51 protein-coding genes and 1 pseudogene (2 of these 52 cut by a window edge) are annotated in these 57,671 nt (G+C 54.9%); 23 read left to right on the forward strand and 29 right to left on the reverse strand.

What is annotated here, in order from left to right:
• The 5 genes from ACOYW0_RS22525 to ACOYW0_RS22545 form a co-directional block, all read right to left on the reverse strand.
• Positions 1-304 carry the beginning of a hypothetical protein gene (locus ACOYW0_RS22525; protein ID WP_482415991.1) on the reverse strand. 542 nt of this gene lie to the left of the window's left edge, so 304 of the gene's 846 nt are visible here — the first part of the coding sequence; its start codon is at positions 302-304; its stop codon lies beyond the left edge, outside the window.
• A 271-nt stretch (positions 305-575) separates the two neighbouring features.
• A complete protein-coding gene (locus ACOYW0_RS22530) occupies positions 576-2,282 on the reverse strand; it encodes a sensor histidine kinase (RefSeq protein ID WP_482415992.1) in 1,707 nt (568 codons plus the stop codon).
• Positions 2,283-2,293: 11 nt separating this feature from the next.
• Positions 2,294-2,938 (reverse strand): response regulator transcription factor, encoded by a 645-nt coding sequence (locus tag ACOYW0_RS22535; protein ID WP_180141739.1) that lies wholly within the window; start codon positions 2,936-2,938, stop codon positions 2,294-2,296.
• Positions 2,928-4,181 carry a hypothetical protein gene (locus ACOYW0_RS22540; protein ID WP_482415993.1) on the reverse strand — a complete coding sequence of 418 codons (1,254 nt, stop codon included), beginning with the start codon at positions 4,179-4,181 and terminating at the stop codon, positions 2,928-2,930. Before ACOYW0_RS22540 ends, ACOYW0_RS22535 begins: the two co-directional genes overlap by 11 nt.
• A 313-nt stretch (positions 4,182-4,494) precedes the next feature.
• Positions 4,495-6,204, reverse strand: a complete 1,710-nt coding sequence (locus tag ACOYW0_RS22545) for an acyl-CoA dehydrogenase family protein (RefSeq protein ID WP_482415994.1) — start codon at positions 6,202-6,204, stop codon at positions 4,495-4,497.
• 383 nt (positions 6,205-6,587) lie between these two features.
• On the opposite strand from ACOYW0_RS22545, the gene ACOYW0_RS22550 reads away from it, so the two are divergent.
• Positions 6,588-7,295: a FadR/GntR family transcriptional regulator gene (locus tag ACOYW0_RS22550; RefSeq protein WP_482415995.1), complete on the forward strand. Its 708-nt coding sequence runs from the start codon at positions 6,588-6,590 to the stop codon at positions 7,293-7,295.
• Positions 7,296-7,509: 214 nt separating this feature from the next.
• On the opposite strand, the gene ppdK is transcribed toward ACOYW0_RS22550, so the two are convergent.
• Positions 7,510-10,233 (reverse strand): pyruvate, phosphate dikinase, encoded by a 2,724-nt coding sequence (gene ppdK, locus ACOYW0_RS22555; protein ID WP_482415996.1) that lies wholly within the window; start codon positions 10,231-10,233, stop codon positions 7,510-7,512.
• 589 nt (positions 10,234-10,822) lie between these two features.
• Here ppdK and ACOYW0_RS22560 point away from each other — a divergent pair.
• From ACOYW0_RS22560 to ACOYW0_RS22605, 10 genes and pseudogenes are all read left to right on the forward strand, one after another.
• Positions 10,823-12,685, forward strand: coding sequence for a SulP family inorganic anion transporter (locus ACOYW0_RS22560; protein WP_482415997.1), 1,863 nt, complete (start codon positions 10,823-10,825; stop codon positions 12,683-12,685).
• A 200-nt stretch (positions 12,686-12,885) separates the two neighbouring features.
• A complete protein-coding gene (locus tag ACOYW0_RS22565; protein WP_482415998.1) occupies positions 12,886-13,803 on the forward strand; it encodes a LysR family transcriptional regulator in 918 nt (305 codons plus the stop codon).
• 123 nt (positions 13,804-13,926) lie between these two features.
• Entirely contained in the window at positions 13,927-14,532 is a 606-nt protein-coding gene (locus tag ACOYW0_RS22570; RefSeq protein ID WP_482415999.1) for a LysE family translocator, read from the forward strand.
• A gap of 557 nt (positions 14,533-15,089) precedes the next feature.
• Positions 15,090-15,926: an FkbM family methyltransferase gene (locus ACOYW0_RS22575; protein ID WP_482416000.1), complete on the forward strand. Its 837-nt coding sequence runs from the start codon at positions 15,090-15,092 to the stop codon at positions 15,924-15,926.
• A gap of 391 nt (positions 15,927-16,317) precedes the next feature.
• Entirely contained in the window at positions 16,318-16,611 is a 294-nt protein-coding gene (locus ACOYW0_RS22580) for a LysR substrate-binding domain-containing protein (RefSeq protein ID WP_482418855.1), read from the forward strand.
• A gap of 191 nt (positions 16,612-16,802) precedes the next feature.
• A pseudogene (locus ACOYW0_RS22585) lies at positions 16,803-17,338 on the forward strand (LysE family transporter).
• A 445-nt stretch (positions 17,339-17,783) separates the two neighbouring features.
• The gene (locus tag ACOYW0_RS22590) at positions 17,784-18,092 is read left to right on the forward strand and encodes a hypothetical protein (RefSeq protein WP_482416001.1); all 309 of its coding nucleotides are present in this window, start codon (positions 17,784-17,786) and stop codon (positions 18,090-18,092) included.
• 1,571 nt (positions 18,093-19,663) lie between these two features.
• The gene (locus ACOYW0_RS22595) at positions 19,664-20,095 is read left to right on the forward strand and encodes a GNAT family N-acetyltransferase (RefSeq protein WP_482416002.1); all 432 of its coding nucleotides are present in this window, start codon (positions 19,664-19,666) and stop codon (positions 20,093-20,095) included.
• 109 nt (positions 20,096-20,204) lie between these two features.
• The gene (locus ACOYW0_RS22600; RefSeq protein ID WP_482416003.1) at positions 20,205-20,555 is read left to right on the forward strand and encodes a carboxymuconolactone decarboxylase family protein; all 351 of its coding nucleotides are present in this window, start codon (positions 20,205-20,207) and stop codon (positions 20,553-20,555) included.
• Positions 20,556-20,746: 191 nt separating this feature from the next.
• Positions 20,747-21,556 (forward strand): class I SAM-dependent methyltransferase, encoded by an 810-nt coding sequence (locus ACOYW0_RS22605; protein WP_482416004.1) that lies wholly within the window; start codon positions 20,747-20,749, stop codon positions 21,554-21,556.
• A gap of 106 nt (positions 21,557-21,662) precedes the next feature.
• On the opposite strand, the gene aspA is transcribed toward ACOYW0_RS22605, so the two are convergent.
• Both aspA and ACOYW0_RS22615 read right to left on the reverse strand, forming a co-directional pair.
• Positions 21,663-23,075: an aspartate ammonia-lyase gene (gene aspA / locus ACOYW0_RS22610; protein WP_482416005.1), complete on the reverse strand. Its 1,413-nt coding sequence runs from the start codon at positions 23,073-23,075 to the stop codon at positions 21,663-21,665.
• Between the two features lie 628 nt (positions 23,076-23,703).
• Entirely contained in the window at positions 23,704-25,275 is a 1,572-nt protein-coding gene (locus ACOYW0_RS22615) for a sigma-54 interaction domain-containing protein (RefSeq protein WP_482416006.1), read from the reverse strand.
• A 205-nt stretch (positions 25,276-25,480) separates the two neighbouring features.
• On the opposite strand from ACOYW0_RS22615, the gene ACOYW0_RS22620 reads away from it, so the two are divergent.
• Complete coding sequence (locus ACOYW0_RS22620; RefSeq protein ID WP_482416007.1) at positions 25,481-26,215, forward strand: DUF169 domain-containing protein; 735 nt, start codon at positions 25,481-25,483, stop codon at positions 26,213-26,215.
• Positions 26,216-26,331: 116 nt separating this feature from the next.
• On the opposite strand, the gene codB is transcribed toward ACOYW0_RS22620, so the two are convergent.
• Both codB and ACOYW0_RS22630 read right to left on the reverse strand, forming a co-directional pair.
• Entirely contained in the window at positions 26,332-27,597 is a 1,266-nt protein-coding gene (codB, locus tag ACOYW0_RS22625; RefSeq protein WP_092209949.1) for a cytosine permease, read from the reverse strand.
• Between the two features lie 285 nt (positions 27,598-27,882).
• Positions 27,883-28,866 (reverse strand): phosphoribosyltransferase, encoded by a 984-nt coding sequence (locus tag ACOYW0_RS22630; RefSeq protein ID WP_482416008.1) that lies wholly within the window; start codon positions 28,864-28,866, stop codon positions 27,883-27,885.
• 479 nt (positions 28,867-29,345) lie between these two features.
• Between ACOYW0_RS22630 and ACOYW0_RS22635 the strand changes: the two genes are divergently transcribed.
• Positions 29,346-30,152 (forward strand): crotonase/enoyl-CoA hydratase family protein, encoded by an 807-nt coding sequence (locus ACOYW0_RS22635; protein WP_482416009.1) that lies wholly within the window; start codon positions 29,346-29,348, stop codon positions 30,150-30,152.
• Positions 30,153-30,154: 2 nt separating this feature from the next.
• Positions 30,155-30,688, forward strand: a complete 534-nt coding sequence (locus tag ACOYW0_RS22640) for a GNAT family N-acetyltransferase (protein ID WP_482416010.1) — start codon at positions 30,155-30,157, stop codon at positions 30,686-30,688.
• Here the strand turns inward: ACOYW0_RS22640 and ACOYW0_RS22645 are convergent.
• The 6 genes from ACOYW0_RS22645 to ACOYW0_RS22670 form a co-directional block, all read right to left on the reverse strand.
• On the reverse strand, positions 30,675-31,235 hold the full coding sequence (locus ACOYW0_RS22645) for a hypothetical protein (RefSeq protein WP_482416011.1): 561 nt from the start codon (positions 31,233-31,235) through the stop codon (positions 30,675-30,677). The genes ACOYW0_RS22640 and ACOYW0_RS22645 overlap by 14 nt on opposite strands.
• A 133-nt stretch (positions 31,236-31,368) precedes the next feature.
• Positions 31,369-32,817: an amidohydrolase family protein gene (locus ACOYW0_RS22650; RefSeq protein ID WP_482416012.1), complete on the reverse strand. Its 1,449-nt coding sequence runs from the start codon at positions 32,815-32,817 to the stop codon at positions 31,369-31,371.
• A 232-nt stretch (positions 32,818-33,049) separates the two neighbouring features.
• Complete coding sequence (locus tag ACOYW0_RS22655) at positions 33,050-33,502, reverse strand: DUF3465 domain-containing protein (RefSeq protein ID WP_482416013.1); 453 nt, start codon at positions 33,500-33,502, stop codon at positions 33,050-33,052.
• Positions 33,503-33,580: 78 nt separating this feature from the next.
• Entirely contained in the window at positions 33,581-34,078 is a 498-nt protein-coding gene (locus ACOYW0_RS22660; protein WP_482416014.1) for a GNAT family N-acetyltransferase, read from the reverse strand.
• Between the two features lie 173 nt (positions 34,079-34,251).
• Positions 34,252-34,773: a GNAT family N-acetyltransferase gene (locus ACOYW0_RS22665; protein WP_482416015.1), complete on the reverse strand. Its 522-nt coding sequence runs from the start codon at positions 34,771-34,773 to the stop codon at positions 34,252-34,254.
• 196 nt (positions 34,774-34,969) lie between these two features.
• Entirely contained in the window at positions 34,970-35,512 is a 543-nt protein-coding gene (locus tag ACOYW0_RS22670; protein ID WP_482416016.1) for a GrpB family protein, read from the reverse strand.
• A gap of 425 nt (positions 35,513-35,937) precedes the next feature.
• On the opposite strand from ACOYW0_RS22670, the gene ACOYW0_RS22675 reads away from it, so the two are divergent.
• From ACOYW0_RS22675 to ACOYW0_RS22700, 6 genes are all read left to right on the forward strand, one after another.
• Positions 35,938-37,494: a zinc finger protein gene (locus ACOYW0_RS22675; RefSeq protein ID WP_482416017.1), complete on the forward strand. Its 1,557-nt coding sequence runs from the start codon at positions 35,938-35,940 to the stop codon at positions 37,492-37,494.
• A gap of 114 nt (positions 37,495-37,608) precedes the next feature.
• Entirely contained in the window at positions 37,609-38,523 is a 915-nt protein-coding gene (locus tag ACOYW0_RS22680; RefSeq protein ID WP_482416018.1) for a lysophospholipid acyltransferase family protein, read from the forward strand.
• Positions 38,524-38,830: 307 nt separating this feature from the next.
• Positions 38,831-40,459, forward strand: a complete 1,629-nt coding sequence (locus ACOYW0_RS22685; protein ID WP_482416019.1) for a hypothetical protein — start codon at positions 38,831-38,833, stop codon at positions 40,457-40,459.
• A gap of 109 nt (positions 40,460-40,568) precedes the next feature.
• Complete coding sequence (locus ACOYW0_RS22690; protein ID WP_482416020.1) at positions 40,569-41,135, forward strand: LPP20 family lipoprotein; 567 nt, start codon at positions 40,569-40,571, stop codon at positions 41,133-41,135.
• Between the two features lie 322 nt (positions 41,136-41,457).
• The gene (locus ACOYW0_RS22695; protein WP_482416021.1) at positions 41,458-41,862 is read left to right on the forward strand and encodes a hypothetical protein; all 405 of its coding nucleotides are present in this window, start codon (positions 41,458-41,460) and stop codon (positions 41,860-41,862) included.
• Positions 41,859-43,088: a transglycosylase SLT domain-containing protein gene (locus ACOYW0_RS22700; RefSeq protein ID WP_482416022.1), complete on the forward strand. Its 1,230-nt coding sequence runs from the start codon at positions 41,859-41,861 to the stop codon at positions 43,086-43,088. Before ACOYW0_RS22695 ends, ACOYW0_RS22700 begins: the two co-directional genes overlap by 4 nt.
• Positions 43,089-43,100: 12 nt before the next feature.
• On the opposite strand, the gene ACOYW0_RS22705 is transcribed toward ACOYW0_RS22700, so the two are convergent.
• Entirely contained in the window at positions 43,101-43,568 is a 468-nt protein-coding gene (locus ACOYW0_RS22705; protein ID WP_482416023.1) for a hypothetical protein, read from the reverse strand.
• 453 nt (positions 43,569-44,021) lie between these two features.
• Between ACOYW0_RS22705 and ACOYW0_RS22710 the strand changes: the two genes are divergently transcribed.
• Positions 44,022-44,636 (forward strand): YkgJ family cysteine cluster protein, encoded by a 615-nt coding sequence (locus tag ACOYW0_RS22710; RefSeq protein ID WP_482416024.1) that lies wholly within the window; start codon positions 44,022-44,024, stop codon positions 44,634-44,636.
• A gap of 341 nt (positions 44,637-44,977) precedes the next feature.
• On the forward strand, positions 44,978-46,657 hold the full coding sequence (locus tag ACOYW0_RS22715) for a DEAD/DEAH box helicase (RefSeq protein ID WP_482416025.1): 1,680 nt from the start codon (positions 44,978-44,980) through the stop codon (positions 46,655-46,657).
• A gap of 83 nt (positions 46,658-46,740) precedes the next feature.
• Here ACOYW0_RS22715 and ACOYW0_RS22720 read toward each other — a convergent pair whose 3' ends face one another.
• The 8 genes from ACOYW0_RS22720 to ACOYW0_RS22755 form a co-directional block, all read right to left on the reverse strand.
• Complete coding sequence (locus tag ACOYW0_RS22720) at positions 46,741-47,148, reverse strand: hypothetical protein (protein WP_482416026.1); 408 nt, start codon at positions 47,146-47,148, stop codon at positions 46,741-46,743.
• A 180-nt stretch (positions 47,149-47,328) separates the two neighbouring features.
• Complete coding sequence (locus tag ACOYW0_RS22725) at positions 47,329-47,703, reverse strand: hypothetical protein (RefSeq protein WP_482416027.1); 375 nt, start codon at positions 47,701-47,703, stop codon at positions 47,329-47,331.
• A gap of 366 nt (positions 47,704-48,069) precedes the next feature.
• Positions 48,070-49,236, reverse strand: a complete 1,167-nt coding sequence (locus ACOYW0_RS22730; protein WP_482416028.1) for a metallophosphoesterase — start codon at positions 49,234-49,236, stop codon at positions 48,070-48,072.
• Between the two features lie 341 nt (positions 49,237-49,577).
• Positions 49,578-50,309, reverse strand: coding sequence for an amino acid ABC transporter ATP-binding protein (locus ACOYW0_RS22735; protein ID WP_180141666.1), 732 nt, complete (start codon positions 50,307-50,309; stop codon positions 49,578-49,580).
• 2 nt (positions 50,310-50,311) lie between these two features.
• A complete protein-coding gene (locus tag ACOYW0_RS22740; protein ID WP_482416029.1) occupies positions 50,312-51,316 on the reverse strand; it encodes an amino acid ABC transporter permease in 1,005 nt (334 codons plus the stop codon).
• A 204-nt stretch (positions 51,317-51,520) separates the two neighbouring features.
• A complete protein-coding gene (locus ACOYW0_RS22745) occupies positions 51,521-52,336 on the reverse strand; it encodes a transporter substrate-binding domain-containing protein (RefSeq protein WP_180141662.1) in 816 nt (271 codons plus the stop codon).
• An 80-nt stretch (positions 52,337-52,416) separates the two neighbouring features.
• On the reverse strand, positions 52,417-52,581 hold the full coding sequence (locus ACOYW0_RS22750) for a hypothetical protein (protein WP_482416030.1): 165 nt from the start codon (positions 52,579-52,581) through the stop codon (positions 52,417-52,419).
• A 32-nt stretch (positions 52,582-52,613) separates the two neighbouring features.
• A complete protein-coding gene (locus ACOYW0_RS22755) occupies positions 52,614-53,372 on the reverse strand; it encodes a dimethylarginine dimethylaminohydrolase family protein (protein WP_482416031.1) in 759 nt (252 codons plus the stop codon).
• A 528-nt stretch (positions 53,373-53,900) separates the two neighbouring features.
• On the opposite strand from ACOYW0_RS22755, the gene ACOYW0_RS22760 reads away from it, so the two are divergent.
• A complete protein-coding gene (locus ACOYW0_RS22760) occupies positions 53,901-54,509 on the forward strand; it encodes a MarC family protein (RefSeq protein ID WP_482416032.1) in 609 nt (202 codons plus the stop codon).
• Here ACOYW0_RS22760 and ACOYW0_RS22765 read toward each other — a convergent pair.
• The 4 genes from ACOYW0_RS22765 to guaA form a co-directional block, all read right to left on the reverse strand.
• Positions 54,502-54,960 carry a hypothetical protein gene (locus ACOYW0_RS22765; RefSeq protein ID WP_482416033.1) on the reverse strand — a complete coding sequence of 153 codons (459 nt, stop codon included), beginning with the start codon at positions 54,958-54,960 and terminating at the stop codon, positions 54,502-54,504. The genes ACOYW0_RS22760 and ACOYW0_RS22765 overlap by 8 nt on opposite strands.
• Before the next feature lie 42 nt (positions 54,961-55,002).
• Positions 55,003-56,529, reverse strand: a complete 1,527-nt coding sequence (locus tag ACOYW0_RS22770) for a SidJ-related pseudokinase (protein WP_482416034.1) — start codon at positions 56,527-56,529, stop codon at positions 55,003-55,005.
• Positions 56,530-56,605: 76 nt separating this feature from the next.
• Positions 56,606-57,436, reverse strand: coding sequence for a hypothetical protein (locus ACOYW0_RS22775; RefSeq protein ID WP_482416035.1), 831 nt, complete (start codon positions 57,434-57,436; stop codon positions 56,606-56,608).
• A 6-nt stretch (positions 57,437-57,442) separates the two neighbouring features.
• Positions 57,443-57,671: the 3' end of a glutamine-hydrolyzing GMP synthase gene (guaA, locus tag ACOYW0_RS22780; protein WP_482416036.1), read on the reverse strand. 1,304 nt of this gene lie beyond the right edge of the window; 229 of the gene's 1,533 nt are visible here — the last part of the coding sequence; its start codon lies off the right edge, out of view; the stop codon is at positions 57,443-57,445.

Genomic DNA, 57,671 nt, shown 5'->3' on the forward strand with positions numbered 1-57,671 from the left:
TGATTTGCCGGGTCCCTATGTTGTCGCTTAAGTCCACGGTGTAGACCCACTCCGGTGTGGTGAGGGTGAGCTCACTGGAGTTCATGGGCACCCCGAAGCTCGCCCCGGATTCGGTGTGGTAGGCCGCGGTGGTACGGCCATGGTCTTTGACATAGACCGACTCTTTTCCCTGCATGGTCCCGGAGATTTCATAGGTGACAACGGCTTCCCTGAAGGGCAGCTTCCGTGTCCAGGGGTTTTCCACGGCATGCACCGGGGCTGAGAGAAAAAGAATCATGGCAAAGGTCAGTAATGCGTGTTTCATGGGGTCTCCTGCATGTAAGGGTAACGTTGGCGGATTCGCCGCGTGGCGGGAAGAAAATAAGAAATTTGTTGAATCAAGTCAACGTGTTGCGAGTCATTTTCGACATGTCCGCGCGTCACTTTTTTAAAGGGGGATGGAGTGACTCAGGTCATTGGGCGGTGACGCTGGTCATAAAACAGCGGGGGAGGGGCTCAATGGATAAGACGTGCAGAGTGGAAACGATTTCAATCGTGGAGGCAGAGCTTACATGCTTTATTGCAAGGCTAAGCCTTTAAGGAACTGAGAGTTCACCTTGACGTGGGATGGTGATGCGGGTCATGAAACCGTCTTCGGAGCTGAAGTGGGCCTCGCCCCCCAGGGCGCGGGCGCGCTCTTCCATGCCCAGCAGGCCGCTTCCCGGGATGAGGGTATGGGCTCCTTTTCCGTTGTCCACGGCCATGAGGTGGGCGTGGGTTTCGCGGATCTTGACGGAGAGAAAAAGGCGCGTGGCGTCGGCGTGCTTGAGGCAGTTCGTGATGATCTCGGTGCAGGTGCGGTGAAGGGTGGTGTAGAGGGCGGGTTCCAGGAGGTAGATCATTCCCTGGAGGTTCAGGCTGGCATCCAGGCCGGTGCGGCGGGCCTGCTCCATGAGTTCGTCGATCTCCTTTTTCAGTTCTTCCCCGGTGATTCGGCCAGACTCCTCCCGGGATTCCGGGACGGACTTGATGCCGGAAAGGCCGGTGTCCAGCGCGGTGACCGCATGGGTCAGGGCCGGGAGCCCCCGGGTTGAGTCGTGGGGGCCGTAGATGCGGGCCACCTCCAGCAACTTGATGGCCGCCACCAGGGAGTGGCCGATGATGTCGTGGAGTTCCCGGGCCACAAATTTACGGGCGCTGCCTTTGGAGAGCTCTTTCAGCTGGTGGATGGTCTCGTTGACGCGCCTGTTTTTTTTCTCGATCTTTTCCTGGCCGGCCACGATGTCCGCCTGGATGGCCTTGTACTGGGTGACATTCCTTAAGGTGACCAGATGTTGGCCTCCGGTGACGGTACGGATTTTCCTGCAGGAGACAACAAAGGAGGCGTCACCGATGCATGCTTCAAATCCGGACTCTCCGGATTTTTGGGTCTGTTCCGGCAGTGTGGCCAAAAAATCATCCATGGCGCGGCCCGAGGTAAACAAGGCCTGAAACGCCCCGTTGGTGTAGCCGAGGCGGAACCGCCGGTTGAAAAGGGCGATGGGCAGGTTGAGGTGGTGGGTGATCTCGTGGCGCATCAGGGGCGTCAGGGAGAAGAGGTCGTGGTTGAAGGTGGCGTACATAAAGAGCAGGGTCGACCAGGTGAAGACGATGGGGGTGATGTCGAAGATCACCGGGATGCGGGCCATGAAGGTGAGGGTGTGAAGCACCTTGGTGATATAAAGGAGGTTGAGAAAAAGGGGCACCAGGATGGCGGTACTCACAATCCAGGTGACGGCCCTGTTCCTGGTGGAAAATTCTTTTTTGAACCGAAGCCTGCAGTAGTAAAGGCCCACGCCGAAGTAGGTGTACTCGATGAGCATGTGGACGTAGAACAGGGGACCGAAGCTGTCTCCGTAAAAGTCGTAATGGCCGTAGAAGAGAAAGTGCAGCGGGTTGGTGAGGATCCAGGAAAACTGGAGCACGGGCAGCCCGTAGACAAGGGGGCGGATCTTCCGGGACAGTCGGCTGCCCCGGGCATAGGCATGGCCAAACTCAATGAAGGCCGCTTCCACCACGCAGGTGCAGGCGTAGTAGCCGAGGATGAAGATCCACCTCAGGGTGATATCCGGGGAGACGGTTTTCAGGACCTTGAAGACCATCCACAGGGTCATGGCCCCCTGGAGCACCAGAAAGGCGTTGGCCGAGGGATCGTCCCTGCGGCTTTTCATGGTGAAGACCGCCAGGCAGATCACCGAGAGCACGATGGCGATGATGTGGATGATGCAGATGGCTGAGATTTCTAATTGCAGGGTGGGAGACACGGTGCGGTATCCTATTCAATGCCGTTTTCTACGGCATAGACGGCCAGCTCCAGCCGGTTGGTGATGCCCAGTTTCTCATACAGGCGGCTCACCTTGTTTTTGACGGTGCCCTCGGCGTAGTGGAGGGTCTCGGCAATGGTTTTGTTGCTCTCCCCCATGACAATGAGCCGCACGATATTGATCTCCTCCATACTCAAGAGATCCGTGTAGGTGGCTTTGCCGGGGCCCAGGGGCTTGAACCGTTCCAGAAGAATTTTTCGGGCGCCGGGATGGATCACGGTCATGCCCATGGCCACGCACCGGATGGTTAAGATCAGCTTTTCATAGCCGATATCCTTGGTGATGTAGCCGTCGGCGCCGCCCAGGAAGGCATCGGTGATGTACTCCGGGTTTTCAAAGGTGGTGAGCATCAGCACCTTGATGTCCGGGTGACTTTTTTTGAGGATGTTCAGGGCGGCCAGGCCGTCGATGCGGGGCATTTCCACGTCCATGAGGATCAGGTCCGGTGCCTTGCGGTTGCAGGCCTCAATGAGCTCTTCACCGGAGCCCACGCTGTCGGTGACGGTGATGTGGGGATCGCTGTTGATGATCTGCTCCAGGGAGTCCCTTAAGAGCTGCTGGTCGTCTGCGATGATGACGTGAATATCAGGTACCATGGTATCTCCTGTAACGGGCGACAAGGGAACGGATGCGGGCGAGGTTGGTCTGGGCGTCCTCGATGAGGGTATCGAGGCGCTCGTTGAACCCTTCCGTATCCCGGATTTGGGATAAGGCCCGGACCCGGGCACGGAACTGGTGCATGAATGTATCCTGGGTATGGGTGACATCGCTTAACAAGGCGGACACCTCTTTCTCTTTTTCCAGGTCAAAGACAATGTGGGAGTACTGGCGCAGCCTATGGTTGGCCTCCTCCAGCTGGACTCTCTGCGTCTCCTGCAGGTCGAGCATCTCGATGTGTCGGGAGATGTCGCTGAAGATAAAAAAGCGGCTTTTCCCCTGGGGACCCACGGGCTGGGTACGGCAGGCGATGTGGGTTTTACCGTCCGGGGAGGAAAAAGCCGGGATCGTGTACGGGTCGGCCGGGCGCATTCCCGGTGCCACCAGGGCATCGGGGCCTTCTTTCGTGACGGTGGTGAGCCCTTTTTTAAGGAATGCCGCTTTTCGGGCAAGGGGATTGCGGTAAACAATCTCTCGCTGATCGTCGCAGAGAATCACCGCGTCGTCGATGAGGTTGGTGATGTTGGCAAAGGCCTGGTCCCCGATGTGATAGGCCTTGAACTCCGTTGAGAAGAGGTGGAGGCCGCAAAGGAGAAATGGGTAGAGAAAAAGCAGGCTGATTTCACCCGGAGCGCCGCCGAAAAAGGCCCCTGCCAGATGTGCGCCCAGGGGCAGGGCAAAGAGAACCAGGCCACGGAGGCGCGAGGTTGAAAAGAGTGCGGCTGCAACGGAGAGCAGGAAAAGACAGCCGGTGACGCCAAGATATCCTGCCCCAAAGGCCATGGCTTGATGGGTGTGGCTGCGGATGAGCCATGTTGCGTGGGCCTGGAAAAGGAGCCCGGCCGTGGCGCAGGGAATCAAAAGCGCCTTGACGGAGAAAAGGGGGGCCAGCACCGAGCGTTGCCCCATCATATGGAGAACGATACATTCCGTTACCAGGGTGCAGCCCAGTTCAGCCAGCCTGGCGGTGAAGGCAAGGGCCGGGGAGGCCATCACTTCGGCGGCAAACCGCATGAAAACCGCCGCTCCCAGGGTGGCGTGTGCCGCCAGGATAAGCCGTCCTTTCTGTTTGAACCCCTGGTAGCAGCTGATGACGCCAAAAATGCAGATGGCGATGAGCAGGCATGTAAGGAAAAGAACAGAGTAAAACTGATCAAATGTGTAGTAACGCCCGTCCCCCACGTTCATTCCTTCGGGTTGGTAAGCACACTGGGGGACGTTGCCGTGAAAACGCCTGTTGTTTAGGCCCCGGGATGCTCCGTCAATGGTTTATCAACGCCCCTGCGGGAGTTGTCTGCCCCATGCGGCGTGTTTGTGCATCGGTTTAATGGAAAAGTTTTCCTATTAATCATGGTTTGTTTTGTCTTGTCAAGGAGGGGGGCAGCGGCGGGAGAGGATAAAGAAAAAAGGCAGGACCGATTCGGTCCTGCCTTTTTCTATTCAATGGAGCCTGCTTCTCCTCCATCTCAGGGAGAAGGAGCAGGTCGGGCTGTTCTTAGGGGTTCATCTTGTACGCGTCCACCAGGGCATACAGGTGGTCGTTGATCACGCGGTTGTAGCGCTCCTCGTTGACAACGGGCTTCAGGACCATCTCCTTGCAGAGCTCCTGCTGCTTGTCGGTGCTGGAGGGCTTCATGGCAAGGTCAAGGGCGTAGCGGCTCATGTCTCGGACGAAGACGTCGAAGATGGAGTCGAGGATGTCGTCTTCGATGCCTTCACGCTTGGCGCTCTCTACGATGAGCTGGGCGTAGGGAATCACGCAGAAGATCTCGCCCATGGCGTAGAGGAAGTCGAAGTTTGCCATCTGGCCCATGAGGTCGTTGGCGGACTCCATGAGGAGCTGCTTGAAGAGCTCAACCTGCTTGATGAAGACCTTGACGTTGGGCAGGTCAACGCTTTCAAAGACCGGCATGTAATCGTGGAACTGGATCTTGCCGTAGCCTTTGGTGGGGCCCTGGTTGAAGAGGAAGTCGTCGTTTTCAGCGCCGTTTCTCAGGCCGACCTCTTCGTACTCTTTCGGGTTGAACATGAAGTTGGGGATCAGCTTGGCCATGAGGGCCATGTTGACGTGCTTGGTGCCTTCCAGCTTGGGCATGCCTTTGATCTGGACGGCTGCGTGCTCGAAGTGCTGATCCTTTTCAAAACCCTTGGCTGCCAGAACGTCCCAGATCAGTTCATGGACAATCTCGCCCTGGATGGCCACCTTCATTTTCATGAGGGGGTTGTACAGGAGGTAGCGGCGATCCTCGGGACCGGCGGCGCGCATGTAGTCGGTGGCACGCAGGCCGAAGAGTTTCATGGCTGTGATACGGATGTACGAGTCGAAGAAGAGCTGCTTGATGTGGGGGAACTCGGTGACTTTTTTGCCGAAGATCTCACGGTGGGCAGCATGGTTCAGGCCTTCGTACAGGGAGTGCGTGGAGAGGCCGATGGCAGCGGAGCCGATGTTGAACTTGCAGATGTTGATGGTGTTGAGCATGTCGTCCCAGGCCTTCTGGCCGCGGGAGAGGATCTCAGCGTCGGTGATGGGGTAGTCATGGAGCTTGAACTCGGAGACGTACATCTGGTCGCATGCGATGACGTTCTGGATGCACTCGTATTTCTCGTGCTTGGAGTCCACCATGAAGAAGACATAATCATCGGTGTCTGCAATCTTACCGAAGACGGTGACGACTCCGGCTTCGTTGCCGTTGCCGATGTAGTACTTGCTGCCCTGGGCCAGGTAAGTGCCGTCGCCCTTGGGGTAGAGCTTCATGTCGCTGGAGTAGATGTCCGCACCGTGCTCGCGCTCGGACAGGCCGAAGGCGCACAGGGGGTTCTCCTTAAGCTTGGCGGCCGCCTTGTGCTTGGCTTCTTCGTTGTCACCCAGCAGAACGGGGTCCAGGCCCAGGGTGGAGACGTGGTACATGTACCAGTAAGCTGAGCTGTAGAAACCGCAGATTTCAGAGAATTCGAACATTTTGTAGGTGCTGTAGTGCTGGTTGGGGTCGTCCCCGTAGCCCTTGGGCAGGAAGAGGGTCTCGAAGATGCCCTCGTTTTTCACGAACTCTGCAAAATCATAGGTGAAGGTTTTTTCTTGGTAGTCTTTTTTGATGGCAGCAAGACCCTTGTTCTCGAACCAGTCGATGGTCTTGAGCATGATCTCTTTGGAACGCTCGTCCGGGTAATTTCTGTCTTTGTATTTTTTCGGGTTTAAAAGGACCATGGGTTCACCTCCTGAACAACTGAAATAAGCAAATAAGCGGATACGACTCCGAGTGTTGAGAAACATTGTTTTGGTAGCACCAATTTCGGGGGGTATCAAGGGATTTTTGGTAGTGTACAAAAGTTTATCTCGGGGTCTATTTTCGAAATGTCAATGTTTACAAGGGCGAAACAGGCTTTTAATTGTTTGTGTGCAACATAAAAAATAAAATTGGTTGACCAATTTGGGGCCCTGTATTACTTGTGACGTACGCCTTTACCATCCGGTAAAAGTTTGTGTGTCGCGGTACCGCGGGGCGGGCTGAGTTTGTCGCTGCTTTTTGCGGTATCGTCAACGTTATTGATGCCTTTGTGGCTGCCCGGTGCGGCGGCCGGGATGGATCCATGCCCACATGTATTGCAGACACAGTCTTTGAGAGCCTTCGTAAGGATATCTTTAACGGTCACTATGAACCGGGAAGCCGCTTGCCCTCGGAACGGGAGCTGGCCGACCGGTTTGATGCGAGCCGAAACACCGTGCGGGACGCCCTGAGCAGGCTCGATCACATGAAACTGGTCAAGCGGGTCCCCCAGAGCGGAACCTACGTGACGGATTACCGCAATGAAGCCGCTCTCTCTCTGTTGATTTACTATATTGAAAACAGCCTGGATTTAAACGATGAGGTCCTCACCTCGTTTATGGATTTTCGTCTTATCAGCGAGCGGTTTGCGGTGAAACGGGCCGTGCACAACCTGGGCCCCGGGGACCTTTGCCATCTCCACGGGATTCTGGATGAAAAGCAGGCCGCACGAGAAGACGCCCGGGCCCTTGCCGAGTGTGACTACGCCTTCCATGAGTTTCTCTTCCAAAAGGCCGAGAGCCTTGCCGTGCAGCTGATTTTCAATACCTTAAAGCCCGTCTTCATCAACTATCTGACCTACTACTACAACCTGGGAGACGACCCGGACGGGATTATCGAGTACCAGAGAAGCCTGGTTTCTGCTTTGGAGACAAAGGATGAGGAACTTTGCGGGTACATGATGGAAAAGTTGCTGCTCTTCGGCATCAACCTTATCAAGGAGGCGCGGTTGACGGATAAGAGCAGGAGGTAGGGGGGCAGGTAAAATAGGTCATAGGTATAGTAGGTCATAGGGGGATAGGGGGATAGGGGATAGGGGATAGGGGATAGGGGATAGGGAATAGGGGATAGGGGATAGGGGATAGGGAATAGGGGATAGGGGATAGGGAATAGGGAATAGGGAATAGGGAATAGGGAATAGGGAGTGGGCAGCCCGGAGAGGGGCTGCCCGTGGTGGTTTTACGGTGCTATTTTTTCCCTTCCGACGCCTCAATGGCAGCGTGGGCGGCGGCCAGTCGGGCGATGGGGATACGGTAGGGGGAGCAGCTTACGTAGTCCAGGCCTGCTTTGTAGCAGAACCGTACCGAGTCCGGGTCGCCCCCGTGTTCTCCGCAGATTCCCAGCTTGAGGTCCGGGCGTGTTTTGCGGCCCCGCTCCACGGCGATCTTGATGAGCTCTCCCACCCCGGAGGGGTCCAGGGTCTGGAAGGGGTCGGCGGGGAGGATTTTTTTCTCCAGGTAGGTGGGCAGGAACTCACCGACGTCGTCCCGGCTGAAACCGTATGTGAGCTGGGTGAGGTCGTTGGTGCCGAAGGAGAAAAATTCCGAGAGTTCGGCCATCTGGTTGGCCCGCAGGGCGGATCTGGGGATTTCGATCATGGTCCCGAATTTGTGGACAATGGAGGCCAGGCCGTAACGCCGCGCCACTTCTTCACAGGCGGTGTTGACGATTTTGCGCACGAACACAAGCTCTTCCACGTCGCAGGTCACAGGGATCATGATCTCCGGCTGGGGATGGAACCCGTCCTTGGCAAGCTCTGCCGTGGCCTCGAAGACGGCCTTGACCTGCATCTCTGTGAGGTCGGGGACGCTGATCCCCAGGCGCACGCCCCGGTGTCCCATCATGGGGTTGCTCTCCTGGAGGGCTTCGCATCGGCGCTTGATCTCGGTGACGTCCACGCCCAGGGCCTCGGCCAGCTCCACCTGTTTGGCCCGTGAGTGGGGGACGAATTCGTGGAGGGGCGGGTCCAGGGCCCGAATGGTGACAGGCATGCCGTTCATGGCCTTGAGGGTCTCTTTGATCTCCTCCTTTACGTAGGGTTCAAGCTCTTGCACGGCTGCTTTCCGCTCACCCTCGGTGTCGCTCAAGATAATTTTCCTCAAGATAAAAAGGCGGTCGTCCGCCCCGGCGCTGTAGAACATGTGCTCGGTGCGAAACAGGCCGATGCCTTCTGCCCCGTAGCTTTTGGCCACCTGGGCATCTTCCCGCGTGTCGGCATTGGCCCGCACTCCCATGGTGCGGTAGGCGTCGGCCATCTGCATGAACTTTTGGAAGCGTGTATCTTCCGTTGCGTCCACCATCTTGAGTTTCCCTTCGTAGACTCGCCCCCGGGTGCCGTTCAATGTCAGGATATCTCCCTGGTTGAAGGTCTTGTCCCCGATCTGAATTTTGTTCATGGAAGGGTGGATGGTAATGTCTCCGGCGCCCACGATACAGCATTTACCCCAGCCCCGTGCCACCAGGGCCGCATGGCTGGTCATGCCGCCCCGTGCCGTGAGGATGCCTGAGGCCGCCCGCATCCCTTCGATGTCCTCGGGGTTGGTCTCTTCGCGAACCAGAATGACGTTGGGGTGGGTCTTGGCGAGCTTGACGGCATCATCCGATGTGAAGGCGAGGTGGCCGAAGGCCCCGCCGGGCCCGGCCGGGAGCCCTTCGGTGAGGCATTCGGCCCGGCTCTCCTCCTCGGGATCCACGATGGGGTGAAGGAGTTCGTTGAGCTGCTGGGGTTTCACCCGCTTGATGGCCGTGACCTCGTCGATGAGTCCCTCTTCGAGCATCTCCATGGCCATGACAAGGGAGGCGGTACCCGTTCGTTTTCCCACACGGCACTGGAGCATGTAGAGCCGTTTGTTCTGGATGGTGAACTCGATGTCGAGCATCTCCTTGTAGTGCCGCTCCAGGGTGGTTCGGATGGCTTCCAGCTCGTTGTAGGCGCCGGGCATGGCGACTTCCAGGGAGGTGACCCCTTTGTTGGTGTCCCGCTTGGTGGCGTCGTTGATGGGGGCGGGGGTGCGTAGCCCGGCCACCACGTCTTCGCCCTGGGCGTTGGCAAGCCATTCGCCGAAAAAGGTGTTCTCTCCGGTGGCGGGGTTGCGGGTAAAGGCCACGCCGGTTGCCGAGGTGTCGCCCATGTTGCCGAATACCATGGCCTGGACCGTGACACCGGTGCCCCAGGAATCGGGGATCTGCTCAATGCGTCGGTAGGACTGGGCCCGTTTGCCATTCCAGCTTTTGAAGACCGCCCCGATGGCCCCTTGGAGCTGGGCTTCGGGGGAGTCGGGGAACTTTTCGCCCAGTACCGTTTCCACCCGTTCGGTGAACAGCCCGCAAAGGGTTTTCAGGTCGTCTTCGGTGAGGTCGGCGTCGTTTTGAAGGTTTCGGGTCTCCTTGAACGCGGCCAGGATTTTTTCCAGCTGGTTGCGGATGCCGTTTCCGTTCATCGCCTCAATGCCTTCGGCCTTTTCCATGACCACGTCCGCATACATCATGATCAGGCGGCGGTAGGAATCGTAGACAAATCGGCCGTTGCCCGTTTTTTTGATAAGGCCGGGGATGGTTCCTGAGGTGAGGCCCACGTTGAGGACCGTCTCCATCATACCGGGCATGGACTGGCGGCCACCGGACCTGCAGGAGACAAGCAGGGGATTGTCGGGGTCCCCGAAGGCAAGACCCATGTTTTTCTCCAGGCATACAAGGGCGTCGTTGAGCTGCTCGGCATACCCGTGGGGGTAGCTCCCGCCCGAGCGAAGGAAGGCGTTGCAGCACTCTGTGGTGATAGTAAATCCCGGGGGGACGGGGATGCCGAGTCGTGCCATCTCCGCCAGGTTAGCTCCCTTGCCGCCCAGCAGGTTCATCAGGCTCGCGTCGCCTTCGGTTTTTTCGCCGTTGAAGCTGTACACATATTTTTCCACGCGTGAAGTCCTCCATAACATTAATTCATACGTTGTCCGGTGGGGCTTGCGGATCATTTCGAGACATCTGGGGTCACCTTTCGGGTATCGTGTGCAACGTCGTTGGCCGGGCAAAGACTAAGGAAGCCAGGGAGCTGAGAGGGGCTTCGGTGAGCACTGAAGATGCACATCAGCACATGATAAAACGTGTTTTGAACGGTCTCCGGTCTGGCCGGCGCCGTTCAAACGTACACTGCTTTACGTCCAAACCCTGGGATGTTTGTTGGGAGAATAAACGGAACGACTGAGGCGTCACAACGGCCTGTGGGTCAGGCACATGGCACGACCGGGTGGGGATGGGGAAAGACCGAAGGGCGCATGACACGATGGAAAAGTCAACCATACTCAATAAAATACAGGCATGGATGGTGCCTGTCAAGACGGTGTCTTTCCTCGGAGGGAAACCGGGTCCGATAGATGGGCAGGGGGTTCGGGCCGGATATTTTAGGGTGGTTGAGAAAATCGCGGATCACATTTTGTTTGTGGGAAATACCCGGGTTCACATGGATTGCTTGCCTTGACATCTTCGCCGTGTTACTTGCAGTGTCCCGTGGGATTGATTACAATCGAACCCATTGACACCCCCCGGGGCAGCCGACCTTCCACGGAATACATCGCTGTCCCCATCACCTCCGGAAACCGCGTGTCGATGAAAGCCCACCCGACGGAGAGAGACGTGATCGCAAGACTCTTCCCCTTTTTGACATGGCTTCCCCTGGTTGGCCGGGCCACCTTGAAAGCAGACCTTCTGGCCGGGTTCACCGGTGCCGTCATTGTGCTTCCCCAGGCCGTTGCCTTTGCGGCCATCGCAGGCCTGCCCCCGGAGTACGGGCTCTACACCGCCATGGTCACCCCGGTGGTGGCAGCCCTGTTCGGCTCGTCGTATCACCTCATATCAGGGCCCACCACAGCAATCTCCATTGTGGTTTTTTCCGCGGTGAGCCAGTACGCCGAGTCCGGTAGCGGGGCGTACATCGGCCTTGCCCTGACCCTTACTTTCCTTGCGGGCTTCTTTCAGCTTGCCTTTGGCCTGGCACGCCTCGGCGCCCTGGTGAACTTTGTCTCCCACACGGTGGTAACAGGCTTTACCGCCGGGGCCGCCATCCTTATCGTGACCAGCCAGTTAAAGCATGTGCTGGGGCTGACCCTGCCACGGGGGGAGTCCTTCATCGACACCTGGGCGGCCATGGCAACCAATTTCTCCACGGTTAACGGGTTCGTGGTGGCGGTGGCCGCCGTCACCATCGGTGCGGCCGTGGTCTGCCGCAGGTTTTTTCCAAAGGCCCCGAACCTTCTCGTGGGCATGGTGGCAGGAAGCCTGGCCTCTCTTGCCATGGGCGGCCCGGAGCACGGGGTGGCGCTTCTCGGTGAGATCCCCTCCAAGCTTCCCCCCATATCGGCACCGGAGTTCTCCATTCCCGTGATCCGGCAGCTTGCCCCGGATGCCTTTGCCATTGCGTTGCTGGGGCTCATTGAGGCCGTCTCCATCTCCCGTTCCGTTGCGGCACGGTCCCGGCAGCTCATCGACGGCAACCAGGAGTTCATCGGCCAGGGGCTCTCCAACCTCGTGGGAAGTTTTTTCTCAAGCTACGCGGGGTCGGGCTCCTTCACCCGCTCCGGCATCAACTACGCCGCCGGGGCCAAGACGCCCCTGTCTGCAATCTTTGCAGCCGTTGCCCTCATGGCCCTGGTCCTTCTCATCGCCCCGCTTACGGCCTGGCTCCCCCTGGCCTCCATGGGCGGCGTGATCCTTATTGTGGCGTGGAATCTCATCGATTTCAGGCATATTCGCTTCATTCTTCGCGTGAGCCCTTCGGAGTCTGCGATCCTTGCGGTGACCTTTTTCTCCACCCTGTTTCTGGAGCTGGAATTTGCCATCTACATCGGGGTGTTTCTCTCCCTGATCCTTTTCCTCTCCCGGTCCTCCACCCCGGACATTGTGGTGATGGCCCCGGACCCCGCCACCCGGTCCCGGCAGCTCACAAGCATCGAGAAACGACCCCTTCACGAGTGCCCCCACATGAAGATTATCCGCATCGACCGGTCCATTTACTTCGGGTCCGTGGGAAGCATCCGAAGCCGCATCGAAACGATGATCGAAAAGGAGAGGGTGACCAACATGCTCATCGTCAGCGAGGGGATTAACTACATCGATCTGGCAGGCGCCGAGATGCTGGTGGAGCTTTCGGATGTCCTCAAGGCGCGGGGGGGCGGCCTCTACTTCTGCAACCTGAAAACCACCGTGTTTCAGTTTATCGCCCATGTGGGGTTCATCGATCGCATCGGAGAGGATCACATCTTCGAGCACAAGAGCGAGGCCATCGCTGCCTTTGTGGCCCGTCGAGACGAGGCGTGTCGCAGGGAGTGTGCCTGCCGGGTGTTCAGGGAGTGCAGTGGGGAAAAGGACTCCTGACGGCGGGATTAGAACAGCCTTTGTCTTCGCCTTTGGCCACGCCGTGACAAGTCGCAAAAAAAAGTTTCAAATGCCTGTCACTGTCGATTCGGCGGAGCCTGGCAAAACGTCCTCAAAACCTGTAACGTTTGACTCCCGGCAGCGCTTTTGTGCCGTTTGCCTTGAATCACCCCCGGTATGAATGGATAAAGGAGTTGGGTATGTCTGTGGATTCGTTGTCGCCGTCTCATCTAAAGGCCCTGGGGCTGCTTCTGGAAGAGCGGCATGTCACCAGGGCTGCTGCGCGGATGCGGGTGAGCCAGTCGGCCATGAGCAAGATCCTGGGAAAGCTTCGCGAGGCGTTTTCCGATGATTTGCTTGTGCGGGTGGGGAATCGCCTGGAACCGACGGAACGGGCTCGAACCCTGCAACCGAGGTTGGAGGTGATTCTGGGTGAGCTGGCCGCCATGGCCATGGAGGTACCCTTTGACCCGGCCGGATGCCAGCGGTGGTTTACCCTTGCGGTGAGCGATTACGTGGCCCAGTTCGTGCTCCCTGATCTGCTTTGTTCCCTCCACACCGAAGCACCCGGTATTCGGGTTTCCGTGATCACCGAACGCTCAGAGACCGTGTTGGAAGAGCTGGTGGAGAACCGCATTCAAGTGGCGAGCGCCATGGAAGGGGAGGACCCCCTTCCCCCGGGGGTGGTGTGCCGCTGGATCGGTACGGATACGTTTGCCTGTGTGGGGGCCAAGGGGCATGCCCTGGCCCGGAACCGCGATATGGAAAGTTATCTGAAGGCACCCCATGTGGTGGTGACCGGCGGAAGCGATAAGGCCGGCCCCATTGACCGGGCCCTATCCGCCCGGGGCAGGCAGCGCACCGTGGCCCTTGAGACCTCCCTGTTTGCTTCGGCCATGGAGGTGGTGACCCAGAGCGATTTTCTCCTGACCATCCCTACCCACATCGCCCGACACCTTGCCCGGCGGTACGACGCCGACGTGTTCCCACTGCCCTTTGAGGTGCCCCCGTTTCGCTATGGCCTTCTCTGGCATGAGCGCCACAGGCGAGATGCCGCCCACACCTGGCTGCGCCGGAAATTCGAAACACAGCTCAAGGAGTCCCATTACTCCCATTAAGTCATATTCCGTGTGGGAATGATATGTATTCCGGGTATGCGTTTTACATCATGACCCCGTTGGGCTATCCTTTTTTCTTCTTTTGAACCGTTACCCAACCATGACAACACGGAGTACCCGATAATGTTCGAATCCCTTGTGGTCGTCCTGGGGGTGGCCCTGGCCGCCCAACTCTCCCCCGGACCCGACATGATGCTGATCTTCCGCCACACCACCACGTCCCTGCGGGCCGGTATGGCCTGTATCCTGGGCATTTGCCTCGGCTTCACCGTGCACGTGACCCTGTCCGTTGCAGGCCTTGCCGTGATTATCCGCACCAGCCCGTTACTGTTCAACACCATCCGGTACGCCGGTGCCGCGTACATCCTCTACGTGGGAATCCGCTGCCTCACCGGCAACTCCGGCCTCACCTTCGATGCCAGTGAGAAAGCCTCGGCGCCCTTTGGCCAGGCCTTTCGAGACGGCCTCTTCTGTAACCTGCTTAACCCCAAAGTAACCCTGTTTGTCCTCAGCGTCTTTTCTCAGCTCCTCGCCCCCGAAACCCCCACAGCCATCCGAGCCCTCTTCGGCCTTGCCCTGATCGTCGAAGCCATCGTTGTCTGGACGCTTTTCTCCATGCTCCTGGACAGACCCGCCTTCAGAACCCGCTACGAGCGATTCCAGAACCCCATATCACGGGGCTGTGGCGTGGTTCTTTGCGGTCTTGCCGTGTTGATGGTCGCGGGGTAAACGGTCTCCCTACAAAGAAACCTCTGGCGGTAAAGGTTGGTAAGCCTCCATAACCAAATCACGTTATAATATAGATAGCCCGTGTGGTTTAATCCTCGTATCAGGCTCAAAAAGGGGCAGAAGAGAAGTAGAAGTTACCGGCTGTTCTGTAATCGTAAAAGGCCCAAGTTTTCAAACGCATGGGCTGTGCGCGTACCCATCAGGTGTTCACATATATTCCTGTTGTGGTTGAAGGCAGGATTAAGCCAGTTTAAAATATCTTTCTATAGATGTATATGAATACACCCTTGCATTTATGTGGGCTAAAGAGTAAACAATAGCGTTTAAATGAATAACTGTATTTGTTGTACTTGAAGAGTCTCGAATGAGTAATGGTAAAAAGGATGTGAATTGTAAAGGAACTTTGTTTGTGTCGAGAAACCAATTCTGAATGCCTTGTATGGCTATAGCTATTGAATGAGACGGAGTATTGGACAGGAATAGCTTGTAGACAGTAAGGATACAGCACAAATTTATGCTCTAAACCCTAACCCAAGTTAAATATAGAAAGATATTACATGAAGCCGAAAAATTTATTTCAGCTGATGGGCTTTAAAGGAAAGCCCAAGCACTTTTCGTATCAAATCATGGAATGCAGCATTAAAAATATTGGCCCCGTCAAGTACGCACAATGGTTGCACCCAAATGCAGTCGACCAAATTATAAATGCCGATCTTGTTGATGCTTATGGCGAATATATAAAGGAAGGCGATTTCTGTATTGATATTGGGGCACATTGCGGCGACACATCGTTGCCCATGGGATTGGCCGCTGGAAAAACAGGGAGCGTGTTGGCATTGGAACCCAACCCTTATGTCTATCCGGTCTTGGAAAAAACGGCACGATCGAATAGTGACATTGCAAATATAAAAACAGTGATGGCCGCAGCTGGTCTAGAAGAAGGCTTCATGGTGTTTGAGTATTCAGACTCTGGTTTTTGCAACGGAGGACGCCACGAGAATATCTCGGCGCTAAGGCATGGTCACGCATTCAACCAGACGGTTTTTGCTATCAACCTTGAGCAGGAATTAAAATCAGATTATGCAGGCTTGCTACCAAAGCTTAGCTTTATAAAAATAGATTCTGAAGGCTATGACCTTTATATTCTTCGGTCTATTGACGGTATTCTTAAAGAGTATCATCCTGTTATTAAGGCGGAGGTGTTTAAGAAGACGGATTATAATTATCGTAATCAGCTGCTGAGCTTTTTACTGGAGAGGGGGTATTCGGTTTTTAAAATTACCGATGAACCCTTGACAAAGGGTGAACCGCTTACTCAGAAGAATATTGATGTCGGAACACATTATGATATTTTAGCATTACCTGATACCTGTTCAATGAAGATGGCCTCGTGATCGAACGTCTCGTTAAGTCTTTGCTTAAGACGCAAGGCCTTCGAATAGAGAAGTAGGGATTTTTCTTTGCTTCTTGACCGACAGGAGGAAGCCCACCTCGGGGTTTGAGGTGGGCTTTTTTTCGAACGGCATTGGGGGCACCCATTTAGTATCTTGTAAAATAAAATTATCTATAATATTTGTGCTTTACATTGCTAATCAATCGATTTTTATATCGGATAGGCTTGATGCCATTGTCTTCCTGAAGTGTGGGGCCCTCCTTCGGAACAGCCAATTCCGCGTTTTTGGTAGACGTCTTACATCAATAGGGTGTCAATAAAAAGCTTGTGTAAATGAGTGGTTTAGGTCTGGTTTCTACACGCGGACCTGAGTCCGACTCAAGGCCAGTCCCATTGACCGGGCCCTATCCGCCCGGGGCAGGCAGCGCACCGTGGCCCTTGAGACCTCCCTGTTTGCTTCGGCCATGGAGGTGGTGACCCAGAGCGATTTTCTCCTGACCATCCCTACCCACATCGCCCGACACCTTGCCGGGCGGTACGACGCCGACGTGTTCCCGCTGCCCTTTGAGGTGCCCCCGTTTCGCTATGGCCTTCTCTGGCATGAGCGCCACAGGCGAGATGCCGCCCACACCTGGCTGCGCCGGAAATTCGAAACACAGCTCAAGGAGTCCCATTACTCTCATTAAGGCATATTCCGTGTGGGAATGATATGTATTCCGGGTATGCGTTTTACATCATGATCCCGTTGGGCTATCCTTTTTTTTCTTCTGAACCGTTACCCAACCATGACAACACGGAGTACCCGATAATGTTCGAATCCCTTGTGGTCGTCCTGGGGGTGGCCCTGGCCGCCCAACTCTCCCCCGGACCCGACATGATGCTGATCTTCCGCCACACCACCACGTCCCTGCGGGCCGGTATGGCCTGTATCCTGGGCATTTGCCTCGGCTTCACCGTTCACGTGACCCTGTCTGTTGCAGGCCTTGCCGTGATTATCCGCACCAGCCCGTTACTGTTCAACACCATCCGGTACGCCGGGGCCGCGTACATCCTCTATGTGGGAATCCGCTGCCTCACCGGTAACTCCGGCCTCACCTTCGATGCCAATCAGAAATCCTCGGCCCCTTTGGCCAGGCCTTTCGAGACGGCCTCTTCTGCAACCTGCTTAACCCCAAAGTAACCCTGTTTGTCCTCAGCGTCTTTTCTCAGCTCCTCGCCCCCGAAACCCCCACAGCCATCCGAGCCCTCTTCGGCCTTGCCCTGATCGTCGAAGCCATCGGTGTCTGGACGCTTTTCTCCATGCTCCTGGACAGACCCGCCTTCAGAACCCGCTACGAGCGATTTCAGAACCCCATATCACGGGGCTGTGGCGTGGTTCTGTGCGGTCTTGCCGTGTTGATGGTCGCGGGGTAGAAGGTCAAATAAAAACAAACCTCCGGGGTAAGGGTGGCGAAGTCGCCCTTGTGAAAACACCTCGAAAATGGATTGCCCTTACTGTTTGTCCGTCAAGCCGTAGGGGTAATCCTATAGCATAAAGCCTCACCAAATATGGTTCTCCTCCGTCCTCTGTCTTCCCTCGTTTAATCCTTCTTTGATTAGCTCTATAGACCTTGTTTTTTTATATCCAATTAGACTCTTGCATTTGTACTGTTCACAGAGTAAGAAATTAATTGTGCTTAGAGGGATGACTGCTTTAAATATATATGGTGGGCGTTGCCCCGTGTTGTGGTTTTTTTAAGGGGATTGCTTGATGCTTGGAGAGGTAAACGCCACTCCTGCAGGGCGCGAAAAACAGGAATTGGACGGATTGTCGGATTGTTTTGTTCGATGATAGTTGTCATTTATGTCGAGGACATAAGTGAAGCCATCAAACCCGCTTGTGAAAAGAATGGTACAAGGCATTTACAGTTTCATACTGTTTTGGCTTTCTGCTGGTATTACAATGGCCTTTATGTCTCTACTGATGGTTTTAAAAGACTTTTTGAAGGGATACAACATTGAAACCAATGATTTAGAAATCTTTATCGTTTTTGGCGTGTTTATAGTACTGATCCTTTATTCATTATGGCTGTCAAAAGAGGCCGCGATAGAATTTTCGGAAAATAATAGATATTTTTTAGAAGCTTTATATTCTTCATTTAAAGCATCATTTGTTTTTTATCATTAATTCCAATTATTGGATCGTTTTTTAGCAAGCACAATCAATTGACAGTATCAAGCTCAGATTCGGGAAATCTCATTCGGTCACTGGACACTCGAACTCGGTTTGATGATCTTAAAGATAACAAATAAATTGAGAGGGGGTTTTTTAACGCTGTGTTCGTGTTTCGCTTCACTTTAAAAATTCCTCATCTAAAAGGTATGGGATTGAATTTGAAATTCTATCCAACGCTTATACTTTTATCGTTGTTTTGTTCTTGTCACATTGTGGAGATCGACGACTATTGCCATGAGCCCACTCATGAAATTAGAAATAGCATAAACCATGGTAAATATAGTTAGATAGTAGGGCTATCCAATGCAGAAGTCATCATTGTACCTAATTTCAGAACGTTCTCACGGTCATATTCTCATTCTTCAGGGTGGATATATATTTTAGACAAGAAGCAAGGTCAAGTTTATATAAAAAACGTTTCTTTAAAAACAGAGTTGAAACCAGAAGAAGCCGTTGTTATGAATAAAAGTGTCAGCCTGGATCAAAAGTTAGGGGACACCCAGTATTTTTATACCCAATTGCCTGTTTTTGACTCGGATAGCTTCGACATAGAGGCATGGAATAATCAGCCCGTCATATTTTTCTCGATTACTTACTCAGTAAATTGCGGCAAATTAAAAACTAAACAATTTAAACTGCATCATAAAACCCATAAGGACATAGCATGGCCAACGTAATCCATTAACAGTCAATTTCAATGGGTTCAAAAAACACGCGCCGCTGATTTAGGGGTTGATCCTGTTGAATAAGTTATATTTTAAGATGTATATGCATTTATGACTTGTATTTGCTGGCTCTCCTCTGGGTAAACCAACGAGGTAAGCCTGGCATGATTCAAAAGTTATTCTCAATCCCAATCGGTTTTTATTGTTTACAGATTCGACAAGTAAATCATCCCCGGCACGTTTATTTATGCAATTAATCATTTTGTGGATTACAAACTTGACCTATCGATTTTTGATACGCATTTCTGAAGCGATAACTTGGGGGTCGGATTTGCAACCCTTAAGTCCTTTTAAAAATCATTATCAAACGTTATAAGTCTACTATACTAACAGCACTGATATGGAAACAGTCTTCGGATGAAAGCTTTAGTCGTAATCGGCTTCAGTCTATTCGGTATATTTCTGGTTATTGTCATTTTTGACCATGTTATCATTAAGTCTCAAAGATATAGAAACAAGATAGATCAGTTTTTCAGTTCAGAAATTACCAATAACACCGCTATTGCATATTTTTTATTTTCCGCTGTTTTATTAGGCATAGGGTGCAGCTATTTTATTAGAGAACCTGAATTTACACTGTATAGGGGGTTTCCAATTCACTCTTATACCAATGGCTTTGTATGGTTGTTCTTGGGGTTATCTCTATTTCTTAAAGTATTTAAAAAGTAGCTATCAATAATAGCCTTTTTTATTGTTGTAGTACTACATGTTGGAAGGCATGGTAAAAAGCTGCGCTCGTTACTCACTTTTCTTTTTGAGCCCTTAGCGTAGCATTATGTTTTAAAGGGGATACAAGGAATGGTAACCATCTGCAAATCAGATCGATACGCCGAGCTAATAAAACTTTTTATTGAAAATGGCTTAGAATTTACAGAAAAGGATAAAGAAATTCCAGAGACGATGGTCAAATATTGGGAAGCCGTTGATGATGAGAAGCTCATTGGAGGTTGCGTTTTGGGTATGAGGGAAGGTGTATACGTTATTGAAGGTATAGCAACCGACTCAGATTACAGGAATAAACGCGTAGGTAAACAGCTTCTTTGTGAGGCGATGACTTATCTGAAGAAAGTAGGTGCTAAGAATTTATACTTGTGTGCAAGGGCTCCCGGTTTTTTCAAAACTCAAGGTTTTTTGGTAATCGACAGAGAAGATTCACCGAGCTTTGGGTGCATGAACTGTGACCAGTTTGGTGTAAACTGTTTCCCGGAAGTAATGATAAAAAACATATAGGGCATTTAAACGACGAGGATGAGTTTATCATTCAATATTAATGAAGGGGTTACACCTCCACATTCGACACTTTGGCTCAAGTATTCAAACCTTAAAAAAGGAATATATAATGGGGGAATTGAAAGACGAATATAGCCAGATCAGTGATAATTTCTGGGAGTTGATCGACTGGCAAGGGGAGCAGGGAGAGCTCTACCAAGCCCATTACAAGAAAACGTATGAGCCTGGCGTTCTGGATACGAAGACCAAGCGGTTGATGGCAATGGGTGCCGCCATTGTGATGGGCTGTAAGGGGTGTATTTTAGGACAGACACAAAAGGCGATTGATGCAGGGGCAACACGAGATGAGATCATGGAAACCTGCTCTGTTATGCTTTCTCTTGGTGGGACCATGGCAGGGTCAAAGATTTCAATTGTCATGGAGCTCTTGAAAGAGATGGGTATGATTGAAGCGGATTGACATTGAACCAGAGCAATGCCAGTGCGTCATGGTTCATCATTTTGTCATGTTCTCTTTTGGATTCAATGATGTGAATGCAGCCGACGGAAATAAACGTTCGGCTGTTTAGAGGCGTTGGTTTGACGGTCGACTGGCACTTTGTTTCATCGATTCAAATAATTGTGATTAACATATCTTGAGGCATATCAGTAGTGGATACTGATTCATATATCCGTAGCCTTTTGGTGGCCAATCCTTTGAGAGAGTCGATTCTTCGCGGCGTGATCGAGGCAATACAGCTTCCTGCCGGAAGCAGGGGACTGGATGCGGGGTGTGGGATCGGTCTTCAGAGTTTGCTGTTGGCCGAGGCCGTAGGACCCACCGGCCATGTCACCGGGCTTGACCAAGCCTCGGGGTTATTGAATTGCGGGGAAGAACTTGTGAAAGAGGCTGGCTTTTCACAAAGGATTTCATTTCAGAAAGGGGATGTGGCCACTATTCCCTTCGACAATCATACCTTTGATTGGGCATGGAGTGCCGACTGCATTGGGTATGCTCCTTTGGAGCCGCTGCCGTTGTTGAAAGAACTCTCACGGGTGGTGAAGCCCGGTGGTATTGTGGCAATATCTGGCTGGTCTTCGGAAAATCTGCTTCCTGGATATCCTCGCTTGGAAGCCCGTCTGAGAGCAACATCGGGTGGACTTGCTCCTTTTATACACGGGAAGAAACCAGAGACGCACTTCCTGCGTGCACTGGGGTGGTTTCGTGACATAGGCTTAAAGGAACCCAGGGTAAAAACGTTTACTGATAGTTTCTATGCTCCCCTCAGCCATGAAATACGAACAGCGTTGACGGACTTGATTGAAATGCGCTGGCCGGATGCAGAGCGTGAGCTGTCATCCGATGACTTGTCAGAATTCCAACGGTTGTGCCTGCCGGACTCACCGGATTTTATTCTGAATCTTTCAGGCTATTATGCCTTTTTCACACACACACTGTTCTGGGGCTATGTTGCCGGATGACTTGCACAGACGTAGGACAGAAGGGGTAAGTGTTTGACTGTGAGAAGGCGTCTATACATTAGGGAAAAAGCCCCCGGTCATAATCCGCCGGGGGCTTTTTGTTCTGTTAGTCTTTTTTATGGAAATACCGGGGCTTGATCATGTTCTCAGGGGAGAGGATGTCGTCCAGGTCCTCTTTTTTCATATACCCCTTGGCAAGGACGATGTCGTACACTGACGTGCCGGAGGCAAGGGCCTCGTGGGCCACTTCTGTGGACTTTTCATAGCCGATATAGGGGTTCAAGGCCGTGACCAGGCCGATGCTGTTGCGGACGTAGTTGCGACAGACGTCTTCGTTGGCGGTGATGCCGTCAACACATCGGGTTGCCAGGGTTTCAAAGGCGTTGCGCAGGTACATGAGAGAGCTGAACAGGCTGTGGGCGATCACCGGTTCCATGACGTTGAGTTCCAACTGACCGGCTCCGCAGGCCATGGTAACGGTCATGTCCGCACCGGCTACATAAAAACAGGCCTGGTTGACCACCTCGGGAATGACGGGGTTGACCTTGCCCGGCATGATGGAGGACCCCGGGGCCATGGGGGGCAGGTTGATTTCGTTGAAACCGCAACGGGGGCCGGAAGACATCAGGCGCAGGTCATTGCAGATCTTGGAGACTTTCACCGCCACACGCTTGAGCACCCCGGAGAGCTGGACATACGCTCCGGTATCCTGGGTCGCTTCCACCAGGTTTTCGGCCTTGATCAGGTTGATGCCCAGCAATTTGGACAGCTTTTCCGTCACCAGATCCGCATATTCGGGATGGGCGTTCAAGCCCGTGCCGATGGCGGTGGCCCCCATGTTGATCTCACGCACCAGGTCCGTTGTTTCCTGCAGGCGCATCATGTCTTCACCGAGCATCACGGCGTATACGGAAAATTCCTGTCCCAACGTCATGGGCACGGCGTCCTGGAGCTGAGTACGCCCCATCTTGATGATGTCCTTGAACTCCTCGGCCTTTTTTTCAAAGGACTTTTTCAAAAATGCCATGGCCTCGATAAGTTGGCGTATTTTGGCAATCAAGGTGATACGCATGGCTGTGGGGTACACGTCATTGGTGGACTGGGACATGTTCACATCAATGTTCGGGTGCAGGAACTCGTACTCACCGCAGCGATGGCCCATGCCTTCCAGGCCGAGGTTGGCGATGACCTCGTTGGCGCACATGTTGGTGGAGGTTCCTGCACCGCCCTGGATCACGTCGACCACAAACTGATCGTAGTACTTCCCTTCCAGGATCTTTTCACAGGCCAGTGTGATGTGTTTTGACTTGTCTTCCTCCAGCAACCCCAGCTCACAGTTGGCCTGGGCTGCGGCCATTTTGATATATGCCAGGGAGTCGATCAGCTGGGGATAATGGCTGATGGGAATGTTGCTGATTTTGTAGTTTTCAGCAGCTCTCAGGGTCTGGATGCCGTAATAGCATTCACAGGGGACTTCTCTTTCACCGATGCAATCATGCTCAAGACGATAACTTTTCACTGCATTTCCTTCTTACTATCACTGTGTTCCTGTTTCCCGGGGCCAACAGCACATGTTGATCTGCCGGGGAATATATCAATAGGGTACAGGGTGGTTCCGTGTACTGGATCCCATTCACTTCATTTCTTTCTTTCAGCTACCAGAAACGGTCGCTTGAGAGAAGGGGGCAGGCATGCATATTTGATACTATCCTCTTTGAAAGAGTCTCCCAGGGAACTAACATGCTAAAATAGCATTGTTAATTTTTTTGCTTATTTTTAGAATAATTTGTTTTGGCTTTGCAGAAAAACAGATCGCTATGAATCGGCGATCAGGCTTTATAGACGTGGGAATCTTCCCGCCACTCAGGCGGTTTGGCGGGATCGAAAGGTGAGGATCCCCATTTTTTAATTCCCGGGTTTACCCCCACGGGAACTGACGCCGAAGGCTTGGTGCCAATCGAACCCGTTCCTCTTCTGATGATTCAGTCATCGAAAATGACGATCACAGAAGCCTGGGTGAGCTGGCTTTGCATGGCCAAAATGCAAGAGGGACGTGGGGGGAGAAAAAGTTTTAAGGAGGGGCGTGGACGGCATGCTCTCCATGAAGCAGTTTACGCAATGGTATCCCTTGCGGCGATGTCCCAACTCTACGAGGGCTTTGTGGCTTTTGTTCTATGGAACCGGATGTTGAGCTTTTTTATTTTACTTCTCAGGGTGTTCGGCTTCATGTTCAGGAGTTTTGCAGCGCCATTGGGGCCTTCTATGCGCCCGCCTGTGCGCTTTAACACCTTGACGATGTATTGTGAAATCATGTCATCAAAGGGGATAATGTCATCATCGTTTTTATCCCTTTGGATTTCCGAGGCGTTACGTGTGGCAGAATTGATATGCAGGTGATCAAAGGTGAGTGGGGTGTTGCGGTTTAGAATCAACGCTCTTTCGATGACATTCGAAAGTTCTCGTACATTGCCGGGCCAGTCATAGTCCATCAACTGATCCATGGCCCGGGGGGCAAGTCTTTGAGGCGGGTAAAGATTTAAATCTTTTGCTTTTTTTTCGATAAAGTAATGGGCCAGGGCCGGGATATCCTCTTTTCTCTTCCTTAAAGGGGGAATGTGAATAGGGAAAACGTTTAGTCTGAAGTAGAGATCCTCACGAAATGTGCCGGATTTAATCAACTCATCCATATCTCGATGGGTTGCAGCAATAATACGTGTATCCACAGGAATTGTTCGGGTGCCTCCCAGGCGTTCGATTTCTTTGAACTGGATAGCCCGTAACAACCTGACCTGGGCAACCAGGGAGAGCTCGCCGACTTCATCTAAAAAAAGAGTGCCGGAGTCAGCGCGTTCGAATTTTCCTCTTTTTTGGGAAACAGCACCGGTAAATGCGCCTTTCTCATGGCCAAAAAGCTCAGAGTCTATAAGGTTTTCCGGGATAGCCCCGCAGTTAACCTTGACAACCGGTCCTTCGTGTCTTTTTGAAAACTGGTGAATAGCATTTGCAATGACATCTTTGCCTGTGCCTGTCTCCCCAAGAAGCATCACGGGGCTTTCCACTTCAGCCACATGCCGGGCAAGGGTCATGACCTCTTTTAAGCCGGACTCCGCGCCAATGATTTTATCCCCCGAGATTTTCATCAGTTCAAGGTAGAGCCTCTGGGTCTCTTTTTTGAAATTTTCCGAGCGGTTCTGTACGTCACGGTGTCTCAGGGCATTGGACATGGCCATCGAAAATGGCTCCTTTACTGCTGAAAAGAGCTTTGCATGGTCTGCTGTGTAGGCATGTTGAGAAAAAGAGTACAGGGAAATCGTTGCAGGAAAACTGTCCTCAAAGTCCACCGGCAGGACAAGATTGGATGCTTCCTTGAGGTTAAGGACTTTGGCAAAATCCTTACTGATGGGATTTATGTTCGGTGCATTGAAAATCAGGACATCGTCAATTTTTTTATTCTCTTTTTTCTCAAAATACCGTTGCTCTTCTTCTATGGATTCAGGTGAGAACGGAATAAGAATATCCTGAATTTGGACCCCTTCTTTTGTTACCCTGACAATACTGACTGTGGCGCCGTTAGGTTCGGTAATATCGAATTGAAGACCATCTGCCGGGATGTATTTCCTGATATACTGAAAGCACTTAAAGAGCGCCTTTTCAAGGTCAAGGCTGCTGCAAAGGCTTAGCGTTACATTTCGGAAAAATTGGTGTTTATCAACCGTCATCTGAACCCCCTTTACATGAACCGGACAAAAGAGCCACGATATTAAATAGTTTATCATGTAGCCATGAAATTTAGTAGCTGAAAGCCATTTAATATCGTGGTTTTGAAAATTGTGTCTCGATATTAATCGTATTTACAGTCTCTTATGTTTTGGCATGTCTTTTGAAACAATAGATATCAACTTTTAAACACAAGGGGAATCTTAAATGAATTCAGAAATAGTAAAAGAGAGCCTGAGGAAATTTTCAGAAGTCGTGTCTTTTAATTACCCTGCCATCGGTTGGTATTTTTCACCTGAAGAGATAGAAGGCTCGTTTGTTTATCAAAAGGAACGATGGGTGTGCATGTTCATGTATCTGAAAATGATGATGAAACAGGGAAAAAGAATCCGGTTTTCAGAGGATAACGGCAAGGCATGCACCGGCTCGACGGAATATTTTGGATTTGCAGAACTGGAAGATGACGGGGGCGAATTTTTAGCGGAAACTGAACGGTTTTTTAAAAATCTCGAGCTTTCAAAGGCATATACCCGTGAGTCGTCAACCCTTATCCAGCCGCCAAAAGAAAAATACCTGTACATGGAACAAGTCGAAAAGATCGATAAAAACAGGGAAATTGAGGTCGTGAATATTTTTCCGGCGGATCTCACCAACCTGACAAAGCTTGTCACCCTGTCAGGCTACGACAGCACGGCAAGTTTGATGGACAATGTGTTGATTCCCAACTGTTCGGGGTGTCAGTCTGTCTTTACGCTTCCCTATAATGAAAAATTTCAGGAGCACCCCAGGAGTATCGTCGGGTTCATGGAGCCCATGGTCAGGAATTTTGTTCCTGAAGACATGGTGTCCTTTTCGTTGCCTTCCACTCGTTTTGTTGAAATGGCGAACAATATTGAAGGCAGTTTTCTTGATAAAAATTTCAACAATCCCAAAGGTTTTTGATTCTTTGCCGCCGGATCAAAGGCATATCGGCGTTATCAGCCATAAAAAACCGATGCCCACGGGAGTGCGGGCATCGGTTTTTTGCGTTTTATGTGTGTCGCTGATTTGCTTATGAATTAAGCCGCTTCGCTTTCAGGTCTTTCGCCGTTTTTGATGAGTCCCATCACATGTTCAGCCACAAGGTAGACACCCACGGCGGCCAGGACGCTGTTGACCGGGGCGATGCCGGGGATCACCCTGGCGGCTGCCACGCCTGCGGCCCAGGCCAGGATGGCGGTGGGTCGGATGGTTTCGAAGCGGGTTTTGTCCAGATGGCCGTAGAGCCGCTTTCGGACCATGAAGTAGTCTGCGATGAGGATGCCGCCGATGGAGGGGAGCATGGTGTTCAGAAAGGCGAGCCAACCCACGAAGTTGTTGTAAAGGTAAAGGGCGGCAAGGGTTCCCACCACGCCGTTGGCCAGGACCACCCATTTTTTGGGCAGGCCGGTGATGTTGGAGAAACCGAGGCCTGAGGCATAAAGGGCGTTGTCGTTGGTGGTCCAGATGTTGAGCCCCAGGATGACCATGGCCCAGACGATCATGCCCTGTTTCAGGAGCACGTCGGAGATATCCGCCTGCTGGTAGAAAGCCGCGCCCACGGCGCCGAAGAGAAACATGAGGCTGTTGCCGAGGAAAAAGGCCATGACCGTGGTGGAGACGGCGGTTTTGGTGTTCTTGGAAAACCGCGTGAAGTCCGGGGTGAGGGTGCCGCCGCTGATGAAGGAGGCCACACAGATGCCGATGGCCGTGAACAGGCCCATGGGCTCGGCAGGGACCATGGAAAACCAGGCGTCCAGGCCGCCGAAGTCGGTGAAGGCCTTGCCCACGGAGAAGCTGCCCAGGACGGCGATGGAGGGCACGGCGATGAAACTTAAGATGGTCAGCGCGCGGATGCCGAACCAGGCCGTGGCCGTCATGACAAGGCCCGAGGCCAGGATGAGGGCGTGAATGTTCCAGCCGGTGACCTTCTGGACGGGCAGGGCGAACATGGCAACCCCCACGCCGAACCATCCCACCTGGGTGATGGACAGGAGAAAGGAGGGGAGGTAAGAGCCTTTTTCCCCAAAGGAGAACCGGGCAAGCAAATGGGTTGAGAGACCGGTTTTGGCGGCGATGGCCGCAAGCAGGCCCGTGTAGCAGCCCAGAAGCAGGTTGCCGGTCATCACCGTGGCGATGAGCTGCCAGGCGGTGAGCCCGGTGCCGAGCTTTCCGCCGGACCACATGCTGGCGGAAAAAAAGGTAAAGCCGAGCATCACCACCAGCATGGGCCAGAACCCTTTGCGGTGGGAATCGGCGACATGGGTGAGGGCGAAATCAGCGTCTGTTGTGTGGTCTTTCTTCATCTGTTTCTCCTAAAAGATGGACAAAAAGCGTGCCTCCGGCAGGCAGGGGATGAATCCCCTGCACCCCGGGTTCGCAAATGCTCCGTGCCTTCGTTCCTCAGGTACGTCACATTTGCTGACGGGCTTTGCCCGTGACAAGCCGCAAAAACGTTTCGGTTGCAAACGAATCGTCATGATGCGTGGAGGTTACCGTAAACCTCAGGACTCGTTTTGTTTTAAATGCCTGTTTGTCTAACTTTTTAAAAGTTTGTCCCCCGGCAGGGTTGCCGGAGGCGTTTTTCCCTATCAGGCGTCAAGCTGTGATATCTGCTTTCGGCAGATATCGGTCAGGTTCACTTCGCCAAACTGTCCTGCGTCGAGTTCGGGGAAGCGTTCTTCGAGCAGCTCGGCAAAGCCCATGCCTTTTTCTGCCAGGGCCAGGGTTTCGCCCCAGTATTCTGTGAGGTCCGCGATGTACTCCGGGGTCCAGAAGGCACGGGAACCCGCATCGTAAATGGCGCAGCGCTGGATGGGGTAGGAGGGGTCTTCGTACTGGGACTCGATGAACTCCGGTGCCATGAGGGCGCCCTTGCGCAGGAGGTCGGTGCCGGTGATCTTGATGGTGAGGGGCGTCTCCTCCGTGGGCACCACAAAGCGTCCTTCCAGGTAGATGAGGGTGGTGCCTTCGTAGGAGGGAAACCGTTTGCGGCACATGGCATCGGCCGCTTCCAGGATCTCCTCGGCACGGGGCCCGCCGAAGGTGAAGAAGACGATGGATCGCAGGGCGGTTCCCTGCTTTTCGGCTTCTGCCACCAGTGCTTTCATGGCATGCTCCAGGCTGGTGCCGGTGGCCACCACATCCCCGATGACGATGCTGGCGGTTTTGGGCATGTAGACCTTGCTGTATTCACTCTCCATGATGTGCCAGTTCTCGGGATCACCGTCCACGCGGGCGCGCTGGGCGCTGATAAAGGAGCAACCGTGGCGGTTCCAGCCGAAGGCGTCGGCCAGGGCTTCCCGGAGGCCGAAGTTAAGGCCGCCGCGGAGGATATCAAAGACGATGGTTTCGTCTTCGGTGAGGCAGGTTCGCTTTTTGGTGTTGAGGATGGACAGAACACGCGTGCAGGCGGCCTTCAGGCGACGGGTGTAGTCGACTCCCATGACTCTGGGATCGTTGGCGATGGCACGTGTTTCCGGGGTGGAGACAACAAGTCGGTTGACCGTTGACGGGGTATGGTCTTCAATGCGGTGAATGGCGCAATCGGGGGTGTTGACGACGGGGTGCAGCATGGGCAGTTCTCCTTGGGCGTTGTACGATCCGCCATGGTCTGCCATGGCGGAGCCCGCCGCAGGGCGTTCCCGCTGAGTGCGGCAAAGGGAGTTGCACCGTAAGGTTTTCTCCAGGCACAAAAAAACCCGCGCGATGACGGGTACCCTGAGCCGGTGCCGACAAAAGAGCACCATGCTGCGAGCTTACGCTTTTTAATCGGAGATTCTTTCGGTGTCAAGTCTTCTGTCATGAAAAAATGCATCGGCCTCTTCTGGAAGGTGAGGGCACGGCCCTGCCCGCTGCATCTTCCAGGCCATATGGCACAACTCCTTGATGGCGCGGGGTTTTTCATTTTCGGTGAAATATGGGGCCTGGTTTGCTACAGTATCTGAGACAACGGCCCGGCCTCACATCAGCCCGGATATTTCACGGCCTGCTTGCCATGTATCCGGCCACGGCGGGTTACCGGAAAGGCTCACTTGATGGGAAAGGAGAGACCATGAACGGGTTTACCGACATTTGCGTGGAGCAAAACGGGCGGGTTGTGACGGCAACCCTGAATCGCCCGGAGAGTCGCAACGCCATCACCGGAGAGACCATAGTGGAGGACCTATGCAGGCTGGTGGACGAGGTCAACAAAGATCCCGGCATCAGCGTCCTGGTGTTGACGGGAAGCGATCCTGCCTTTTCATCCGGGGGCAACATCAAGGACATGGCCGGGAAAAAGGGCATGTTTGCAGGGGAGGGGCCGGAGCTGGTGGCCCGGTACAAGAATTATGTCCAGCGAATCCCCCTGGCCATGGAAACCCTGGAGATTCCGGTTATTGCAGCCGTCAACGGACCGGCCGTGGGGGCCGGATTCGATCTGACCCTCATGTGCGACCTGCGCATCGCCTCGGAGCGGGCGACATTCGGGGAGACTTTTCTCAACGTTGGGTTGATCCCCGGTGACGGCGGGGCCTGGCTCCTGCCACGGGTCCTGGGCATGGCCAAGGCCTGCGAACTTGCCTTTACCGCAGAGGTCATCGACGCCCAGCGCGCCCTGGAGATGGGGGTGGTCTCCCGTGTGGTGCCCCACGAAACCCTGATGAAGGAAGCTGCGGCCCTGGCCGAAACCATTGCGGCCAAGCCGCCCCGGGCCCTGCGCATGACCAAGCGGCTTCTCAAGATGGGTCGGAACACGGATCTGCCTGATTTTTTGGAAACCTGCGCCCTGATGCAGGCCCAGTGCCACGGCTCTGAAGACCACAAAGAGGCCCTTGCGGCCATGTTTGAAAAACGAGAGCCCCGCTTTACAGGAAAGTGACCATGGGATTCAACCTGATCAAAGGAGAGCTTTATCCGGTGTCCGGGCTGTGCCCGGACGGATTTCGGACCCCGCGCCTTGCCGTGTCTCCCTTTGTCCCTTCGGATGTCGCAGGCATGGAGACGGGGTTTGACTCGCCGTCTGTCTGGAGGTTTTCACGGGGCATCGACTCGGCTGCGTCTGCCGGAGAGTGGCTGGTCTCTACCCTGGAAGATGCCACACAGGCGGCCTTTACTGTTCGGATACGGGAGACCGGCGAACTGGCGGGGTTTTGCGTGCTGTTGCCTTTCGGCAAGGATCGTGTGGAGGCGGGGGGCTGGCTCTCGTCGCAGTTCTGGCGCCGGGGCCTGGGCCGTGAGCTTCTGGATGCGTTGACTCAGCATACCTCAGATCCAAAGGGCCATTGCCCCCTGGTGGCCGATGTGGATCCGGAGAACAAGGCGGCCTGCTCTCTCCTTGCCTCCGCAGGGTTTGTGGCCCGCGGAGGTCTCTGGACGCACCATTCGGTCTCTGAGCGTGGGGCTATCGCCACTTGAATACCAGGTCGTAATCGGAGGTTGTTTCCACCGACGTGTCTGCGTCCTTGATAAAGACCTGCTTCTCATCGGACACCGGGTAGGTGAGGTACTCCGAACACTTGGCGGACTGTCCGGTGCCTACGACAATTTTTGTTCCGGGCTTCAACCTGCCCACCACCAGTTTGTCTAATGGGGACCACTGGTAGCAGATTTCACAACCCGAGCGATAGGCGGAGACCAGCCCCGTGGGCTTGCTGAAGGACCACCACTGGCCCATTTTGCTGTGCGGGTTTGTGCTGTTCCACGCTCGGTAGATGGTAATGTCTGAATTTTCTTTGGCCACATACACCTGGCCCCAGCACAGTTTGCCCTTGTCGGGCGCTCCCAGTGCAAGATCCAATAACACACTGTCTTCTGCCTCCCTGAACTGGTCTTTTAATGCCGATGGAATGTCCGTATCTCCGAGACAATCCGGCGTTAAGACCATGGTGACGGTTTTGTTGTCCATGGAAGAGCAGCCAAAGGCAAATAAGACAGAGAGTAAAAGAAGTGTTTTTTTCATCATGGGGTACCTGTGGTTGGGGTGTTGTTGTCATGCGGCGGGGCCGGCGGATGGACGGCGGGTTTTGACGGGATGGTCTCCAGAGCAGTGTCAGCAAGGACACATGGGGTCGAGGGGCCCATCCCGTCAGCACGGATTATTTCATCATTGAAGCGGAATACTCAGACATTTCGGCTTCGAAGGATTCAAAGCGAAGGTCAAGGGACCGAAGCAATGAATCTTTATCTTCTTTAGAAAGAAAAGAGTGGTGAATACTGTTGTATACATACGCTTTGATTGCTTTGTAGCTGGGTTTATATCGTTCCGCCAGCAACACGTACTCACCGGTCAAATTGTTTCTGGAAACCCCGGAATCATCCGTGCAGATAACCATCGGGACGCCGTAGGCGGAATAGATAAGATACGGGTGGGTGTTGCCTTTGACGCCCAGGATAAATTCATTGCTTGTGAGGCAGATCTCCACGGCAGCGTTTTCTTTGATTTCCTGCAACAGACCAACGGGGTCCTCTTCATAAGGCAAGTCCACGCCATGCCCGATCCTCTGGGCCTTGGCGACCTGTATTGCCTGGGAAATATGGAAGGTGAGATTTTTGGGGCGCACCATGCCAAGGGTCAGCTCCCCGGCATGCAGTGACCTGTTAACGTTCGGGAATTTTGCATGCAAATATGCAAACATCTGCATATGCAAGGCGTAGTCCTTGATGGCAACAACGCCGTTTTCTGGGCCGACGATGTTGACGCCAACAAGGAGGTCGGATTGATCAACCGCTTTAAAGGCTGAGTAAAGTGTGGAAAAGACGATGCTTGGCGGGCTGTTCCTTGATGCGTATGTCTGGTAACGCATCATAAATTGGTCGTCATCTATGCCCGCATGAGCCGCGTTCAATGTGGCGATGAATGCGTCGACTTTCGTCTTAAGCCCATCATCTGCATCTATTTTTGAGGACAGCTCGTCAAAAAGAGCCCAGTTGGACGTATGGCCGGTGGCCTGTCTGATGTGTTTATCGAAGGACGTATCCGCAAGCGAATAACCGACGGATTTAAGCATCACCTCGATAAAACTGACATTTTCTTTGATGGCCCGCTCTTTTAAAATCATCAGCCCTTTATTGTAATTTTGGGCGATGGGACCAAAGTAACCGAAGGTGTCGAAAAAGTTTTGGTCGGGGGGCGGCTGTGAGTGGTAATGGTTGTGGTAGTCTTTGTCTGACCAGAGCGTTAAAAGGGTCCGGTAGAGTCTGGTGTCGGAACGTAATTCATCAACAGACAGACTGGTGTCCGTCTTTACTTTGCTGATATGAAGTGTCTCTTTGTCTATCCAGTAACCGGCCTCCTCGACCCAATCCAGGTATGTTTCCGCGTAGATACTTCCTGAATAATGGTTGTGCAGGTCGCCACCCTTGGGCATTTTGGACATGAAGAGGGTGAGTTGGGCGGTGTTCGGTGCCTCACCTTCGATCAATTTGTCGTACAGCAACGCTGTTTTCCGTTCATTGTCGGCATCAGCATTTGATTTGATATCGAAGGTCGAACATCCGACGATCGCCAACATTGCAACCATGATTGTGCATATTCTAAACTTCATCTCTCTCCCCAAATCATTACGACACATTCGTCACTGCCGACGCTGGTACCCGCAGGCTTGTATGCCCGGCACAGGCAAGATCTTCGTCGATACGTCCTTTAAGAGGGAATACTACCGGCCAGAAAACGATTTAACATAAGTACTAACTTAAGACAAGGCTGGCCTGGATGAAGTCATTTGGCGGGATGCGGAGCGAAGGGTAACCCTGGCTGGGTTGTTCCAGGTATCAGGCTCACCGGTACAGTTTGCCTCCATGGTTCAACCAGCCGTCTTCATGACGCCCGCTGGGGTCATGATGCGTCCAGTGAACAACGCCCCCTTTGGCGTTCCACTCGTACTGACCGTAGAAATTGATGTGGTCGCCGACCCGGAGCGCGTCAATGCGTGGGGCAAGGTCAATGTTGTGGGCAATCAGGAGTGTTTGGCCGGAATCAAGCCGGACAATAAAGCGTTGGTGCCTGCTCCCCTTGGTGTCGTCGGGCAGCATGGTGATCACTTTACCCGAGCCACCGACCTGGATACCGCTGAGCTTCTCATCAAATGCTCTCTGAAGGGCTTCATCGCTTGAAGACACCTCGGATGTGAAGAGGGAAAAGAGGGGGTTGATGGAGAAAGGGGTATTGAACCGAGTAAAAGCCCCGTAAGCACCCAAGCCGATAAGGATGATAATGACTGCTTTTTTCATGTCAGGCTCCGTATGCTGTTGGCTCAGGGCACGTCATACCCGGCGGTGGGTTGAAATTCATTGCGCGAGTCTATCGGTTTAAGGCAAAGACCCAGTCGGCATAATTGTCGGTTCCCTCTTTTTGACAAAAATTTGTTGTTCATGGTTGATTTCAGTTTTTTGAAAGCCACACACCTTTTCGTAAAAGTAATGGTTTCTTGTGGCCCAGGTGGGCGTTTCAAGTCTCCAGCATTTTGATGGATACCTTGTTTCAATGAAGTTCCAGGCTTTCCGTCCGATCTGTATGTTGTGAAAACAGGGGTCGATGAAAAGTGCGCCCAGAATGCTCATGCCTTGCTCAACCCACCAAATAATAAAGGCGCCAACGCTTTTGTCGTCAAGGACGATTTTATAGGCGATTGATTTTGGATCATCAATGGCCCATTTTTGAAGGAACGACCCATCGTTATAGCCCGGGGGACCGCCTTTTTCGATACCGTCATAAATCTTGGCATCGTTCTCAAAGGCCCTTGTCATGGGGCCTGTCAGGCCATCGATATCGTTTTCCTCTAAAGGGATGAATTGGATGTCAGGCATTGGTCATATCCCACTGATGTTGAGCACTGAAAAAACGTCGGCACTGCTTTTGGAGAACACTGGCATGATCCTGTTTTGCCTCATAAGGCACGCCCTCTATGTCGGGCAAATTCGTTTTCCTGCCACCATATATGTGGCAGATTAAAAAAGTCAAATGTGCAGGCCTGGTGCCGTCATTCTGTCTTCTCGATTATTTTTCTGTACTCAAAAAGCCTGAACGGATTGTTGGGGATTGGCTGGGATTCGCCCGTTTTGGTATAGCCGTTTTTCTCATAAAAATGATGGTTTCGAAACGATTTGTAAGGTGTTGACAGTACCCATTCTGCTGCGTTGCTATACTGTTTTTCGATTAGTCCTAAGGTCGTCGAGCCAATTCGTCTGTCTTGATATTCCCCACGGATGAAAAAGTACTTTATTTCGATTCGCTTACCATCCGATGGAATCACGCAGATGCCACCAACAAGGTCGCCGTTTAATAGAATTTTGTAATAATGACCTTTTTTAATCTCTGATTGATGCCAGGCCAACGACTCAATCCCCGGTGGGTAAGAACCGTACTGATCATAGTCAGTTGTGAACGCCTCCACACTCAGGGCTTTGAGGGCTTCGGCATCATTGATATTTGCCGGTTCGAGTGTTGTCGTCGTCAATTTTATGTCTCCCTGCTTTTTGCCTGGTGCGATGATGCGGTACATGACGTATGTATGCTTCACCCAGTGGGTGTCGAAGACGGGCGTGGTGTAGAAAGTCAGTTTAGACCTCGCCGGTGTGGCTGATTTGAATGTTAAAAAAAGTTGTTATGATCTGGGTGCCTTTGTGGGGCGCACGGTATACATCCGATGTGAGTGCCATATTGATCCGGATTGCGTGGAGGCAGGGGGGAAGCCCCGGCTACTCTATTTCGTTTGCTTTTTTTATTGCATATATTTCATTAAAGGAAAAATCATATTGAGACAGAATGCTTGAGATAAATTCCGTTTTTGCTTCGCAATAGGCATCTACATTATTGGGGTACTTTTCGGCAAGTTTATGTTTGAGTTGTGCATACCTTTTGGCAGCTTCAGGGTGACCTCTCAGGTGGTCTCTGAAAATAAGGTGATTTTTGACTGCTAACGCATGAGGGGCACATACATATGCGTTGTGGGGATGTATCGGGTTGCTGATTTGAAACATTTCCCGCCCCTCGAGGCCTAAATTCCCTCTATGGTAATAACCGATTCCTTCAAGTGCTTTCTTTGCAGACTCAAAACGATCGAAATCATTTAAGATAATATCAATGTCTATGATTGGTTTGGCGTCTAATCCTTCGACAGAGGTGCTCCCGACATGCTCAATGCGACATGAGATGTCCCGAAGGGCATACGATAGCTTAGATGACAAGTCTTCGAACCAGGTTTTCCACTCTGAAGAATATGTGACAACATGAACGTTCATATTTTACAAAATCCGATAGCTAAAATGGTTACGGTCAGTAGAGGGCTCTTTATAAAGTGTTTTTTCTATCTGCTCTACCGTTTATCAGGTGTTTTGATGCGTGGTCTGTCCGGGGAATGTGTGACCCAACCTCGTGAATATATATTTACTCTATTAAAATAGATAATTTCAAGGGGGAGCCGTCTCGGTTTGCAAGTGCACCGAAAAGGGCTGTGAGTTTTTGCTGCACAAGCAGGCATGATGTCCGAAGGGCGGGTGGACGCGACGGCCGGGTTGGGGTCGGGCCTCAGGGCCATCTCGGTTGCGCTATGGGGCCAGTTGTTGTACGTTTAGCTTGTTTTGACAAGCTGACCGTTACCATTACAAGTCCTTAATCTATACTCCTCGGTACCCCACAGGTGACTATGTCGAGTTCTACAAATGGGATGAAATGCCCGGTATGCGGATATCTGAATGACCCGGAGGATGTGGAGTGCATTGCCTGCGGATCGGACATGGCCCTCTCTGCTGAGTCCATTGCCATCGAAAAACAGCGCAGCAAGGAGGCCATGGAGCGCTATCGCCTTCAGCAGGAAGAGCTGCGGCGGGAGCTGGGCATAGACGAACCCGAAGAAGGGCCCCTTGTCATGGCTCGGGAAGAGGAGACCCCTGCGGTTTCAGAACCCGGCGACTCGGGTCCCCTTGAAACATCCCTTGAGATGGAGAGCATCCCTTCGGATTTTTATTCAGACGTGTTCTTGTGTCCTCAGTGCGGCTTTCGAAACGCCAGGAAGGCCATCGAGTGTGTGCGGTGCGGGGTCATATTCAGCAAGCTAAAAGGGATGGACGGAAAAGGCGGTGCTGAGTCATCGGACTTGTCCGGTTCCACGGTACCTGTTCTTGATGACCTGGGGGAGGCGCCCCTTGATACGGGGGCGGGGTACTCTCCTTATGTGCCCGATGCAAAGCCCGAGTCCAGGTCCACCGGAGAAAAGGTGAAGGCCGCCTGGAGGGACGTTGACTTGTCGGGAAAAAGCGAGTCCGCCCTGAAAGGGCTTGGGGGAATAGGCACCCGGATGAAGGCCGTTCCACCGAAATGGTACGGGCTGGCCCTGGGGGTGGTTCTGCTTCTTGTCGCTCTGCCCTTTGCATGGAAGGGGGGCGTTTTTCTTAAGTCTGAGTGGGCACAGCGCTCACGGGTGAAGCTTGAAGCCGCCCTGGTGGATGAGTTTACCGGGAACCGTGCGGCCATCGGTGCAGAGGTGCGAGCCTTTGCCGATTCGGAAAAGTTTGACGAGGCCCGGGCCGTTTTGGATCGATTTGATATCGAGCCCCTTCAGGCAGAGCTTGAACCCTTGAAACGGTACCTGGAAGAGAAGGAGACCTACGCCAGGGTGCTGGCGGTTCCGGCCTGGAAGTTTGAAACCAATTACACGCTCTTTTCCCGTCTCGTTGCGCTGGCACCCTCCAACACATTTTACAGGTCCAAACAGGAATTTTACAAAAAACGCCTGGCAGGGCAGTGCCATGACAAGGCCTTTCGGCTTTACCAGAGCCGGAAGAACGATGCGGCAAAGAGTGCAGAGGCTGTCTCCCTTATAGAAAAGGCTGTGGGGTTTTACCCCAAAAACCGGGCATTCAAAGAGCTTCGAGCCAAAGTGATCCACGCAGACCTTCTTTATTACAAAGGCAACGGAAGCCTTCAGATGGCCCTTCGTGATGAAGGCCTGGGAAAAAGCCTTTATAAGAAGCAACGAAAAATCACCATCTGGCTTCGCAACACAAGCGATGAAATCCTGTATATCAATCCGGACTTTTTTACCCTCAAGACCCGGAACGGTAAGAGCTTGAAATATAACAACGTCATGGAAACCGGGTTTCAGGGCAAGCTTTCGCCCGGAGAGAAAACAGCGGGGGTGCTCTATTTTCGAAGTCTGGCCATGCCAAGGACGCTGACCTTTGAACACCTGGTTGCAGGGACCATACAAAGGGAGTTTCCTTGACCAGTCGGCTGTGATATGCCTGTGTCCGACATGGATCGTTGCGTCAACGGCAACGACCCGGTGCCGCGTGCGGCATTGTTTTTTTAGGATTTTCAGCATGGTTTGGACGATTTAATGAACAAGCGTTTCGTGAAAAAGATCAAGAATGATATCATCTACTACGCCATTTTGGCTCTCATCACTCTGCTTCGGACGCTTAACCGGCGTGCCTCTATCCTGTTGATGCGGGGTGTCGGGCGTCTTGCCTGGTACCTTGCTGTCCATGAACGAAAGAAGAGTCTTCGTCATTTAACACGTGCCTTCGGAAGTGAGATGTCCCGAAAGGAGATTATCCGCCTGTCCAAGGGCGTATTCGACAACCTTTCCGTGTGTGTCGCAGACGCCGTGCGATTGCCGAACCTGGTACGTCAGGGGCTGGATCGTATTGTGAAGGTTGAGAATTTTCATTATCTTACCGATGCCGTGGCCAAGGGCAACGGGGTCCTGCTCCAGACCGGACACTTCGGCAACTGGGAGCTCATGGGGACCTGGCTGGTACAAAAGGGGATTCCCTTGCGCGTCATCGCCAAACGCTCCTATGATCCGAGACTCGATGCCATTATCGTGGGATACCGCAACGGGGCCGGTTATTCCAATACCGCACGGGGAAATGCCTTGAAGACCATGCTTGACGGTCTGAATAACGGCTGTGTGTACGGCATGTTGTTTGACCTGGACACCAAGGTGAAAGGGGTCTTTGTGGATTTTTTCGGCAAGCCTGCCCACACCGCGGTGATCCCCGCCATGATGGCGGTTGAGCATGATATTCCCATTGTTCCCGTGTTTATTCGTCTCAATGACGACTATACCTATACCATTGAGTGTCAGTCGCCCCTTTCTCTTCAACACACCGATGAGCCTTACGTCGATGCTCAGGTGAACACCCAGACCTGTTCCAATGTATACGAGTCCATGATTCGCCGTCATCCCAGGCAGTGGATCTGGATGCACTCCCGATGGAAAAAGCAGCCCCCGAAAGCCGCTGCGTGATGCATTCCGTCCGTTTGCCGGGGGTGCCCTTTCCGGGCACTGCGTCCTGCCTTCCCCGGCGCAGCGAAACCCGTGGGAACAAAGGGTCGAGATATCTTTTGGCCCTGTGATCCCACTCACAACCCCTCACCGGATTCCTGTGGTAAATATATGGGTAAGTGGCAAGGCTGTCATGCCCGCAGTGCGGGCCGACAGGCAGCGCGAAAGGCCATTGAAAACAGGGGCGTGTTCATGTATTTTTTAAAAACAGACAATGAAGAAAACACCATGGCTCCTGCCATCTTCCATACACGGAGACTTTCATATTATGGCTTCATTTAACATACGCATACGCACCGGTTGTCTCGTCGCACTGGCGTTGCTGATAGCAATGCCGCTTTCGGCCGACGAATTCGAAGATTTTGCCAAAAGTGAGATGGGCAGCTTTGCCCAGTATCGCGATGAGCGGGATGCAGAATTCGTCAATTTTCTCAAGGCCCAGTGGGCGGAGTTCGATGCCTCTCGCGGGGTTGTCAGGGACAGTATCCCCAAGCCGTCGGCCATCCCCGTGGCCAAGCCACCGGCCCCTCTGACCGAGGGCGAAGAGGAGGGGGTACAAACACCCCCTGAACCTGCCACGCCTGTGGGGGAGATCGTGCTTCCTGCCTTGCCGCCGTCTCTGCCCCCCGAGCCCGTTGCTGTTCCCGGTGAGGACGGGGAAGAGGGCGTTACACCGGCCCCGGCAGAGCCCCCTGTTGTGGTGGTACCCGTGCCCGAACCGGACGTTCTTGAGGTTCCGGAAGAGCCCTCACCCTTTGACGAACCCTCCGGCGTAGAGCCCGAGATGATCCCTGTTGGGCTTTCCGTCTCTTTTTTCGGTGCAAACCACCTGTTCCGCGGCAAGTTCTCTTTTCCCGAGGCGCCCCTTGCGCCTCCGCTCAAACCGGCCATCGCAGCCTACTGGGAAGTCATGAGTCAGTCGTCGCAGTTTGAGACCTTTTTGTCCCAGGCCCAGGATATGTCCGGCGACCTCGGTCTCAATGACTGGGGCTACCATAATTTTCTTTTTACCTGCGGCCTGGCCGTGCATGGCAACGACCGGGACCTGGCCAACCTGTTCACCTGGTTTATGTCCGTCAAGAGCGGGTACGACGCCCGGGTGGGGTATTCCGATGATCGGGTCTATCTGTTGCTTCCGTCGCGAAACACCCTTTACAGCGTGTCGTATCTTACCCTCCAGGGCACCCGGTACTACGCCGTGACCTTTGACGGCAGCAGGGAAAAGCTGGGGAAGCTTTATACATACAAGGGCAAGTATCCCAAGGCTGATCGCCTGATGGATTACCGGCTCCTCAAGGTGCCGGCCCTGAAGCCAGAGATCACGGAAAAGGAGCTTCGTTTTGAGTACGGAGGAGAACCCCAGTCCGTTAAGGTCTCGTACAACAAGAGCCTGGTAGACTACTACCGGTACTATCCCCAGACCAACATCAAGATTTACTTTGATGCCCTGACCTCCGATGAACTGAACTACTCCATGGTCAGGGAATTGAAGGAAAAACTTGAGGGCAAGAGCGAGAAGGAGGCGGTGGATTACCTCCTGGGCTTTTCCCAGAAGGCCTTCGCCTACAAAACCGATGATGAACAGCTCGGCCATGAAAAGTACATGCTTCCCGAGGAGACCATCTGGTATCCCTATTCGGATTGCGAGGACCGATCCTTTCTTTTTGCTTACCTCGTGCGCCGGATCCTCAAGCTTGACGTGGTGGGGCTCAATTACCCCGGCCATGTGGCAACGGCGGTTCGGTTCAACGACAACGTCCCCGGAGATTACGTGGTGATGAACAACAGGAAGTATATCGTTTGTGACCCGACGTATATCAACGCATCGGCCGGTATGGCGATGCCTAAATACAAACGACGGAATCCCGATGTGGTGAAAATCCGGAACTGGCAGTAACCGACTTCCGCGTTACAGCTATGACCCTGGTCAAGGATGCCGTGAAAAGGAGGTGGTCTCGAAAATGATACCGGACTGCCCCATCAATTACACAAAGGAGAATGAGACGATGAAACGAGTATGGACAGCGGTACTGCTGGTGGTATGTTGTGCATTTGTGATGACCGGTTGCCAGAGCAGCCCCCAGGTTGCGCCCAGCGATCTTCCCTCTTGGGTCCTGATGCCCCCTGAAGGCGGGATCAGCGCTGTGGGTTCCGCAAAGATCGGCCCTGCAGGGATGAGCTTTGCCAAGCTTGAGGCAACCTCCAATGCCCGTGACGAGATCGCTCGCAGCATCAACGTCAAGGTGAAGAACATGATCAAGAACTTCACCGAAACCACCGGCGTCGGCGACGACACCACCGTGGACAAGGTGTTCACCAACGTATCCAAGCAGGTGGCCAAGGTGGACCTCACCGGAAGCCAGATCAAGAACGTTCACCTGGACAAGGCCAATGAGGAGATCTACGTGCTTGTGGCTCTTCAGCCCGAAGCCGTTGCAGGTGTTGCCGACGCCATGAAGCAGGCAGCCGTGACCAGCTACAAGAACGACAAGGCCCTCTGGCAGAAGTTCCAGGCCAAAAAAGGCCACGAAGAGCTGGACAAAGAGATCGAAAAAGAGTTCGGCAGCATGTAGTCACCTTCGGGTGCTGCTGATCGGATGATTCCACGACGGGGGGAGGGTTGCCAAAGCCCTCCCTCCTTGGGTGGATGTGATAGAGGGGGGAGGAGGGCTCGTGTGACACGCCGGCTGGAATCGAACACCGGTGAGCACCGACTAAGGACGAATCATGGCGTGCCTTGGGGTGAGTCCTTCGGATTTTTTTTGCCGCGTGTGTGATACCTGTTCACGGGCGCGGTGTTTTGTTTTGTGATGCGGGGTGGGGGTCCGAATGCTCGGGCAAAATATGGATCGTCCGGACACGTGGGCGGACGTGCATCACATGGGAGGATGCGGTGTGAAACGAGTATATGTGCTTGTGGGTATGATGGCTTGTCTGTTGGTTTTGGGGGGATGCACCGGTGCAACGGCACCTGCCACACATCCCCCGGCATGGATCCTGAATCCGTCGGATGGCGGGACGATGGCCGGTGTGGGCAGTTGCCGTCCTCACCTTAACGGCTACAGTGCCCAGAGGAAGCAGGCCATTCGGCGTGCCCTTGATGAAATTGCCATGCAGAAGGGGACAACCATCAGCAACGTGTCTCTGGTGGGCACAACCGGCACCAGGGCCGGAACGAGTACCAGCATGGAGAGCTGGAGTTTCCAGACTGTCGACAACCAGACGGTGACGGCTGTTGTCAGGGCATCCTGGAAGGACCCTGTAACCGAGGAGCTGTTTGTATGGGTGGTTTCAAAATGAATGTACGGTGTGCAGCCGCCCTGCGGGGGGCTGCCTTGGCCCTTTGTGTTGCCCTTATCTGTGGGGTGACGGCCTCGGCATGGGCCGAAGGGATGGCAGACGCCCAGAGTGAGTTTGCAGCCTTTAAATCCGATGAAGCGGATTTTGAGCGCTACAAAACGGGCATCGACGATGAGTTCGCGGCTTACAAAACCATCATTGATGAGGAGTTTGCATCGTATCGGAGCAAGATCCTCAAGGTCTGGGGCGTGCCCGAGGTCTCCACGAAAAAAACCTACGTGGGCTACTCCTCCGATTTCAAGGTGAAGAAGGTCGTGGACTATGAAAAAGGGGTCATCAAGGTCAGCGCGGTGGTCCCCGCATCGGAAAAGAAACCGGAGAAGGTCCTTGAGGGGCACTTGAAGGACCTGATGAACCAAAGCGCCAAGGGGGCGTACAAGGCCGATCAGTTTACCACAGGGGTGGAGAAGAAGCTGAAAAAGCAGGTGACCTCCTCGCAACTGAAGGGGGCCGAGGTGGGGAATCATCCCATCGTGGCCGACATGGTGACGGGGAAGCTTCGCCCCTCCGACAAGGAGATCGATGCGTCCATGGCCGGGTTGATGGGAACGGCCACAACGGCCGTGAAGAAAGCCCCCAAACAGGCCGGGGCCAATGTGGTAACCCTGGAAGTGAAGATTCCGTCCACGGGGCGGGCTGTCAAGGCCAGGGCCTATCTGTCTGACGTGAAGAGGCAGGCCGCCAAGCGCGGTGTGGACCCCGCCCTTGTGCTGGCGGTCATGGAGACGGAGAGTGCGTTCAATCCCATGGCGCGTTCTTATGTGCCGGCTTACGGGCTCATGCAGATCGTGCCCAAAAGTGCCGGTCGGGACGCCTCCAAAGTGGTCCTTGGCAAAGATGTGGTGCTCTCGCCGTCGTACCTTTACAACGGACGGAACAACATCGCCATGGGCGTGGCGTATCTCTATATTTTAAACGATCGCTACCTGGTGTCCGTCAAGAACCCGGAAAGCCGTCTGTATTGCGTGATTGCGGCATACAACACCGGGGCGGGCAACGTGGCGCGGGCCTTTATCGGCACCACGAACATCGAGAAGGCGGCAAAGAAGATCAACAGCATGCCGCCCGAAAAGGTCTACAAGGTGCTTGTCCGGAAATTGCCCCACAAAGAAACCCGCGACTATTTGCAGCGGGTTTCCATGCGCATACCGACGTATCGGGCGTAATTCGTATTTTTATTAACCGATGCCGTACTCCAGGGGGCGAGAGGCCTGCTCTTCGCCTTCTGGGTCGGATGGCGGGCTGGAGAGATTAAAGAAGCCGGATTGGCCGGTGATGGTCCAGCCGGTGGTATCCCAAAGGTTGGCCCTCTCCATTTCAGAGCCGTGGTAGTAGAGTTCTCCGAGGGGGGTTGTGAGGGTTTCTCCCTTTTTGCCTGAAACGGGAGAGCCGTTATGAAAGAGGTCTCCGTGGATGCCCTGGCTTCGTGTGCCTTTGTTGGTGACGTAGACAACGAGCTTCCAGCCCTCTTTTTCGTAGATTCGCTCGGGCATCTGTTCGCATGCCCGGGTTGTTTTCATTGCTGTGTTGTGGCCCATTTCGCGCGAGGCGTAGGAGGACCCGGATTTCATGGTGGTTCCACCGCAGGACGCGATGAAAACCGTTAAGGCCGTTACGATCAGGATCGACACTTTTTCAAGGCTCATGCAATCAAACTCCTTACAGAAAAAACGTGGCACGCCGCAGGGGGTGTTGCCGGGATTGCTGTCAACGCATTAGACAGTCACAGGCGTTGTCGTAAATCCCAAGGCGCCCTGTTGCCGGGTGTCTATGTCAAACGAGTCCATACATATCACAATTAACTTCCTGAATCCACCTTAAAAAATGTTTTCCATGGGCGCCGGACTCCGGTGGGGGGAGGGAACTTTTTTTCGCGGGCGGGTATTTACCTGGAGACAAACAAAGAAATAAGTTGACATCCTGCCGTTAATGACCGATGCTCCCGTCCGTACCTGACTCCTTTGGGAGATGTCCTTATATCAAGGCGACCTCATACCTGAACGTTCCCGCCCTTTTATAAAGTCCTTCTCAAGTTGGATCCAACATGGTGTTGAGTGCCTTTGGGCCAGGTTTATCCCTTACTTGAAAAGGTGAAAACCATGGCTGAAGGTGCATGGGACGCTGCGGTCCGCGAGGTGCTGGTGCGTGTTGCCGAAGAGTGCCCGCAGGAGGAAGCAGGCCCTCGTCTTGCAGCTGTCGGCTGTGAGATGGGCGAATACATGGTGGCAAAGGTGGAGGCGGATCAGGGGCTTGAAGGAGCCTCGGATTGCCGGAAAGGATGCGGCTGGTGCTGTCATGCCCAGGTCCCCGTGTCCCGGCCCGAAGCGGAATGGCTGCGTGACTGGATGGATACCCATTTCCAGGCGGCCGAGCGCGACGACACCCTGGAGCGGATTGCCCGCAACCTGGACCTCACCAAGGGCCGCTCCCTGGACGAGCGCGTCGCTGTCTGGGATCAGACGCCTTGTATTTTCCTTCATGAAAACGTCTGCCGGGTTTACCCGGTACGGCCCCTGGTGTGCCGAGCGTGGCACGCCGTGGACAAGGAGCAGTGCCGAAGGGCCTTTCTGGCCCGGGAGGCAAACGCCGAAGTCGACAACACCCCCTTCAGGAATTTTATTCTCGGGGTGGTTCGAGACGAACTGGCGCGGCTCATGCCCTGGCCCGGAAACGGTGTTCTGCCGCTCCCGGAGGCCATGGCGCTTCTGGTGTAGAACCGCACCTTTCTCCGCGACTGCACCGCATGGTTATGAAAACCGTTTTTAGTTGATATGTTCGGGCGATCCACCGGGCTGATCCAGAGCCTGTGTGCCGCCCTTTTTGTATGCCCTGTTCGGGGCTTGCGGCCTTCAGGGAAGGCCGTTAAGAAAAATATGTTCGCGACACGTCCTGGGTTTGATGTCTCTTGTGCCTTGTGATGCACTGCGGTGCCGGTGCGAGAAAGGGAAGATATCAGTGGATTCGGTGACGGTTTGCGACAACAACCACCACCACGCCCGTGCGTGATGAAAGAGAGCAAGCGAATATTATGTCCCTTTGTTTTGATGAGTTTGGATTGCGTCAGGAACTGGTTGACGCCGTAGCCGCCCTTGGGTTCACCGAGCCCACCCCCATTCAGGAAAAAGCCCTGGACACCCTGCGAGAGAACACAGGGGACCTTGTGGCCCTTGCCCAGACAGGAACCGGCAAGACCGCGGCCTTCGGCCTTCCCCTGATCAACCGTATCCAGACGGACAACCGCCGTATCCAGGCCGTTGTGCTTTGTCCCACCCGTGAACTCTGCATCCAGATTTCCCGGGATTTTCTTGCCTTTGCAACGAACATCCCCTCACTCCAGATCGCCTCCATCTACGGCGGGTCCTCCATTGCCCTTCAGATCCGTCAGGTCAAACGCGGATCCCAGATCGTTGTGGCTACCCCGGGTCGTCTTCTGGACCTCATGGGACGCGGCGTGGTGGATCTCTCCAATGTGACCAATGTGGTTCTGGACGAAGCAGACGAGATGCTCAACATGGGCTTTAAAGAGGCCATCGACGACATCCTCAAGGAGACCCCGGACTCTTCGGCAACCTGGCTTTTTTCCGCCACCATGCCCAAGGGGGTCGCGGCCATTGCCCGTGGCTTCATGACCGATCCGGTGGAGGTGACCGTGGGCAAGAAAAACAGCGCCTCGGCACGCATCGACCACGAAAACTACGTGGTTCGTCCCGGCGCACAGCTCGTGGCCCTGAAGCGCATCATTGATGGCTACCCGGATATTTACGGGGTGGTCTTCTGCCGCACCCGCCATGAAACCCGGCAGGTGGCAGAATCCCTTCTTGAGGCCGGCTACGATGCCGACGCTCTCCACGGGGACCTCTCCCAGCAGCAGCGCGATGTGGTGATGCAGCGTTTCAGGAACCGTCGCCTCAAGCTCCTCGTGGCAACAGACGTTGCCGCCCGCGGGATCGATGTGGAAGGGATCTCCCACGTGATCCACTTCGGCCTCCCCGATGAGGTGGCGGCCTATACTCACCGCAGCGGGCGAACGGCCCGTGCGGGTCGTTCCGGAAAGTCCCTTGTGATCATGAGCTGGCGCGATCACCGCAAACTCGGCCTTGTGGCCGCACGGTGCGGGATTCGCTTCAAGGCGTGCAAGGTGCCCGAAGGGGAGGCCATCTGCAAGCTCAAGCTGGCCGATATGGTGGAGAAGCTCAAGGCTGTTGAGGTGGATTACGACGCCGTGGGCGAGTACCTGCCTTCTGTTTACGAATCCCTTGAGGGGTTGAGCAAAGAAGAGCTGATCAATCAGATCGTGGCCGAGCGGTTCAACAGCGTGGCCGCAGCCTACAAAGGGGCGGAGGACATCAACGACCGCGGTGCGCAGCCCCGTCGTCCCCGTCAGGACCGTGGGAACCGATCCTACGGCGACTCCCGCTCTTCAGGCATGCAGCGCATTACCTTCAACAAAGGGGCCAACAACCGTATCAACCAGGGCGCGGTCATTCGCCTGGTGTGCGAACGTGCCGGTATTTCATCCCGCCAGATCGGACGCATCGACATCGGCAAGGACGCCTCTTATTTTGAGGTGGAAGGCGGGCTGGCCCGTCACGTGTTCCATGCCATGAAAGGGGCGACCCTGGACGGGCAGCGCCTGTTCGTGGAGATGCAGGGTGGAGGGGACTCGGCCTGGCGCGGCGCGCGTCGGACCAACCGTGGCGGCGGTCGCCGACCCCAGGGGCGACGCGCTTCCTGAGCCATGCCCTGACATGTGATTTCGTTAAAAACAAAAAAACGGCCGACGTCTGATGACGTCGGCCGTTTTTGGTTTATGGGGGATCAGAAAAAGAAGCCGCCGGTTGCGATGCCGGCCGGGATGGTGATGACTGTGGCCGCTGCCGCAGGCATCATGAGAAGGTCCTGGCTGACCGTCTGGAATTCACGGTGGATAAGGTGGGGCTGCTGCACCGTGTGGTTCATGTCCCGGATCTCCCTGAGCACATCGGAGGGCACCATGGCATTGAGGGTCGAAAGGACCTGGATGGCGTCCTGCCGGTTCTTCTCTTCGCGGCGTTGCTCTTCCGTTGCCCTTTCTCCCTGAAGGGTGGCAATACCGCTCTGGGCGGTTATTGCCATCATCTCCCGGTCTGTCATGCCTTTGAGCTCTGCAAGGGCATAAGGGGAGGTAAACAACAGACTGCCAATCATCAGTAACGTATAAGCTAATTTTTTTATTGCAGGTGTCATTTTTTTCTCCATGGCGGGCCGATCCGGGGGGCCCCGTTGACTCGGGGGCCCGCCGGATTAAACCCGTACCGGTAGTGTTCCGGGCCCTCGGGGTGCCGCTGCGGTTGGGGTGGTGAGCGGCACGGGCCCGTTGGAACCCGGCTGGCGGGATGCTTGCCGTACGTTGGGAGTCGGGAAGGCTCAGGGGTTGGTGATTTTCAGGGCTTCGTCGATGAAAAACTGGGGAAGCCGCCCGGGCGTGGCCTCATCGAAAAGCTGGCTGATGGTCTGGCCGGATGCCTTTCCTGCCTCGAAGTTGGCGAACTCGGTGAGGCGTTCGTGGGAGTTTTCCACCGGGTATTCGGTGGTGTTGTTACGCCTCAGGATCTCCCGGTTGACCTCGGTGTTGCGTTCGGCAAGGTGAGCGAGGGCATGCTCGGAGTGGATGCCCCTTGCGCCGGAGATGTCAGCCATGGATCCCTCGGAGAGGCGTTGGGGGTCTGCCTGGACGTTGCCGGCAACAAGAAGAGCACCGACGGCAATAAGGGCCAGAATGGTTAACGGAGGTTTTTTCATGGGGCTTCTCCCGTGCCTTGGTCAGGCTGTTGCATGGTTTGGTGTGTCAGGCCGTCACTGCACGCGGAGAAGAGGTGAAAGGGGCATCGGCTGAATGCTGGCTTTGTGACCTGAGGTGTTGCTTACAGGTATTTCACGTTCCGTACCAAGGGGGAGAAAATGGGGCTTTTTTTTAAGGCATGGGGGTGACAGAAGGGGAATGACGCCAATGGTGGGGGCTTCGAGGGGGCGTAACCGCATGTGGGGGAAGATCGGTCCGGTGATGGGGGTGGTGGTACCGCTCTGGTTTTGTTCACTATACCACACCCGGGACTATCTTTCCCCTATGGCGAATATGGGGGCGTTCACTATCTGGAACACAGGGGATTACGAAAAGAGGTGGAGGGTGATTTCGGACGGGGAGCCGAGGCGAAAAGGGGGGCCCCAGAAGCCCGTGCCGCGATTGATGTAGAGGCGGTGGCCGTCTTCTTCGTAGAGTCCTGCCACCCACGGCTGGACCGTGTGGATCACCCAGGTGTAGGGCAGGTACTGCCCGCCATGGGTGTGGCCGCTGAGGGTGAGGTGGCAGTTCTGGGCCTTGGCCTCGGTGAAGGAGAGGGGCTGATGAGCCAAAAGGATCCGGTAGGCCTCGTCGGGGGCACCGGACAGAGCCTCCTTCGGGCTGGAGGCGTGTTCGGGCACCAGGCGGCCTGCGTGGTAGTCCGTAACCCCCGCAAGGACCAGGGGAGTACCCTTGTAGTCCAGGGTCAGGTGGCTGTTGAGGAGCGTGGTGAAACCCAGCCGTGCGACTTCGTCGAGCCAGGGGCGCACCCCGGAGTAGTACTCATGGTTGCCGGTGATGAAGTATTTACCCATGGGAGGGGCAAGGTCCGCCAGGGGGGCGACATCATCCCTGAGCATGGCTACGGACCCGTCCACGAGATCCCCTGTGAAGACCACCATATCCGGTGACAGGGCAGAGATCTGGCTGACCACCCGTTCCACCATGCTGCGGCGGATGGTGTGGCTGACGTGGAGGTCGCTGATCTGGACGATGCGAAGTCCCTTGAGACCGGGCTGCACCGCAGGGTGGGTGACGGTGACCACCTCCGGGGCTTTGAGCCCTCCTTTAAGGGCCAGGCCGGCAAGGGTTGCGGTGCTTCCTGCGATGGCCAGGTTGATGCCGTTAATGAGAAAGCCCCGGCGGTCAGGGGCAAAGGGCAGGGCCATGGCCGCGTGGCCTTTTGTGGAGCCAAAGGGAAGAAGGGAGACAAAGGCACCCACCAGGTCCCGAGCCATCACTCCGCAGATCAGGATGGAGTAGGTGCCCATGAGGAGATAGCCCACCCAGGCCATGGCGTCGAACAAGGGGCCTTTCTGCCCCAAGGTTCGCAGGTAAAAAAGCAGGGGGGAAAAGAAGAGGGCGTAGAAAAGGCTCAGCCAGAGAAGAAAGCGGATGAATACCGGCAGGGGGAGCTGGTTGAAGAATCGGATCCCTCCGAACCAGATGAACACGGAGATGGAGACGATAAGAAAAAGGATAAAGAGGCTCATGGTTTGATTCTTTGGTTGGGTTGTCATGGCGTCGGGCTGCGCGGGGCGGCAGCCTGTGTCGCTGACGCTTGGCCTCCGGTGGCATCGGAGGTCAGGCGGGATTTTTTTAGAATATCCGGGCCAATGGCATGCTTTATAGTAGGGCAATATGGGGACGCGGCACAATCTAAAATACGCGGTGCCGGTGTGCGGGCATAAAAAAAGCGGCCACCCTGTGGAGGGTGGGCCGCTTTTTGGGTATCGGGGGCTCGAAAACCGCGATGCGCTAAACCGGATATTTTATGGGCCGGGTGCGCTTATCCGGAATGCACCGGGCTCACAGACACACATGAAAATCCGGGCTAAAGGATCTGGTTGAGAAAGGTCTGTGTGCGCTCGCTTTTGGGGTTGGAGAAGAACTCCTCGGGGGTGCCCTCTTCGATGACGCATCCGCCGTCCATAAAGATGACCCGGTCGGCCACCTCCCGGGCAAAGCCCATTTCATGGGTAACCACCACCATGGTCATGCCTTCCTTGGCAAGGCCTTTCATGACGTCCAGTACCTCGCCAACCATCTCCGGGTCCAGGGCGCTGGTGGGTTCGTCAAAGAGGATGACCTTGGGGTCCATGGCCAGGGATCGGGCAATGGCCACGCGCTGCTGCTGGCCGCCGGAGAGCTGGTTGGGGTAGACCTGGGATTTTTCCTCGATGCCCACTTTTTTAAGGAGCATCATCCCCTTTTCTTCGGCCTCGGCCTTGGAGCGCTTTCTGACGCTCATCTGGGCCATGGTGAGGTTTTCCAGCACGGTTTTGTGGGGAAACAGGTTGAAGGACTGGAACACCATGCCCGCTTCGGCCCGGATGGCGTTGATGTTGGCCTTGGGGTCGAGGACGTCGTCGCCGTCGATGGTGATGGAGCCGCTGTCGGCATACTCCAGTCGGTTCAGGCACCGGAGGAAGGTGCTCTTCCCGGAGCCCGACGGGCCGATGATGACCACCACTTCTCCGGGGGCCACCTCAAGGGAGGCGTCCTTCAGGGCGTGGATTTTGTGGGGCGCATAAAAATATTTATTCACATGTTGTGCACGTATCATGATTACACCGCTCTTTTTTCAAGTTTCTGGACAAGCAGGGAGAAACCGAAGGTGAGGACCAGGTAAAGGGCCGCACAGACGATCCAGAGTTCAAAGGGTTGCAGAGACGAGGTGACCACCTCACGGGTGATTTTGGTCAGCTCACGGACGGAAATGACCCCCAGCAGAGAGGAGTCTTTGATGAGGCTGATGAACTGCCCGGCCAGGGCCGGTAAAATCCGGTTGATGGCCTGGGGCATGATCACCTTGCGCATGGCCTCGGCGTAGCTCATGCCGAGGGACCGGGCCGCCTCCATCTGGCCCACCTGCACGGACTGAATCCCCGCACGGACGATCTCTGCGGTGTAGGCGCCGGTGAAGATGGCCAGGGACAGGATCCCGAACCAGAGGGTGGGGATCTTGGCTATGCCCAGGTCCATGAGGATTCGGTTGACCAGGGTGCCGATGACAAAATACCAGATCATCAGCTGAACCAGCAAGGGGGAGCCTCGAACCAGTTCAATATAAGTGATGGCGGACCATTTGAGGGCCGGGTTGTCCGAGATGCGCATCAGGCCGGTGACAATGCCGATGACCATGGCCAGGATGATGGCGTAGAAGCTCGCCTTGAGGGTGATCCAGAGCCCGTAGAGGAGAAGGCCCGTCTGCCACTTTTTTTCCATGCCCAGGGGGTCGCCGGCGTAGATGTAGTCGCCTTCCGTCGCAAGGAGGCTGCTGGTGGGAAGGGTGTAGGTCTCGGCCTCGCCGACACCTCTCACCGTGACGCGGGTGGTCTTGCCCTCGGTCTCGATCTGGGCCACGAGGCCGTCGATTTCGCTTAAGGTCTCCACCTCTTCCTGATACACAAAATAGTCCGGCACCTGGTACCAGCGCCACACGTAGTCCACCGACTTGGTGGCCACATACAGGCCGGCCATGCCGAGGATGAGGGCGACGAAAAAGATGCTTGTCCAGAGGGTTTTGTACGCCTTGGGTCGCGGCGCATCCAGACCCGGGTAAAGTGACATGTCCTGCTCCTTTGTCCGCGGCCGGCATGTGTCGGTTTGCCTGAAGGCTGCGGGAGGGGTCGTGCCCGAACCGGTTGCCGAAGGGCGTCGGTTCGGATCTTAAAGAGGGTGAATCGGTGGAAACACAAGACGGCCACGCAACAAATCACCCCGGAAGCTCAAGGCTGCCGGGGTGACTGTGTGCGGAAAACCGTCGGGGTCCGATTACATATTTTTAAACCACTTGGTGCTCGTGATCCACTTGTGGTGGAGACGGTCGTAGGTGCCGTCTGCCTTGATCTGGCGAACGAAGTTGTTCAAAAAGTTGAGGAAATCGGGGTCGCCTTTGCGGATGCCCATGCCCAGGGGCTCGTAGGTGAAGGGCTCGTCCAGGAGGATCGCTTTGCCTTCTCCGTGCTGGGCCATGAACACGACGCCAAAGGGCAGATCGTAGACAAAGGCGTCGGACTGGCCGTTGACCACGTCCATGGCGCCGTCGGCTTCCTTGTCAAAGGACTTGTATTTGGCCTTGGGGATCATGCGCTTGGTGGCCATCTCGCCGGTGGTGCCGATGCGCGAGGCAACGGTGTACTTGGGATCGTTCAGGTCCTTATAGGAGTGGACCTTGTCCTTGAGGCGCTTGTTCAGGATAATGGCCTGACCCACCACGATGTAGGGCTCGGGGAAGTTGATCTGGGTGTTGCGGCTCTGGGTGATGGTCATGCCGCTGAGGATGACATCGAACTTGTCGGTGAGCAGGGCGGGGATGATCCCGTCGAAATCGGTGTTGACGATGGTGAGCTTGACGCCCAGGGACTTGGCCAGGAGCTTGGCGATGTCAATGTCGAAGCCGACGATGTTTCCCTTTTTGTCGGTCATCTCAAAGGGCTGGTAGCCGGGGTCAAGGCCGATGCGGAGTTCTTTGCGTTCCAGGATCTTGTTCAGAGTGGATTTCTTGGCCAGTTCAATGTCGTCTGCGAATCCCTGGGCGGCAAATGCCAGCAGGCACAGGGACGCAATCAGCATCTGTTTGAGCTTCATCGGTGAATAATCCTCCAGTTCGTTCTCTCCGTTAACACATAACCCTTACGGTCAGGCGGGTGCAAGGCACGGCCTTTGGATCAATACTTGCCTTCCGTAAGGACCTCTTTGATGATCATTTTTTTTCGACAGACGGGGCAGTCCGGCATTTTTTCATCGGGAAGGTAGATGATCTGGCTGCGTTTGCACTGCGGGCAGTGCACCTCCACCGCTTCCCTTTTGTATCGGTTTTTGATGATGTCCATGGGACCTCCTCGTCAAAAAAAGACTGGTAACATTAAAAACGAAGGGACAGACAGGTCAGCCCGCCGTCCATTTTCCGCGTTTCGCTGGTGTCCAGCTCCACAATGGGAAGCGCCAGCGCCTCGAGCTTTGCCCGTGTTTTGGGGAAGCCTTTGGGCATGATCAGTGTGTCGTTGATAAGAAGGGTGTTGCCTGCGTACTCTTCTTCCGGGTCCAGTACGATGAGGGTGTAGTCCTTGAGCTCGCTGCGGTCCTTGAAGGCTTCGGTGACCAGCAGGGTGTTTTTTCCCACGTAGTTGACGCTGGACTTGAAGTGGAGCCCGGCGGCCACGGGGACGGGGGTCCATGTGTAGCCGTGTCGGCTGACGATGTCGCCCAGCTGGGAGGCACCCTCCTCATTGGTTCGATCGGAGACGCCGATGAAGAAATGGCGATCCACCATGAGGATATCGCCGCCATCCACGGTGCCCGGGGCCGAGATCTTTTCAAGGGTGCGGTGGGCGGCCAGGGCCTTTTCGATGGTGACCTCTTCGCCTTTTCGCGCATCGGCTCCGGGGTTGGTGATGACGGCTGCTTCGGGAAAAACCACGGCGGTGTCCTCCACAAAGTGGGCATCCGGGTAGGCCTCTTCCGCCTCAAGCTCCTCCACCGCAAGGCCCAGGTCCTTCAGGGCCTGAACATAGGCTGCGTGCTGAGCAAGCATTGTATCATAATTCGGGGCACCCAGGGTCTGCGTGGTGATGCCTTTGGCGAAATTTTTACAGGGTTTTCTGACGATAGCTTTCTGAAACATAGCGAAACCACCAACTCCTTACAACAATAACGGTAACCGATCCCTTCCACAGCAGAAAAACGGCAACCATGCATAGCCATGGTGCCGTCGGCGGGCAACAAACGGGTCAACAGAGCCGGGACCGTCATGCGGGCAACCCGAGAGTGCGAACGTATCCTAAAAAATAGATGACGTTACGTTTTTAGTCGTGGAAAGAAGTCATGTCAACCCTATTTCAAAAGGGGGCCGGAAAATCGGGGGCGCGACGGGGCGAACGTCCACGCGGCTTACTGAAACATCCAGAGATACAAGGGGTTGCCGGGCGGGTGACGCGGGAACGGACGGCTGGGTTTCGAGCTCGGTATGGAAACTCCTTTCTTTTGTTCTTCAGGTGGGTTAGAAAACAGGGGTTGCCTCTTTGAAGCATTCCTTAAAAAACAACGGCGGTTGACACAACAGCCTGCCCCGGACCCTTTCCGGCCAGGGTGGGGGCTTGTTGCGGCAAGTCGCCTTTTATCACCTTATCATGCGTTTTTCTGGAATCGAACCATGCCCGTTGAAACGTTTCTCCATGCCCTGACATCGTATTTTGTCATCATCGACCCCCTGGGGGCCGCCATTATTTTCTATGCCCTCACCGACGGGAAAGGCCGCTCCTACAGCCGCACCATGGCCGTGAAGTCCATTGCGGTCTCCACGTGCATCATCCTGGCCTTTGGCTTTTTCGGGGAGGTCCTCCTGACCCGCCTGGGTATCAGCATTGAGTCCTTGCGCGTTGCCGGGGGGCTCCTTTTGTTTTACACGGCGTTTCACATGATCACCGGCTCCGATTCTCACCAGCAGAGTGGGAGCATCCAGGGGCTGACGGACATCAGCGTGTACCCCATGTCCATCCCGCTTTTGTCCGGCCCCGGGTGTCTGACCCTTACCATTCTGCTCTTTTCCGGCGCCACAGGCACCGCCGAGATGGTCGCCGTGGTGGGAGCCGCCCTTATCATCAACACCATTACCCTTGTATCGTTTCTCTTTGCAGGTACTGTGATGCGGTGCATCGGAGGGACCGGCGACGACATTATCAAGCGTCTTTTCGGCGTGCTTCTGGCTGCCCTGGCCATTCAGTTCATCGCCGACGGCATCCGTCAGCTGGCCGCTATGTAGGGCTGCCTGCAGGGTCGGTGGGCCTTGTGAACGTGTCGAGGTGGGATTTCAGCGTGTTTTTTTCGGCATGGAGAAGGGGACGCCAGGTGATGGTGTAGATGGTCTCATCACCGTCGTGGTATGCGGGGGTGAAATGGGCCGCGTGGAAGGCCTCTTTGAGGAAGGGGTCGCACTCGATCCACAGGGTGCGCCGGATGCACAGATCAAAGGTGCGGAAAATGTGACGCCCCAGGCTTTCTGCGCAGATACGGCGCCGCGGGCCCTCGGAGATGTCTTCTGCAAGCACCACATGGCGCTTCAGGGGCATGGCATAGGGCGTGTCCGCGGCCAGGTCGATGATGCGCAGTCGGCACGTGATAAGGCAGGGGGAACTTTGGCCGTCCTGCCCCGCACACTCCCTGCATCCCCCTTGGGGGCCGTTCCATCGATAGATATCATCGTAGATGAGCAAAACCGGCTCTCCTTGTTTCTGTAGACCCTGGGGACGGGTTATTTATGGTGCCTTTGCCAGAAACCCGTCGGTTATTGTAATGGATGCGAGGGTGGCCGTAAACTCAATTAATTCAGGACAGGATATTTTTCCGTTGAATCGGCCCAGGTGGGGGCCGGTGAAAAGGACCATGTCGGCCACCCCCTTTTGCACGCATTGCGCCTCCTCCTCGCTGTAGCCCCGTTCCATCAAGAAATCCCTGAAAGCTTCCTCCGTCATGGTCTGCTGGTCCCGTGCCCGCAGGATCTCTTCCATGTGGCGATCCTCCCCCATTTCGTCTGTCATTCGCCGGGCCAGGGCCTTGACATCCGTTGAACAGAAGTGACCCTGATCCTTTCCCGTATATCCCCTGTAGTACCCTGTTGCAATGGCCGCCAGCATGGCGGTGAGTTTGTCCTGGGAAAAGAGAGACCGGTGATCGGTGCGGCCGGGGGAAGGGGAGGGGCCTGCTTCGCCCTCCCTGCTTCGGAAATGGCTCCCCGCCACCAGGAGGAGGCTCAGGATCTGGTCCCCCATGGTGCGGTAGGTGTCGCTTAAGGAGAGCTCCGGCACGGTTTCCATGTGCTCAAAATCCCTGAGTCCGGACAGGCCGAAGTTGGGAAACCGGCAGGAGGCGAGCCAGCGGTCCAGCCGTCCTCCCTTCTGCCACAGGTAGATTCCCTCGTCGTCCCTGCGATCGGTCTGGACGCGGTTGTGGAAGAGGGGGACCGGTGCGGTGTGGAGAATGCCCCGGGCGGCAAGGTGCCCGAAGAGAAACGCCGCTGCTTTAAGGACCTCCGTGGCTTGCTCCGTCTCCATGGGGGCCGTGGGCTCGTTGGGGTAGGTGAAGTAGGCCGGTGTGGTGAGAAAGGCCATGGCCGTATCCGATGCCGCTTCCGGGGGAAGCCCCGTCATGCGCATGAGGGCAGGACCCACCGGGGTGGGGACGTGGGATCCTGCGGGGAGTATGGAGGCCAGGGCGCGCATCCAGTACCATTCGGCGGACAGACCTGCCGGGTCTTCACCGGGACGGGCGCATTTGATGACCAGGGTCTGGGAGCGATGATGGAAGAGAAGGCTGCGCCCCGCAGGGTGGGCCGCGGTGTTCGGGGGAAATCCCGCCCCTTTGAGCACCTCGGCCAGGGACCGAAGGTCCGGGGCGGGGCATGGCCCGGCAGGAGGAAGGGCAGCCTCCCGGGGGGCAAGGCAGCGGCAGGCCGTGCAGACGGCCATCTGCCGGGGGCCCGATGCCTCACCGCACAGGGTGCTGACACCATGCAGGGCCAGCCGGGCAACGGGGTGGTCCGGGCCCAGTTTCCACGCGGTGTCTGTGAGGACACGAGCCAGGCGTTCGTAGAAGAAGTAGGCGGTGCGCCGGTTCTCGAACCGGGGGTCTGCCAGGCAGGCGAGGAGCATTCGGGCCCCTTCTTCCGTCAGGTTCTCCGGGCTTTCCTCGCAGGCATTTTCCAGGGCACCGGCGGCGAGAAACAGGGCGTTGTAACCCCGCGATGCGGAAAAGAGCCGTTCGATGTCTTCGGCGCTGGAGGTCATGGGCTCCTGTAAGCAAAAGGGGCCATGCCGCGGCATGGCCCCTTGGGTTGGTGTATGGCTGGCGGGAAACGACGGGTCAGCCGCCGATCTCCTGCTCGCTGATGGTGCCTGCCGGTGAGGCGGGCGGGGGTGTCTCCGCAGGAGGAGCTACCGGCGCTGCCGGTTCCGGAGTGGCGTGGCTCTCCCTTTCAAGGGCGTCCATGCGGGCACCGAGGGCGGTGCGTACCTCGTCAATGCGGACCTGAAGGAGGATGCGCTCCTTCTTCAGGCGCTTGTCGAGTTCCGCCAGGGAGGGCAAGGAGCCGGAGAGCTGGGTGAGCTCTTTGCGGGCAGCGGCAAGGTCGGCTTTGAGCCGTGTGATTCCTTTGGCGTCGGCCGCGCTTTTCTTCTCCAGCTTCCGGGTGCGGTCGATGGCTTCGTCCACATCGGACTGGGCCAGGGCCAGGGCCTTGTCGTTTTTATCCAGTCGGCCGGTAAGGGCGCCCAAGCGGGTCTCGGTCTGCTTCTTGGTGAGCCGGGTGGCCACGATGAAGTCAACATCCTTCTGGGCTTTTCCGACCTTTTTCTCCAGGGTTCTGATCCGGGTCTTGATGCCCCCCAGTTCTTCGCCCAGGAGTTTTTCAAGCCGGGCGTTTTTGACCTGGAGGGAGGAGACCATGCGCTCCATGTCCTTGGAGGCGCTGCGCACCTCCTTGGAGCCGGTGTCTTTGAACGCCGCCATCCTCCGGTTCATGTCCACATAGCCGAAGATCATCACGATGCCGATGAGGCAGGGCATGATGACGGCGATGAGCGTCACCTTGAGGTTGAGGCTGTCCAGCCGGGAACGTTCGGGTTCTCCGAAGTTCACCGGCTCATCCCTGTTGTCGGACCCGAACACGAACCGTTCGTCGTTTTTCTTGTCCATACGGGCCTATTCCCATTCAATGGTTCCTGGGGGTTTGGAGGTGATGTCGTACACCATGCGGTTGACCCCGTTGACTTCGTTGATCACCCGGTTGGAGATGCGGGCCAAGAGGTCGTGGGGGAGGCGTGCCCAGTCGGCGGTCATGGCGTCCTTGCTGGTGACGGCACGCATGGCCACGGTGTAGTCGTAGGTTCGCTGGTCGCCCATGACGCCCACGCTCTTGATGGGGAGCAGA

Source organism: Desulfoluna sp. HI9BLuna (genome assembly GCF_056829775.1).

Excerpts from the sequence above, each read along its gene's own strand:
- ACOYW0_RS22535 (WP_180141739.1), bottom strand. The coding sequence starts at position 2,938 with ATGGTACCTGATATTCACGTCATCATCGCAGACGACCAGCAGCTCTTA.
- ACOYW0_RS22545 (WP_482415994.1), bottom strand. The coding sequence starts at position 6,204 with ATGGTCCTTTTAAACCCGAAAAAATACAAAGACAGAAATTACCCGGAC.
- ACOYW0_RS22550 (WP_482415995.1), top strand. The coding sequence starts at position 6,588 with ATGCCCACATGTATTGCAGACACAGTCTTTGAGAGCCTTCGTAAGGAT.
- ACOYW0_RS22565 (WP_482415998.1), top strand. The coding sequence starts at position 12,886 with ATGTCTGTGGATTCGTTGTCGCCGTCTCATCTAAAGGCCCTGGGGCTG.
- ACOYW0_RS22570 (WP_482415999.1), top strand. The coding sequence starts at position 13,927 with ATGTTCGAATCCCTTGTGGTCGTCCTGGGGGTGGCCCTGGCCGCCCAA.
- ACOYW0_RS22575 (WP_482416000.1), top strand. The coding sequence starts at position 15,090 with ATGAAGCCGAAAAATTTATTTCAGCTGATGGGCTTTAAAGGAAAGCCC.
- ACOYW0_RS22595 (WP_482416002.1), top strand. The coding sequence starts at position 19,664 with ATGGTAACCATCTGCAAATCAGATCGATACGCCGAGCTAATAAAACTT.
- ACOYW0_RS22600 (WP_482416003.1), top strand. The coding sequence starts at position 20,205 with ATGGGGGAATTGAAAGACGAATATAGCCAGATCAGTGATAATTTCTGG.
- ACOYW0_RS22615 (WP_482416006.1), bottom strand. The coding sequence starts at position 25,275 with ATGACGGTTGATAAACACCAATTTTTCCGAAATGTAACGCTAAGCCTT.
- ACOYW0_RS22620 (WP_482416007.1), top strand. The coding sequence starts at position 25,481 with ATGAATTCAGAAATAGTAAAAGAGAGCCTGAGGAAATTTTCAGAAGTC.
- codB (WP_092209949.1), bottom strand. The coding sequence starts at position 27,597 with ATGAAGAAAGACCACACAACAGACGCTGATTTCGCCCTCACCCATGTC.
- ACOYW0_RS22630 (WP_482416008.1), bottom strand. The coding sequence starts at position 28,866 with ATGCTGCACCCCGTCGTCAACACCCCCGATTGCGCCATTCACCGCATT.
- ACOYW0_RS22635 (WP_482416009.1), top strand. The coding sequence starts at position 29,346 with ATGAACGGGTTTACCGACATTTGCGTGGAGCAAAACGGGCGGGTTGTG.
- ACOYW0_RS22640 (WP_482416010.1), top strand. The coding sequence starts at position 30,155 with ATGGGATTCAACCTGATCAAAGGAGAGCTTTATCCGGTGTCCGGGCTG.
- ACOYW0_RS22645 (WP_482416011.1), bottom strand. The coding sequence starts at position 31,235 with ATGATGAAAAAAACACTTCTTTTACTCTCTGTCTTATTTGCCTTTGGC.
- ACOYW0_RS22650 (WP_482416012.1), bottom strand. The coding sequence starts at position 32,817 with ATGAAGTTTAGAATATGCACAATCATGGTTGCAATGTTGGCGATCGTC.
- ACOYW0_RS22655 (WP_482416013.1), bottom strand. The coding sequence starts at position 33,502 with ATGAAAAAAGCAGTCATTATCATCCTTATCGGCTTGGGTGCTTACGGG.
- ACOYW0_RS22660 (WP_482416014.1), bottom strand. The coding sequence starts at position 34,078 with ATGCCTGACATCCAATTCATCCCTTTAGAGGAAAACGATATCGATGGC.
- ACOYW0_RS22665 (WP_482416015.1), bottom strand. The coding sequence starts at position 34,773 with ATGTACCGCATCATCGCACCAGGCAAAAAGCAGGGAGACATAAAATTG.
- ACOYW0_RS22670 (WP_482416016.1), bottom strand. The coding sequence starts at position 35,512 with ATGAACGTTCATGTTGTCACATATTCTTCAGAGTGGAAAACCTGGTTC.
- ACOYW0_RS22675 (WP_482416017.1), top strand. The coding sequence starts at position 35,938 with ATGAAATGCCCGGTATGCGGATATCTGAATGACCCGGAGGATGTGGAG.
- ACOYW0_RS22680 (WP_482416018.1), top strand. The coding sequence starts at position 37,609 with ATGAACAAGCGTTTCGTGAAAAAGATCAAGAATGATATCATCTACTAC.
- ACOYW0_RS22685 (WP_482416019.1), top strand. The coding sequence starts at position 38,831 with ATGGCTTCATTTAACATACGCATACGCACCGGTTGTCTCGTCGCACTG.
- ACOYW0_RS22690 (WP_482416020.1), top strand. The coding sequence starts at position 40,569 with ATGAAACGAGTATGGACAGCGGTACTGCTGGTGGTATGTTGTGCATTT.
- ACOYW0_RS22700 (WP_482416022.1), top strand. The coding sequence starts at position 41,859 with ATGAATGTACGGTGTGCAGCCGCCCTGCGGGGGGCTGCCTTGGCCCTT.
- ACOYW0_RS22705 (WP_482416023.1), bottom strand. The coding sequence starts at position 43,568 with ATGAGCCTTGAAAAAGTGTCGATCCTGATCGTAACGGCCTTAACGGTT.
- ACOYW0_RS22710 (WP_482416024.1), top strand. The coding sequence starts at position 44,022 with ATGGCTGAAGGTGCATGGGACGCTGCGGTCCGCGAGGTGCTGGTGCGT.
- ACOYW0_RS22720 (WP_482416026.1), bottom strand. The coding sequence starts at position 47,148 with ATGACACCTGCAATAAAAAAATTAGCTTATACGTTACTGATGATTGGC.
- ACOYW0_RS22725 (WP_482416027.1), bottom strand. The coding sequence starts at position 47,703 with ATGAAAAAACCTCCGTTAACCATTCTGGCCCTTATTGCCGTCGGTGCT.
- ACOYW0_RS22730 (WP_482416028.1), bottom strand. The coding sequence starts at position 49,236 with ATGAGCCTCTTTATCCTTTTTCTTATCGTCTCCATCTCCGTGTTCATC.
- ACOYW0_RS22735 (WP_180141666.1), bottom strand. The coding sequence starts at position 50,309 with ATGATACGTGCACAACATGTGAATAAATATTTTTATGCGCCCCACAAA.
- ACOYW0_RS22740 (WP_482416029.1), bottom strand. The coding sequence starts at position 51,316 with ATGTCACTTTACCCGGGTCTGGATGCGCCGCGACCCAAGGCGTACAAA.
- ACOYW0_RS22745 (WP_180141662.1), bottom strand. The coding sequence starts at position 52,336 with ATGAAGCTCAAACAGATGCTGATTGCGTCCCTGTGCCTGCTGGCATTT.
- ACOYW0_RS22750 (WP_482416030.1), bottom strand. The coding sequence starts at position 52,581 with ATGGACATCATCAAAAACCGATACAAAAGGGAAGCGGTGGAGGTGCAC.
- ACOYW0_RS22755 (WP_482416031.1), bottom strand. The coding sequence starts at position 53,372 with ATGTTTCAGAAAGCTATCGTCAGAAAACCCTGTAAAAATTTCGCCAAA.
- ACOYW0_RS22760 (WP_482416032.1), top strand. The coding sequence starts at position 53,901 with ATGCCCGTTGAAACGTTTCTCCATGCCCTGACATCGTATTTTGTCATC.
- ACOYW0_RS22770 (WP_482416034.1), bottom strand. The coding sequence starts at position 56,529 with ATGACCTCCAGCGCCGAAGACATCGAACGGCTCTTTTCCGCATCGCGG.
- ACOYW0_RS22775 (WP_482416035.1), bottom strand. The coding sequence starts at position 57,436 with ATGGACAAGAAAAACGACGAACGGTTCGTGTTCGGGTCCGACAACAGG.